Below are 57,671 nucleotides of genomic sequence, written 5' to 3' on the forward strand. Positions count from 1 at the left end.
GTACACGGGCACTTAGACACCGTCGAGCTGGCCGGATTGCCCTCGGCGATCGGGAAACTGGTCGATCTGGCATCGCAGAGGCAGGTCGATCCTGCTGCTCTGTCAACGGCCGCCACTGAAGTCGGTGCCACGCTCGGGCCCTTGGCGGACTGGGTGACGCGGACGGCTGATGCGACGCAGCGACAACCGGAATCCGGAAACGCACAGGAGATTCCGCAGGATCTGCTGGCCGGCTTGTCGCATTCCGATCTATCGGCCGCGATGGCCGCACTGTCCGACCTGAGTGTCCCTGCCAGTACCGATCCTGCGAGTTCAGCCAAGCAGCTCGCGGATGCGACTGCGCCACTGACGGATTCGCTGACGAACTCCGGGCCGGAGGCTCTCGCGCAGGCGACGCGCATGCTGGGCCTGGCAAAGCCCTCCGCGTTGGTCGGGCAGGTCACCAACGTGTTGACCAACGGGCTCGCGCTGGCAACCAACCTTCCCACTGTCGTCGACACCCTCACCAAACTCGCAGCCGCGGTCGTCGATATGAATATGGCGCTGCCGGAGAAGGTCTCGCTGCTGCATCGATTGTTCGGAGAACTCAACAACGGGTTCGCGCCGCTGGTGGCCATGGCCGACGGGGTCGACCTGGGCTTGGTCTCGAAGTTTATTGCGCTCATCCCCGACACCACCGGCGCCGCCCAGATCGCATCGATGGTCGTGGGTCTGTTGGAGAACCTGGATCTGGTGGCTTTGGCACGGCAAGCCGGCCGGCTGCAGGAAGACCTCTGGGGCATCGCCGAGGCGCTTGCCAAAGCTGCCGATCCTGTCCAGATCGCCGCGCGAGTGGCCGCGCTCGGACCGACGATGCTCGGATTCGCCACCCTGGCACTGAACGCAGTGACCGGTGAGAAAACGGCACCCTCCACGAACGTCGGCGGTATGGGGTCAACGCAGACCCCAGCCCTATCCGGAGACCGCCAGGCCATGGATGCGCTGGCACTGTTGACCGCCGAGGGGCTCACCGCTGCCAACTTCCTCGCTTCCGGCGTGCACCAGAACTATCAGAACTACCTGGTCGACGGACAGCGCAACACCGTGCAGTGGTTAACCGACTGGTTCGCCGCCCGAATCCGGCACGTCACCGGAGGCGTCTGATGGCCGCCCCGCTTGTAGCCGCACTGCTGACCGGTGTAGTGGTGGCTGCCGGGATCATGCTGTTGGGCTCAGAAGACACGGTCGCGACCAGTCCTGGTTGCCTACCCAACATTCCGCGCACCGCACGACGTGATGCCCCGATCGAGGTGGCGATGCCGCGGCCAGTCGGTCCGGCATCGGTCGCGGGCTACACCGACAAGCAGATCGCCATTGCACGCATCGCGATCGAAGTCGGCCGCCAGCGCGGAATGCCTGAGCTAGGGGTAACCGCCGCGCTGCTGGCCGCGGCAGCGGAAAGTGATTTTCAGAACTACGCCAACTCGACCGTGCCGGAGTCGCTGCGTTACGACCACGACATTGTCGGTTCCGACTACGACTCGGTAGGGCCCTGGCAGCTACGCGCATCGATCTGGGGTTCGGTCGGGATGGCGCAGCTGATGAACCCGCGCTACCAAGCGAATTGGTTCTATGACCAGCTCGGCAAGCTTCCCGGCTGGCAGCAGATGCCCGCTGCCGAGATCGCCCAAGCCGTAGAGCGATCGGCGGTTCCCAGCGCCTACGGACGCCATGCCGAGCGAGTCACGCAGCTGCTGGCGGCGCTGGGAAACGGCACTAGGGCCATGCGCGTTGGCTGCGTCAACTCGGTGACCGATGGATTCGGTCAACGAGTTCTGGACGCTGCTCACCGATGGATCGGCTGGCCCTACGTGTGGGGCGGTGGAGACGAAGCCGGGCCCACTGGAGGTGGTTTCGATTGTTCGGGCCTGACGTTGCATGCGATCTATGTCGCGTCGGAGGGTCGAATCAGGTTGCCGCACTACACCCAATCTCAGCTGGCGCATCCTGACGCACTCGAGGTTCCCCTTGGGCAGCAACGACCCGGGGACCTGATCTTCTTCACTGCTCCTGAACAAGCGGACTCTCACCACGTCGCGATCTATGCCGGAATCATCGACGGGGTCGAAAGTGTGCTTCACGCAGCGACATTCGGTGTCCCGGTCGTCTACGCCCCACTGGCGCAATGGTCCAAAGAACGGTGGGACATCAGACGCTACGGCGCAGGCGATGAGGCCGTGGCTGCTCAAGCCGCCGGGCAGCGAGCACCTGGACCCGGCCACTAGAGGGCCGCACGCGATCGACCCATCCACCGACTCCGAGGAGGCCGAGCTCATGGACAACACCAGCGCACCCCACAGCGGCAACGACGACGAAGAGGACTACACGGCGGAGCGGCCGGTCAATCTGCGCCGCCAACGACTGCGCCCGCGATACGAAACAACGTCAGCGCCAGAAGCTTCCGGCACCGAGCCGGAAGGAAACGAACGGGGGCCGAGCGGTCCTTACAGAGTGGAAGACTGGTCCGCGCCGGCCGCCTCGGAGCAGGACCTCGCCGCCGCACGCGAGGTCCGCTTGGCGATGGTGCTCGAACCGGCTCCCGCAGTCGAGAGCGAACCGGCGCGCTGGGGTTGGCGCGGTGCGCTCAACACAGTCGGGTGTCGCTTCAAGCCGTCAGCGGCCGGGCCGGAGGTTGCCTATCGGCGTGCGGTGCAACGCATCCGCCAACCGCTGCCCGGCACGTCGGTGGTCGCGGTCGCCAACCCCAAGGGCGGATCGGGGGTGACGCCGACAACGATCGTGCTGTCGGGATTGTTCGGCCAGTTTCGCGGCGGGCAGGTGGTGGCCTGGGACGCTAACGAAGCCTGTGGCACCCTCGCCGCCCGCGCGGCGGTCTGCGAAGGACCTGAAACCGTGTGGGACGTCCTTGAATGTGCTCGCGAACTGTGCTCACCGGACCGCGACGCCTCGGCGCTGGGCAGACTGCTGCAGCGCCAGCCGACGCTGGACGAGGTCTTGGCCTCCGACCAAACACCGGCCGGCACCGCGACGTTGGGGCGCGAGGAATGCGCAGCGATCATGGCGGTACTGCGGCGGCAACGCACGATGATCCTGATCGACACCGGCAGTAACGAACGCGCGCCCGCGTTCGAGTGGGCGATGGAGACCGCCACCCAGCTCGTAGTACCGGTCACCGGCCGCCGCGACAGCGTCGTCGCCGCCTTGCGACTCCTCGACGGCCTGGCCCAGTCCGGACATATTGCCCTGGCCGCCCGCGCCGTCGTCGTCTACGCCGAAGAACCCGGCACGAGCAGCGGGCGCGCCCTGGCGGCGTTGGATCGCGCAGGGGTTCAGCGAGTGCTGACGGTGCCATTCGACCGCATGCTCGCCGACGGCGATCGCATAATCCTGTCCCGCCTGGGCTGCGCGGGCGTACAGGCCTGGGCTGAGGTCGCGGCCGCGGTCGCTGACGGACTAGCCGAAGCGCTCGGTTCGCGCTGGGCGCCCGCGGATACCGACTTCGTGCCCGACTCACGGCCTGGGCCCGATCCTCGACACACGCGATCACACCGACAGTTGCCAGCCTGCGGGATGGACGAAAAGTCCGACGTCCGAAATGAACGAAACATGTTGTGTGGCTGGAAAAGCGGCGCCTACACCGTGGACTGGTGAGCGACATGCGCTCCCGGCAAAACGAATCGAAGCAATCGGAACTATTCGCGGCTGCGCAAGCCGGTCGCATCGGAATGGAGGTGAAGCGATGCTCACTCTGATTACGCGACGACGCATCCGTCGAACAGGTTGGGCCACGGTGGTCCTGGGCGCGGTGGGGTTGGCACTCGCGGCGGCTCCGACCGCGTCAGCCCAAGATATTCAGAATCCGCTCGATGGGGTGAGCCCGGACTTCGGGTTGTTCTCCGGATCCCTCGACGCCACCTGGAAACGGATCGTCGCCTTCATCTGGGCGCTGATCATCATCGGCTCCGCGGTACGGGTCATCGTGGGCGCGTTCAAGGTCAAACGAGCCAAGTCACGCGGCTATGCCAACGATCTGTCCGAGGGCTCCGAAGAACTACAAGACGCCCTGATCTCGGTGGCGTTGGTGGCCGCGGCATCCCCGCTGGTCGCAACGATCTTGTTCGTCGTCGGCGGATAGCCGCCATCAGGTCACGCGACCCGCGCCGGCCTGACATCGATGACCGATCCCGCCTGGTGCGGGTAAGGAGGCATTTCCCCATGAAGTGGAACGCCAAGGGATTCGGCGACCTGACCCCAGACACACCAGGTCAGGCGCCTGGCACCACCCAGTCGACTCGCAATAGGAAAACTCCACGGCAGATCCTGATCGCGGGCATGGTGCTGGTTTCGATCGCGGTCACCGGAATGCTCGTCCTCAACAGCTGCGAGAAGGACGATCCCGCCAGCGCCGGCTCCGGCAATTCGGTGCGCGCACCCCACGGGCCCACCGGTGTACGCGACGGCGTCCCAATCGGTTACAGCCGCGACCACGAAGGCGCCGCGACAGCCGCGGTAAACACCGTGCAGGCATTGACCCAAGCCGGCCAAGGGCGGATCGCGATGGCAGCGGTCGAAGCGGCGTTAATCGCACGTGATCCGGGTCTGCGACTGCGGAAGTGGATCGAGAACGGCCGAGATCGTGCCGAGGATTCGAGCGTGCTCAATATCGTTCCCGCTGCGGTGAGCGTCACCGGCCACAGTGAATCCTCAGCCCACGTCGGGGTGTGGGTGATGGTGGTGTCGCGCTCCCAAATCAATCCGCAATCGCCGATGTCGGTGAATACCGCGTGGGCGACCGACACCGTCGACCTGGTGTGGGAGGACGGGGATTGGCAGGTCAAGGAGCTCTCGTCGAAAACAGGGCCGGAACCCGGGGAGCTGACCAACATCACGAAGGATTCGCCTCTGGGACAACCCCTGGAGGCCGGCCACTACTCGGTCTATATCAACTGAAAGGGGCTGGGTGAGATGAGAATTCGGGATCGGCTTCGACTAGCGGCGGGACTGCTGTGTGTGATGTGGATGTTCGCCACATTGGGCAGCGGGCTCGCATCAGCACATCCCGCACAGCCGGTCCCGGCTGGGGCGCTTCCTCAAGGATTCCCCTTCGACCTACGCCAATTCGTCGATCGCACAGAGGAATTCCGGTCGGGTCCCTGGTTCTCCGGCGCCTGTTCGGGCCGTGGCGGTGATATCGGTGCCTACGTCAATGCTGTGATGGCGGTGGAAGGCCGGCTCATCTACTGGGCCGTGACACCGGAGAAGCGAAAGGAACTGGTAGGTGGCGAGGTAGGGACTGGAACCGAGCCGCCGCCGCAATCGCTTCCTCGCGTATTTCCCGCGGGTGATTCCTCCTTCGCGATGCCCTCCGCCTGTGCGGACGATCTGAAACAGTGGGCCCGGCCTGCCGAGAATGCCTGGGGCTTCAACTGGGCGAAGACCCCAGACCAGAACTCGCTGCAGGCGATGCGCAAATCCGTGGGCGCGGAGGAATTCGCGATCGTGCCCTTCGAAGCCTGGACCGACCCCTGCTCGGTGAACGGGATGTACTGCAACCATGGCTTTTTCGTCGAATGCGATCGACCGGAGCTGCCGCACATCGACCAGGAAACTTGCCTCGATTGGAATCGTGCGGTGGGCCGGTTGTTCGTCGGCACGGCGCATTGGATCGATCGCAATACCAGTTTCGGTGATCGGCTCCGTGGGTCGGTGTTCGGGGAGGTGATTGCCGCCGGAGCGGCTGTGGTAGAGGCGTTTTCGTGGTTGTGGCACACGGCCGCGGCGGTGGTGCGGTTCATCGATGACCCGCAGAGTGTGATCGATGACTGGGCGAATTCCTCAAAGGACAGCGCGGTCGATCTGACGGCGCGAGTGTTGGAAGGCTTGTCACAGACCGGGCGTTTCGACCCGGAGGCGGAATGGTTTCACCGTTGGTATGCGCTGAGCACCGGTCTCGGTGTGATGGTGATGGGATTGATGACCCTCCTGGCGATCTGGCGGACTGCGGCCAAGGGTCAGACGATCAAATCGATCACCGCAGACCTGGGGGCATATCTGCCCGCGGGGATCGTGTTGATGCTATTCGCGCCAGCGTTGGCGGCCTGGGTGATGGCGGCGGCCAACGCCGTGACTGAGTCGGTCGTAGCGGCCTCCGGCCCCGAACAGGGGGCGATGGTCAACAACCTGCAGCAGTTCACCAGCGACCTGACCGACAAATCCCTCGCCGGCGGCGTTCTGGTCGGACTGTTGTTGTTTCTGCTTCTGATCGTGGCGGTGCTATCGGTGTTCTTCGGTCTACTCGTGCACCAGGTCGCGCTGCCCTGCCTCGCGATCGGCGCCGGGATCGGATTCGGGATGTGGGTGCACCCGCAGTGGCGGCGCAAAGCGTTGCGGCCGGTTCTAGTGTTCCTGGCCGTCGTAGTGTCCAAACCGCTGCTGTTTCTGCTCCTGGGCACGGTCAGCGGGCTGATGAACGCCGCCCTGACCAATACCGGCGGCCCGGAAAAGTTGTCGACACTGAGCCAATTGTGTTTGGTCATCGTGGCTTTCGCTGTAGTGGGGCTTGCGCCGTGGTCGTTGCTGCGGTACGCGCCGCTGCTGCCGTCGCGACCAGACGCCACCGGGTTCGGCCAATCGGGTTCGATGATGGCCGGCGCGGCCAGTGGAGCCGGTGCGGCGATGTCGTGGCACGCACGCAGCGGTCGCGGGCTCGGCCGCAACGCAGCCAGCAGCAGGGGTGGAAGCGGTGGCGAAAGTCAAAGCAAGACAGGTGATCCGGGATGGCGGACCGCGGGAAGTAGCGATGGCCGCTCGGCCACCGAAGCCCAATTGGGAAACCGGCTCGCCGCCAACACCAACGCGCAGGGCGCAAACCAGGGGAGCGGGAGCCGCACGGGTCGTGCGCTGCAATCCATGGCGCAGGTCGGGAAATCCGTCGGCGGTTTGGGCGTCAAGTCGGCTCTGGCCGGGGGCATGATCGCCGCCCCGATCGCCGCTCAAGCCGCGGGTGGGGCGTTGAACAAAGCTCGGTCGGTCGCCGAATCCGCGCCCGGTGAGGCCGAGTCGGAGCCGGAGGCCAAATGACTACCGAACAGCGCACCTGCATCCTCGGCGGTGAAATCGCCCGTCGCTCTTGGCTTGGCCTGTCGCGTCCGGTGCTGATCAGCTGGGGGATCGGGCTGGGTGTGGCGGTCGCGCTATATCTGCTGGCGGGCGGGGCCTCCTGGTCATTGGTGGTGGACCTAGTCATGTTGGCCGCGATGTTCGCCGCCACGATGGAATGGCACGACAAACCCTCCTGGGCAGCGTGCCGACTCCACACACTGCGCAACTGGCTGCGGCGTCGCCGCGGGGAACACGTGTACCGCAACTGCGAGGACCCGAGTTTCGGTGACCCGAACAAGGATCCGGGGTGGGAGTTCCCACCGCCCCTGGGCAATACCACTCCGCTGCCGGTGGCCGGGACCGGTCTGGACGACATGTTCATTCTGCGCACCGCCAATCCTGGTGAACGCTCGAGCTACTGCACGATCCTCGCGGTCGAAGGCGTCGCGGACGGGCTACGCGGCGATGCCGCCTACGCCGCGTCCTCGGCCGCATTCGGAACGTTCCTGGCGCAGCTGGCGCGATCGAGCTCCCACATCCGCGGGATACAGCTGCTGCACCGCAGCGTCCCGCATGACATGACCCAGCACACCCGTTGGGCCGAAGCCCGCGTCGCCGAACTCACCGACCCCCGCTTGGCGCCCGCGGTGGAATCGTATGGGGCACTGATCGATCTGGCTGCTCCGCTGGCCGAAGAACACCGGTCGGTGATTGTGCTGCGGATCCCGCAGACCGAGGCGTTCATGTCCGAGACCGCGCGCATCGCCCGCACCAAATCTGCGAGCCCCGCAGCCGCTATCGCACAGCTTGTCCGCGACGAAACCGAACGCGCCACAAGACTTCTCGCGCTCGCGGGCATGGGACGCATCGACGTCCTCGGTGAGCGGCGCGCGTGTGCGCTGATCCGGGCGTTCATCGACCCCAGCTTCAAAATCGATCGCCACCGCGACGCTGCGTGGGCAACCTGCTGGCCGAGCTATGTCGGCGGCCGCGACAACGTCGCCATCGGCGCCGATGGTGCGTGGCGCACCCGGGTCGGCTACCTGCCTCCCCGCGCGATCGAACCCGTCGCGCTGGGACCCTTGTGGCTGACGCCGCTGCTGACCGGCGTGGAAGCCGATCCCGGCGACGACGACACCGCCCCGATGCCGACCATTCGCACTGTAGCCGTGCGCATTGATTTCGTGCCCGCCCACCGAGCGCGCGCCGCCGCCCGTGGCGACTTCACCGCCGACCAGGCCCGGCGCACCAAGGAAGCCCGCAAAGGCAAACTCGACGACGGATCCACCGAAGTTCTGGCCAGCGCGTCCGATCGCCGCCGCAATGATCTCGTTCCCGGCTCTGGACATCACGGCGCGATCTACTCCGCCGCGATCGCAGTCACCGGCCGCGACTCCGATGACGTCGAACGGGCCTGCCTGCGCGTCACCGAAGCCGCCCACGAATCCGCGATCGCCGAAATCGACTGGGCCACCGGCAATCACGACACCGCACTGTTCCTCACCCTGCCCCTCGGGCGAGGCCTGGCCGCCACCCGCTACAGCCGATAGGAGGAAGCCGCGATGCCGAAACGACTACGCAACAACACCATTCGTGCCCGACGCGCCAAACGCCACGCCCGCGCCCTGGGGCTACCGGACTCGACCTTCGGTGCCGCCAGTACCGCATCCTCGGCGGCCGCTCTGTCTCCGGCGACCGACTCGTCCCCGGACACCGACCCGTCTCCCGTGAGCACCCCCTCCGCGGCGAGCGCCTCATCGTTGGTGACTGTGCCGCGGCGACGTGTACCGCGGCGGCGACGGTGGCTGGATCGCTACGGTTGGTACGAACCTCGCCCGGAAGGCGCATGGACCACCACCCGCCAAGCTGAGGCGTGGAATGTCGCTACTAGTCGGCGTCGCTCCCGTCATGACGGTGTGCTGGCGGGATTGAACACGCTCTCGCAGGAGCTCGAGATCGTCGATAGCTTCGCCGCCTATGGCAGCGAAACCAGCGGCATCAACGTCGTGGTCATCGGCGATATCGGCCGCGGCAAAAGCTCCTGGATCAAAACCGTCTGCGTGCTGCGCCAATTGGTTGCCAACCGACAGGTGGTGATCTTGGACAAGAAGCCGCAGGCCGGGGTGGGGGAGTACACGCCATTGGCGAAAGCCCTTGGCGCGGAAAGCATCCGCTTCCGCGTCGGTGGCAGCGGCGCCTGTCTCAACCTGCTCGACCACGCCATCAGCGTCCGCGGCGACCACACCGGTGGCATCGACGGTGTCGTGCCGGCCGGCCAGGAAGCCCTCGTGGTCGCGGTGCTGACCGATGCTATGGGCAGAGAGCTCGACGAACGCGAGAAAGCCGCTGTCGGTGCTGGGCTGTTCGCGGTCACCTCCGAGGCACATCGGACCGGCCGTGACCCGGTGATCCGCGATCTGGCCCACCGACTGCTCAACCCCGAGCACCACGACGGCGCCGGATTCGGACCGCGCTGGTGCGAGCGAGCCCTGGAGTGGGGTGTCGAACCTGGCCTGGCACTGCTGCGGCTGGCCGAACGAGACCTGTGCGGATTGGTGGACGCGCCCACCAGCCCCGCCGTACGGGTTGCACTCGACAACCACCCGCTCGTGCATTTCGACCTCAGCGCGTTGCCGACCGAGGGCCCGGCCTTGCGGGTGGTGATGACCACGGCCAACACGTGGTTGGCCAACAAACTCGCCGCCCGCTCCTCGAACTACCAGCAGACCATTCTGGTGGTCGAGGAAGGCTGGCACGTCGCCGCCGGCTCCACCGGCGAGGTATTTCGCGGCAACGCCAAACTCTCTCGGGGTCTGGGCCTTTCGACCGTTGCCGCGTTCCATCATCCCGCCGACCAACCCCCGGACTCGCCCGCGCAGGCGTTGATGGGCGAAGCCAGCATCGTGGTGCTGTTCGGGCAGGCCCGCTACGACGACGCCGCGGAAACCGTGCGCCTGTACCGACTCCCACCTGGCACCGAAGAGACCCTTATGCGCCTCGGACGTGGCCAAGCTCTGGTCAAGATCGGCAGCCGGGACCCCTTCCTGATCAACCACATTCGCTCCCCGCAAGAAGTGCTGCTCACCGACACCGACGCTGCGATCACCGGCCGCCAGAGTGACAGCGCAGAAACAACGCCCACCACGAGCGAGCCGGCGGCCGAGCGGAATGGCCCCGGCTCGGGTGGCCCTCAATCGCACGGGCCCGGACTGCAGGGGGGTGCGGAGTGAGCGGGCGGCGGGGGTTGCCCAATCCCGTGCGTAGCGAACCTGTTCTGCCTGCTGGCGTTTCTCTGGCAGCCTATGCGGCGACGACCGCGGCTGTCGGGCTCTGTGGTGGCGGGGCGCTCTCGGGTGTGCTGGCCGGGCACGGGCCGTCGGTTTTGTGGCCTGCGGACGTGATCCCAACACTGGCACGGTTGATGTCCGACCCCGGCGCCCCGGCCGCCGCGTGGCCTGGCGACCCGCGGCCCGGACCTGCCTGGTTGACCTGGCTGTGCATCGGAGTTGTCGCCGTTGCGTGGTGTTCGTCAGCCGTGATCGTCACTGACCTTCTCGACAGCCGGTTGCGTAAGCGCCACCGCCCCGGCTTGGCCACCACCGCCGATCTACGACGAGTCGGGTTGGATCGACGACGAGCTCAGTCAAAGGCCCGGCACGAATATCCCAACCTGAGCCGGCGGGGAAGAAGGCGACAACGATGACCCCGCGCCTATCCTTCGGATCCCGTCGAACCGCCCACGCCCACTCCGCAGCGATCGATATCGGCGGGTTGGCAGAGCGGCCCGCCCGCCATGTCTACCTCCAGCACCGCGACGGCGTGATCGTCCATGGCCCGACAGGCGCGGGCAAAACATGGCGAGTGGCCTACCAAAGAGTCTGTGACGCACCAGGCTTCGCGCTAGTCACCACAACAAAAGCCGATCTGGTCGCGGCGACCTTGGTCCAGCGCGCCCAGTGTGGGCGGGTCGCAGTATTCGATCCGGAAGGGTTGACAGGCTGGCCAGCGTGTCTTCGATGGTCGTTCCTGTCCGGGTGCACCGATCCCGACACCGCCATCCGACGAGCCGACGCCGCAGCCCGCGCCATGCCCCTGGAAGGCACCCGCAACGGCGCCTACTTCGAGCAAAAGGCCTCGACCATGCTGCGCTGCTGCCTGCACGCCGCCGCCCTGAGCGGGCACGGCATCCGCGAGGTGCGGGTGTGGATCTCCTCGCGCAGCAACCGCACCCCCGTCGACATCCTCTCGAGTAGCGTGCCGGACTGGGCCAGCGAGCTCGACCAGATCCTGTCCTCGCCAAGCGAATCCACCGACGACGTCCTGGCCGCTGCGGCTCGATTGCTCGAACCGCTGGCATCGCCGAAACTGCTGGCCGCCATCGACATCGACCCGGCACGCTCGTTCGACGTCGAGGAATTCGTGCTCTCCGGCGCGAACACGCTGTATCTGGTCTCGCGCGGCAGCACCCGCTCGATGGCGCCGTTCGTCGCTGCGCTGGCCGCCGAAGTCCACTACATCGCCGACCGTGCCTCTCAGCACAAACCGGGAAAACGTCTCGACCCGCCGGTGCGGCTGGTACTCGACGAGGTCAACAACGTCGCTCCGATCCCGGATTTGCCGCAGATCATGACCGACTCCGGTGGCAAAGGCATCACCGTGTGGGCCTTCGCCCACAACCAAGACCAAAACGAATTACGTTGGGGCACAGAGGGTGGCCGCGTACTGGCTCAATCCGCTCCGGCGATGCTGATCCTGCCCGGCCTACGTGGCGCCGACGAACTCGCCGCGCTCTCGCGACTCATCGGCGAGCGTCGCAGCTGGGAAGCCAGCCTGCACCAGGGCGGCCGAAGCTACCAACTCCACGACGCAACCGTGCTGCGCGCCGACGAAATCCGCGAACTACCCAGCGAACACGCACTTCTGCTCTATCGAAACGCTCCAGCCGCGCTGCTTCGACTGCCCAGTGTCTGGGAAGTCCCCCGATGGCGCCAAGAGGTCCAGGCCTCGACCGCGCGGTTCGATCACATCGTCGCCACCGGCGAGGTGCCGGACCAGCTTCTGCCGCAGTCGAGTTCCGGAGCCGCGTCATGAACGCCGAACGCCCGCGGCTACCCGGGCTGCATCCCGGCCGCTACGCCTGGCGCCACCTCGACCGGGTGGGCGCGGCACAACTCTGGGAGGAGCTGACCGACTGGGTCGACTGGCTACGTACGACCTACCAGCTCGGCTCCCGCATCCCCGGCTGCTGGTACCGCCACCCCAGCGTGCGAGAAGAACTCACCGCCCTGATGGCCGCCCACTACGCCGCCTACTACTGCGACTGCGAAAGTCCTGATCTGCCAACCGAAGAGCCGATCGCCTGGCACACCCAATGGCTGTGGCCAACCGTGGAACGACTGACCCGCAACTCCGACTTCTCCGGTTGCCGACCCGAGAACTGCCGCTTCACCACTCAGCCGCAACCCACCCTCGGGGGTCTGGCCGACTACATCGCCGCCGACCTCAACAGCCGCGACGGCCGCGATCCGCAAACCCGGTAAGTCACCGCTGGATTCGACTCGAAGGAGTGATCACCGACAAAGGAGGTCGACCATGAACAACGCCAACGATTCCCACTCGCGCACAACCGAATCGGCTATGCGCAATGCCTACGACACCGTCTATCGACTACGCCAAGAGAGCCTCGACGCCACCAGCTCGAAGGAATACCGCGCCTTGCGGGCCAAAGCCGAACGCGTAGACCGCCGGTGGCGGTCGCGATCGGATCGGTGGAGTGCCGAATGGGCCTTCTTGGACCAAGCCGTCCAAGGATGGGCAGAACGGCCCGCCGAGATGCGACGAACTCGCTACAACACTCTGCGGAAGGTGGTTTCCGGAGCCAGTGCACTCGACGAGGTGCGAGTCGAGGTCGCCAGCCTGCTCCAAGCCGATCGCCTCACCGGCCGCGGACAGCGCTCCCTCAACAACCGCCGAGCCACCGTCGCTGCGCTGGCCTATCTGGTGTCGTATCGAGAGCTTCGCTGCCCCAACGAGAGTCGAGCTACGGTGACGAGCTGGTGGCAGGCCCGGGAATGGCTATTCGCCTGGGCGGCCGAGGCGGCCGACGGTGAGCAGGACACCGAGGCCGAAATCATCGCGGTCGACTACGTCAGCGGCCACGATTACCCCTTGCTGACCGCGGACGGGCTCACCCACGACGAGCTCCGCACCGAGCTGGTCCGTCTAGGCGAGCTGTTCGGCGACATCCACCGCGACGGCCAGCGATTCAGCACCGAGCCCCGCTACGACCACCTCACCGCCGCCTACGTCGAAGCCTTCGCCGCCGCCAACCATCCCGACGCCGGCGAGCACCGGCTCGAATACCGACTGCGCGCCGATGACCTGCGCGACCAAGCCCTCGCCGTCGCAACATATCTGGGCACACCGTCAGCCGATCACCTGGCTGCCCTCGATTGCGAGTACACCCAACGCACCAAACCCCTGCCCAGTCCCTCGTGGAGCTGGCTCGATCGCTGCGTCAAACAGGCCGAACATGCACGGGAAACCCTTTACAGCGAAGCGTTCACCATCCGCTACGGGCTGACCGCAGGCCGCGGACTTCAACTCGGCTGGAGCCCTGTCCAGCGCGAATCGCGGTGGCAGGCCTACGAGATCCATCTGTCCCGTGGCAACGATCTGCAGACGGTGATCGGCTGCTATCGCAGCCTCGGCGATCTGTTGTATGCGGTCCACGAATGGGGCAATGAGCAAGGGCTGCCCCATGAGGTCCGGGTCCATCCCTATGCGCTCGAGCGACTGCGTGCCTGGGACGACTACGTCACCAGTTTCGAATATCGCGTCGCCGCCGGTGCGTTGCTGCGGGAGGCGATCAGAACCGGCAAACCCTACGAATTGCTGCCCGCCGAAACCCTGGCATCACCCTGGGCAATGGAAGAACGCGCCGAGTTCCTGCGCTCATTTCACGAAGACGCAGCGTGAGAACAGAACCAAACACTGTCCGCCCCAATCCCTTCGAAGGAGTCGCCAGACAGCTCGAGGAGGTCCCCGACTTTGGATATCAACGACGATCCGCATCTAGCCGGCGACGAAGCCGCGATGCGCGAAACCTACGACCGCTGCTTTCGACTACGACAAGCCAGCCTCCATGCCACCACGTACGAGCGGTACCACGCCCTCCGCGCCGAAGCCCTCCGTATCGAGCAGGACTGGCTGGCCAGCGCACCCGGGCACCTGTGGGACGAATGGCGAAACCTGCAGCGGATCGTTCAAGACTCCGCCGACCAGCCAGGAGAGGTCCGCGATCGACGTGCTGAATTGCTTTACCGCGCGGCCTTCGGCGACCCCACTCTCGACACGACAGCGCTGAGCCTCAACAGCTACTTCCACGCCGAGCGCCTCACCGAACCCGCCACAAGCCCGCATCGCGTGCACACCAGCGGCCTGGCCTACTTCGCGACCTACCAGCGTTCGGACTCCGACGACCCAGCGTTCGCCCATCTCACCAGCTGCTGGAAGGCCCGCGAGTGGCTCTACCAGCAGTCGGTCAACCACCCCGACGAAGAACGGCTCACCGTCGACATCCGAGCAGTGGACTACGTGAGCGGCGCAGAAACCATGCTCATGACGGGGGCGGGCATCTCCTCGGAGGAGCTACGCGACGAGCTGGACCGGTTAACCGACATCCTCGGCGGAGAACGCGAACTCGACGGCAAACCGTTCGTCGACGAGCTGCACTATGACATCCTCGTCGACGATTACACCGACGCGGTGACCGCCGCCAATCACCCACATGCCAGCGTCCTGCGGTTCGAACACAAACTCCACGCTGACGACGTACGTGACCAAACCCTCGACTTCGCCTTCCATCTCGGCCTCAACGCCAGCGACCGGCTCACCGACGCCGACAACACCGCACTAGTCCGGCACCGAACCACACCAGCGCCGCCGACCAGCTGGCTCGACAACGCGGCTGATTACACCGCGTGGTCCCGAGAAAGATTGCAAGAGAACGCCTTCGGCATCCGCTACCTCGCCAGTAAGGGATCCCGGTGCGAGATCCGATTCCGGTGGACACCACTCGATCCGGAACGTCCCTGGTACGCGGAAGAGTTCCGCTTCACTGAGCAGGACGCCAACACTGGCGTCGTCACATCCATAGGCCGATACCGCAGCCCGGGCGAACTCGCCTTCGCGGTCAAAACCTGGTCCGCGGCACGCTACTCCGACAACGACGCCGCACAACTGCACTACGCCACCCGCCGCGCGTACGACTGGCAGCACCGCCTCGACCGGGCAGACGATAACACCAACACCGCGCAGCGCATTCGCGAATCGGTACGCCATCGCGAGCCCTTCGAAATCTCGAAAAACGAACCGCCGCAAGCGTTCACACGGCCGAGCAACGCTGCCAACGCTGAATCCGAGATGCGAAACCGTGGTCCGCAGCAGGACTGCTCGACAACCGCTGCCAATCGGCGAGCCGCACACACGCGACGGCAACGCGCCAACCGCCAGCCCGGCAGAAATCGACCCGGCCGACGCCGGATGTAGCCAGCACTATGTCAACCGCCCACTGGCCGGCATAAGGAGGTCGATCCCATGACCCAACCCAACACCGGCGCAGACAGCGCCGACGATATCGGCGCCGCAGCGATCCGAACTGTCCGGGCACTCGTAGAAGCCGGGAACCTACGGGCGGCCAAACGGCAAATGCGACAGGCCGCCACCCAGATCGACGACCAAACCTGGGAAATGATCGAGCAAATCGCCAACACTCTGCGCTTCAAAACCCATGAAGACGCGCTGGCGAAGCTGCGGAAACTATGGCTGAGCAACGAACAACACCGACCGCTGATCGAAGCCTGCGTACCCAAAACCGATGACCACCAACATATCCCGGACATCCACCCCGCAAGCCAGACCCAACCCGGCACCGCCTACAAACTGCCGAAACCGGTCAACAGCACCGAAGCCTACGAAGACGCACTCGGCAAGGACGAACGATCCGACCCGGGCAAGGAACGCGACGAAGTCGTCGTCGACCGCCGCGACTACGACCGCGACGCCGCCGCTGACATCCGCTTCGGCCTATGCGTGTCCTGTCGACTCGAACGTGCCGGCATCGATCACCTAACCGACCGCTTCCGCGAAGGCCGCGGCGACGACGGACTATGCCACGATTGTCGCGACGAAAACCGCCCTGGCGTCCCCGAACTCCCAACCGGCCACTCGATCGCTGACGCGGTAGATGCACGGCTCACTTATCTCTCCGAACACCACGCCAGTCCAGGACTCGGTGTATACCGCCAAGAATGGCGCACCGCCCAACCTCGTGAGCGCCAAGCCATCACCGAATGGGTAAAAGCCCAGGGGCACAAGGCAACCCCTACAAGACACGCACAGCCGATCCCACCCGAGATCAACGACTATTGCGACCGTTGCACCGAATACGGCCAACTCCGCTGGGCAGCGAGCGGCCACAAGGTATGTTCCGATTGCGATCCCGGACTTGGCGGCGAACTGACCCCCGCCGGCAGCATCGGACCCTCCGACCGCCGGACAAGCGACGCTCGTAAGGTCACCGGACAGACCCGGCGCGTCAAGGCTCCAGCGAGCGGCGAAACTGCCCGGAGCTCAGTCGATCCTAGGGTGAAACCGGAACAGGTACCGCCGATCGTGGCGAGCGGAGACAATCAAGCACCGAAGCCGGCAGAGAAAACGACCCCGAGGCGTGTCAGCCCAGAGGTGCGACGCCGCGTATTGCGCCGCCAGCCGAAGGTCGCGAGACGGTCCATGGGCCGTTAGCCGCCGTCTTCGCCAACCGAACACGAATATCCTGTGCCAGTTCACATTAGGCTCGGTGCGTTGACCAAAGGTCGGGAAACAGCCCAGCTCGAACCCTCTGCGAATTCGAAATGGAGTTGGCTTGGAGCTCCGCACTGACCCTTGACCTCAGCGGTGGCAAGCTTGGATCAGGCGCGCTCAGCGCCTTCGGGCCACAAAATGACAACGGGGATACCTTTCGTAGACGCCAGGTCAACGACTGTGCCCGTTCCGCCCTTCTCGCTGGGTTGTGAATCCCATACCGCAATCAGCTGGTCGCACGTGCTGACCAGGGCCTCGTTCGCGGCCTCATAGGCTTCCCTGCCCGCGTCCTCGAAGTCCATCACTCGCACGGTGTCTGCGCGGGCCAGGAGGTCGTCGAACTGTGGGGCGTGGTCCGGTTTGACCTTGCGCTCACGGTAATTCCGCGAGGGCAGTACGACTTCAAGGCGTCCGCCGGCGTCGAGTACGGCTTGGGCAAATACGGAGTCAGCTCCCCGCGCGATGCAACTCACTCCGGCCAGCTCGGCCGGATCGCCGACGGTGGCCAATAGCTTCCTGATCTCCTCATAGACCAGAGGCATCGTGGACTCGGTGATGTTCATGTGGCCGGTAACTCCGAGCCGCACCATACAAAATGCTCCTATGCTGTTGCCGCGACGAGAGGCCGCATCCGCTCCCGCAGATCGGCCACCGCGCCGACTCTCAAGTTGCACCAGCACGCTACTGCCAACGATTTACCAGGACCAGGACATCGAACTGCGGTGTCGGTCCCGGTCGGAGGTTGCCGACGCGCTGAGCTCCCCAATGCCGGTAGATCGCATAGGCATTCGTGTTAGCTGGATTGACCATCCACGTCACCCTCGGTTCGCGGCGACCTGCGAGCAGCGCGCGAAAAAGAATGCCGCCGATTCCTTGTCCGTGACGCTTCTTGTCGACCATTAGCTCGCTCAGGGCGAACGTTCTTGTTCCATCCTCAGCGGTGAACTCCTCGTGCGGCGGCTGCCCCGGTGCGAGTACGAGCCTGGTCCACCAGGGGGTGCCAGCAGCCAACGGCCAGCCAAACGCCTGTCCGACAGCCTCGTCGTCGATTGTGCCCAGAATCATCGAAAAGCCAGGGTTCAGGGAATACTTCTCGAAGCGCTGCATGAAGGCTTCGGTGGACTCGAATGGATCTCCGGTCGCGATCGCATCCGCGTACCCGCGGGCGTGTACGTCTGCGATCGTGTCCCGAATTTCTTTGGCCTGTTCTCCGGTGAATCGCTGCAGCACAACATCGTTCGGCACGTCAGCCTCGCTCACACTAGGGACGACAGTCGATCGTATCGTTGCTGAAACTCCAAGTGGTGGGGTTTGGAGGCGGCGGCCCGGACCGGTTCCAGGACGCGAAGCGTTCGACTCGAAGAGATCTTGGCGGTGGCGATGCGTGCCAGGACGTCGTCTGCTTCCTTAACAGCGGTATCGACATCGCCGAGGGCCGCCAGGGAAGTCGCGAACCAGGCTCGATAGGTGGCAGCGTTGCGTTGAGCAGCATGTTCGGCCGCGACCTGTTCGAACAGCTGCGCCGATCTTGTCGAGTCGCCGAGGTGCATGGCTCCGCTCGCCTCGTGGTACCGAACCTCGTTGTGGCACATGAACTTCAGCCAATCGGGGCAACGGTCGATCGGCTCGTGGGCATAGGCACGATCCATCTCGCGCCACGCGGTGGCAATCGCGCGCTCAAACCCCGATCGATCACCAAGGCAGGCGTACGAAAGGGCCTCGCGTGCAGCGATCAGAGCATGGACTCGACCCGCGGGCTGGCGCCGGGTCAGGTCTGCGGCTCGCTGCGTCAACCGGAGCGCGACCTGGGGGTGTGCGCTGCCGCGCCGAGCCAGGATGATGGTCTGGAGGGCGCTATTCAGGCAGGTGTGGGCCGCCAACTCGTCGTCACCGACGAAGTTCGCCAGTGCCATCGCATCCCGGTAGCCGGCGGTGGCTTCGTCTTGGTTGTTCGCATCGTAGAACAGCCACCCTGCGGTGACTGCCATGTTGCCGACCGCAGATGTAAACGTAGAGACGGCCGCACTTTCGATGTCGCAGGTCTCCAGTATCTGCATGGCCATTTTGAGCTCGTCCCGCGCCGCCTTGGCCAGCTCGCCCCCGCCGACTGTCTGTTCGGTCGTGACGTATCCCTCGACTCTGTCCGCTAGGCGCTGGGCATCGAAAAGGCTGACGCGGGCTGGGAGCGGCAGGGTTAGGGCGGTCAGGCCCACGGCGGTTCCCCCGACGAGCAGCTGTCGCCTCTTCATGTCGTCCTCCTCGTCTGGGTAGTCCCAAGCAACGGAGTGCGCGTTCTTTACCTCCCGCGGCCGCGCCTCAGCGACTTCGGCTATCGAACTCGAGGTCAGGCTACCCGGGGAATCCGAGTAGAAGCCCAGAAGTCGAGCAGGAATGCCGAACGATTGCGAGATCTTTGCGATGAGGGTCGCACTGATCAGTTGGCGTTCTCCGCGGATGACGGCGGACACGCGAGACTGTGAAAGGTCGACCAGGGCACCTAGATCGGTTTGTGACAGTCCGGTGTGGTCTCGGATTGCGATAAAGACGGTACGGAAGTCGTGAGCTGCCAGCGCATTTCTGATCGCGGGGGCATCGAAGAAGGCAATCGGCAGCAATTGCTTGAAGCCTGCCACACGCGAACATGTCGCGCAGCGGGGTCCGGCGATGCCCGCCGGAACTGTTGCGCGACAAATATGGCAGGAACGTCCCCCTGCTCCCATGGTCCACCCTTAGTCGGTCGACTTCGCGGTGTCCCAAGCCTAAGCGCAGATTTCGCACCCAGGAAGCGAATCAGTGATCTCAGCCGGCCCCGCTGGGGCTAGCCCCGTTGGGCGTTGGAACCAACCGACCAACTCGCGACGCTAGTAGCGGCACCCCGACGCCGGGCGCTGGCGATTTCCTCATCTCGGATACGCGAAATCGGCTGGCGGAGAGAGGTTCTGCACGGCCGATCCGGCGTCGGAGTGCCCCTATCGAGAGGCACCGACATGGCCGCGATTCTGTGGATCGGTTCAGCTGCCACGGCAGCGGGGTTGATCTTAGCTGCGGCGGTTGTTCTCTGGCCTGAGCGGCCGAGAGGCCCCCGCGTATGGGAAATCCAGCAGAGACTCGACAAAGAGAAGCGGGGCTGGAGATGAGGCCCCTACTGTTCGAGGGCGCCAGCGCTCGGCTGATGTTGCCAGGCGTTCAGGAGCTGATCGACGCCTTCCGCGGTACGCGGGGCGTGCTGCCGGGCGATCACCTGGTCTTACGGTGGGCCGGCGTGCTGGCACACCTGCACCGGGTCCGCCACATCGATGACACCAGAGACCGCGTCGACCGTCGCAGGGCTGAAGTTGTTGCGCTGATCGATGATTGGGTCACCACCCACATCTGCCCAGAAGAAGCTGCCGTGGGCCAATTCGCCGACGAGTTCGCCGAGGCATACGTCAGCGCCGAAATCGGACTCATCTCGCGGGATGCAACCGCAAGCGCAATCCGCGAAGCCTGGGACACCGCCCTTGCGCGCGCCATCGCCTGGGAGCGCCAACGCGCACAGGTAGTCGCCGGGCTCTCCCCGATCCCATGGCCCGTCGAAACATCCCAAACGAAAAAACTCCGATTGGAAGGACGCTCGAAATGATCGATCTCGCAACGGATTCCCAGTTCAGGGCTCTCTGCCACGACGAAGGTTTGGACCCTGTCGCTGCAGCTGGGCGCGTCAAGGACGGAACAATGGTCTTTCTTCGATCGGTAGCGAGCCGACACATGGAGTCGTTCAGTCCGCTGCTCGTCGGTGCCGACACACGCCGCAAAGTCGCTGCGCTCATCGGGTTGGGCCCGCGTGACAACAATCGCCAAGCCATCCTCGACAGCATGTCGGTCATTTTGGCGGCAGGCCCAGACGCCGTCATGGACCTCACCACAAACCCTGAAGGCGTGGCGCTGCGCGCCGAACTGAAGGAAGTCGTGGGCGTTCCGTTGGGTGCATGCCTGACCTACGACCTGTTCGCTGATCCGCGAAAGAAGCTGGGCCGTACAGAATTCCTGGATCGCTTCGAACTCGGCCTGACCCCCGGCGTCGACTTCGTGCTGATCCACGCGGGCATCACCCCAGCCCTGGCGGAGGCCAGCGCGAAGTCCGGCCGAATCATGCCCACCACCTCTCGCGGTGGCGGACTCATCGCCCGCTACATGCGCATGCACCACTGCGAGAACCCACTGATCGAATACTTCGACGGCATCCTCGATATCTGTCGCAGCATGGAGGTCGTACTCGATCTCGGAGACATCTTCCGGCCCGGCGCGACTGCCGATGCGGGCGACGAACTGAAATGGCAGGAGATCGAGTTGCTCTCCCTCCTTCGTGGGGAAGCGCTCCGCGCCGAGGTTCAGGTGCTGTGCGAGGCCGGTGGACATATTCCGCTGCAACGGATCCCGGAGCTGATCCCCAACTACAAACTCGCACTCGGTGGTGCGCCGCTGTGGTTGGCCGGCCCCATGGTGATCGACAACGGCGTCACTCTCGACGACACCGTCAACGTTCTCGGCGTCGCTACCGCAGGCCAGCACGGCGGCGACATGTTTGCCTCGATCACCCACAACGAGCACTACGCCATGCCCACCGCACCCGACACTGCAACATCGGTGCGGATGATCCGGGTAGCGATCACAGCCCTGGACGTGGCACGTGGGTGGGCACCTGAAATCGCAAGGCAGCGGGCGATCAGTGTGGCGCGCCGCGCCAACGACTGGGAGATCCAAACAGGGCACGCTCTCTACCCCGGTCTGGCAGGCAACGTCTTTCTCCAGCACGGCTTGCGCAAGGGAGCACCCTGCACCATCTGCGGGCCGCTGTGCCCCCACATCACCGCGAAGAAGACACTCGAAGAGGTGCCGGTGGCAGCGGTGCAGTCCGGACCGATTCCACTGCCCAACCCCTCTGTTGGCGCTGAGCGCGATCCCGAAATGGATGAGGCGGACACAGCGATGACCAGGGCGGGAGAGTGAGATGGATGTCATTGAGTTGGCTGGACGGCTGACCGCTCGACTGTGCGACGCGGCGAAGCTGGAGCAGGCCGCCACCCAGATCGCGAATGATCTGCTCGCTCTAGGGGAGTGCGTCCCCGCGGACGACTGGCTGATCGTCGGTGGGAGTCTCGCGCGGGGCGAGCCCACATTCATCGACAGCCCTTTGAGCGGCGAGAGTCTACTGATCAGCGACGTCGACTTCCTGTACGTCCACTACGGCGACGAACCCTCCACGCCGATCGCTCAGCTGAGGGCCAGTGGTGAAAAGATGTTCGCCACTGTCGATCTGATGACGCTGTCGCTGACCGACTACCGAGCACTGCAGACATCGCTCGGGTTCGACTTCAAGGACATCGGCCTCTCGGTAACCGACCGCGGGCTGCCTCACCACGACCCGGTAAAGCTCGATGCCCGCGACGCCTACGAGATCTTGCTGTACTACATCCAGGCCTATTTCTGGCTCGGTGTCCACGACCAATGGTGCGCTGGAACCGACACCATCGGTTTCCACCTGCTGGTCAGCCGACTCTGCATGAAGGTTCTGCGTGCCACAGCGATGCTCGACGGAGCCTATGCGGCACACGATTTCGACTGGATGACACCAGAGCTCGCCACCTCGATGCGCTCCGAACTAGCCTGGCGCCGCGACCCCACACAGCCACCAATGGATCCTGGTCGCTTCTGGACGTACGTACACGAGGCGTTCCAGCGGTTCGACCTCGAGTTCGGCCAACCACGTTCGGACGCGGTCAACTACAGCCGATACGCGACTACCAGCAGTGGCCGAGTAGTGGCACGCCACCATCAACACGCTCACGATCTCGCCCGCGCTATGGCAGCAGCATGGGTCCGTACGCTCGAACCGGTGGATCTGGCTACGGTCAAGCACCGCGCCTTGGCACCAGATCACCCGCTGGACGGGCACCGGCAAGCAGCCGACACCCGAGGACTACTTTCGGGGGCACAAGCAGGAAATCTACGACCACCTACTCGCCATGAAAGTGCAGGTCAGATAAGTGAAACTGCTGGTAACCGGGGGTGCGGGTTTCGTCGGCGCCACCGTCACGAGGCTGCTGCTGGACGCCGGGCACGAGGTGATCGTGGTGGACGACCTCTCTCGCAACGACGCCAGCCAGATACCCGCCGGCGCCGACCTCATCGAGTTGCGCGTCCAGGACATCGCGCAGGTTCTCACCCCCGGAGCCGGAATCGATGCCGTGCTGCACTTCGCCGGCCTCATCGCCGCCGGCGAATCGATGGTTCACCCAGAGTGGCACTGGGACAACAACACTCGGGCATCGCTGGCCTTGCTCGACGCGATGCGTGTCGCCGAGGTCGACAAACTCGTGTTCTCCTCCACGGCCGCCGTCTACGGCGAACCCACCGAACTTCCATTGGTGGAAACATCCCCGACCGACCCAGTCAATACCTACGGCGACACCAAGCTCGCAATCGACCGAGCGATCACTACTTTCTGCCGCGCGTTCCCATTCGGCGCTACCTCGTTGCGCTACTTCAACGTTGCGGGCGCACACGACTGCGGCGACGGAAGGATGATCGGCGAGCGCCACGATCCGGAAACACACCTGATTCCGCTCGCTCTCGATGCCGCCCTCGGCCGCCGCGACAAGTTCAGCTTGTTCGGAGACGACTACCCAACCCCCGACGGGACCTGCGTACGCGACTACATCCACATCACCGACCTCGCACGCGCCCACCTGCTCGCCCTCGACGCGATCCAGCCCGGCGAGCACAAGATCTACAACCTCGGCAACGGCATCGGTTTCTCGAATCTGCAAGTGGTCCAAGCAATTCGGGAAGTAACCGGCCTGCCGTTCGAGGTCGAGCACGCTCCGCGGCGACCAGGCGACCCAGCCACGCTGTTCGCCTCGTCCGAACTCGCCCAACGGGAACTCGGATGGACGGCGGAAAAGCCCGACATCGTCGACATCGTCCGCGACGCGTGGCGCTTCCATCAGCTGCAAGACCCAACATAAGCGCGTGGCCGCGTCAACACACACGCTCTTAGATCCCTAACCTGCTGGCCGAACACAGTGGATTCGGCGGTCAACTCGCGGAGGGCCGTCTCGGTCGTGATGCGTCCAGGCGGTCGGAACCGGTCGCGGGTGCATCCACTATCGGTGACGTCTCGGCTTCCGTCCCGATGTGGGCGGTCGCCGGCGTCGCCGTCGAGCGTTTGTGTCACGGTCCGGTTTTGGACTACGACGGGCACCAGGTTGGCTGGGTTCGGGTGTGGTTCCAGCGGTGCCGTGCGACTGTGCGGTGAATCGCACCGCGTGGTCCGCGAGGTGCACTTTTTCTGCTTCTATACGGCGGTGAAGTTCTGCAGCGAAGTCCACGAGGGAGTTGTCTCGGCCTGGATAGTTCGGAATAGGACGCAGCGGCCCCTCGTAGGGGTAATCGGTCAGTGCCCGGAACTGGTGCGGAGTCTCGTGGTGCATGCCCTGAATGTTGTGGCTGATCCAGTTGTCGGCGCGGTCGCGGAGTTCGCCGGCTGGGTCACGGAGTTGGAGGAGTGATTCGCCGTCGTCGGTGTAATTGTTGGTGGCAATGGTCGCGACCAGCACCGTGGTGTCGAGATGGTGGGCGTCGGCGAGGGCAATGGTGTCGAGAAGCGTCTGGTAGCGCCACAGCTTTCGGATGTGGTGGTAGATCACGACGGGTAGGGCGCGGTAGAGCAGCTGTTCGGATCGTTGATCGGCCAGTTCCTTGATGTAGCGGTTGTAGTCGTCGGTCATGCGATCGATGCGGTCGCGTCGGATGGCATCGGGGTAGGCGGTGGCATCTTCGGCCGAGTGAGTTTCTTCGGCATCTGCGTTGTCGTCGAGGTCGAGGATGCCGATGCTGTCTGGGTTTTCGGGTGGGAGGAGTTCCTCGGCCGTGGGGGTGGTGAGGCGGCGTCGGATTTCGGTGGCGTAGTTGGCGAGTTCGCTGTCCATGCCCGGATGCGGCGGAGGTAAGGGCTGGATTGAGGTGGCTGCAGAGGCATCCTCGAGCGCATGGAAGGTGAGGTTGAGGTGTGCGTGAACCTCGGTGGCGTTGAGCTGGGCTGAAATTTTGGCCGCGGCGGAATGGTCGAGGTCGGTGAGGATTTCGACCGGTTCGATGGTGTTGGCGGGTGGTGTGATCGGGAGGTGGTCTCGGATCCATCTGTCGGCGCGGGATCGAAGAAGTGCCGCGGTATCACTGGCGGTGGCGAGGGATTCGCCGAGGTCTTCGCCGTCGTTGGTGGCGACGGCCGCGACGAGTTGTCGGCTGTCGAGGCGGTGGGTGTTGGCGAGATCGATCGTGTCCAAGAGTTTCTGGAATTGCTCGGATTTCGTCGTGGCGTGGAAAAGCGCGACTGGCAGTGCGCGTTCAAGCAGGTAGCGTCCGTGCCCGTCGGCGAGGAGCTGGCGGGCGCGGTGATAGGTGATGCGGATACGGTGGTCAGCGGCTTTCTGTTCCTCGCGCATGACATCGGTGGCGGACAGGTTGTCGTCGTCGCGGGCCAAGACGCGGCCGAAGGCTTCTCGGGGTTTGATCGGTTCGTCGGGTTGTTGGTCGCGGGTCGGGTCGACGAGGGTGTCGGTGGCGACGGCGAGGATATTGAATTGCCAGGCACGGGTGAGTCCGACGTAGGCAAGGGCGCGTCCGAGTGTTTCGTTGAGGAGTAGGTAGGCGCGGCGGACGGTGATGCCTTGGGCGCGGTGGATGGTGCTGGCATAGCCGAGTTCGACGTGTTCGCGGATGTAGTGGGCGGATAGCCGCAGCGAGCCGCGGTGGTTTGTGCCAAGGACGGTGATCGAGTTGTCGGAGTGGATCTTTCGAATGAGCCAGAGGTCGCCGTTGTCGACTTGGGTGCCGTGCCGGATCCCTCCGTGGACGCGCAGCAGGCGGTTGTTGCGGCGGGTGAGCACGATGTCGCCGACGTATCCGGTGTGTCCGTCCGAGAGCAGGATTCGGCCGGCGGCGGGTTTGACTCGGCCGGTGAGAACGTGGGCGGCTTGTGCGCCGGCGTTGAGTGCGCCGACATCGGCGATGGTGGCGGCGAGCATCACCGAATCGACGCCGGCCGTGGTGTCGGTGAGGTATCGGGTGAGGATCGTTTCGCGGAGTTCGTCGCTCATCCCGCTGATGACCCGGCCGTGATTGGCGTAGAAATCCCAGGCGTCGTCGATGTTTCCGGCGCGGACGGCGAGAGTTGCCTCGGCTTCGGCCGGGTCGTGGAACCGTACGACCTGGGTCAGTTCGGGGGCGCGAGCATCGTGAGCAATGGTGCGGAAGATCCCGCCGGATTCGACCGCCGAGAGCTGTTCGGGGTCGCCGATGCAGCGGATGATCGCGCCGTTTTTGTGCGCGATTTCCAGGACGGCGTCGAGTGCGGCGGTGGCTGCCATGGCCGCCTCATCGATCAACAGCATCGACCCGGGGGAGAGGCCGGTGGGTAGGCCGAGCGCGGTTTGGGTGATCAGGGTGTGGATGGTGCGGGCTCGGATCCCGAGATCGTTTCCGAGAACGCGTGCCGCGGAAGCCGAAGGCGCCAGCGGGATTACGGTACGACCCGCGGCCCGCCACGCGGCGGCCACAGCCTTCATCGCGGTTGTCTTTCCGGCGCCGGCTGGACCGACCGCTGCAGCCAGTTTCAGGCCGCATCCGCACAGATGCTCGGCTATCACGCGTTGTCCGGAGTTGAGTGTCAGCCCTTCAGACTTCGTGAGCGAGGCGATCGCTTTGTCGACCAGTTCGGAGGGAATGACGTCGGCAGTGGGGGTTTTGGCGGCGTCCAGGAGCCGAGTCTCGGCGTCCAGGACGGCTTGGGAGGTGTACCGGGTCGCGCCGGTGACGGTGAGCTCGCTTTCCCCGCTACGACGGGCCAGCGAGGCCGGTAGTTCGTCGGGTTCGATGGTGAGCTGGATGCTGCGACGATCCCGGACGACTGCCACGATCTGCTCCACCGCCGCCCGATGGGCGGAATGGGACGGGAAAGCGATGTTGGCGAGACGGTCATCAACTGCGGAATAGATGTTGGATTCGGTCCAGGTGGCGCGCCGGCGGGCGATGGTGTCCACCACGTCATCGACGATGCGTTCCGGTTCCCAAATGGTCCGCTGCTGCGCGGCGGAGGCGTCATCGATGCGTTCGAGCAGGGCCAGATCCGGACCCGAGATGAGAAGGTTCCGCACGGCCTTGCCCGCCCGCGTTGCCGCTGCGGGAGTATCGAAGGTGTAGGTGTCCAGGTGACCGCGAATCCGCAACGCGATCTCGTCCGGAGGTGTTCTGAGCAGGGCAGCCGCGCCACCCAACTCGACTCCGATCGCGATCGCCGAGCTTGTCGAGTCGAACGCAGGCGGGCTGTTCGGGTGAAGGACGTCGCGGATGAACTGCACGGAGGCGCGGCCGTCGTGCAGTAATCGGCGGCTGCGGCCGTCCCACTCGGTGATCATGTCCCGCAACCTTTTCGGCAGCGGTTTGGCGTTGCGAGTCTGCAGGGTCGCTTGGGCTGCGAGCCGGTATTGGGTGATGGTGCCGGGATTACGGCCGTGCGCGGCGCGGTACCCGGCGACGAGTTGTTCGGTGCGGGCGATGATGTCGGGAGTGCGGGAGAACTCTTTGATCATCCGGTCGCTGATACCGACCACTTCGAGGACGGGCTGTTTGCCTCGACCGCGAGAACGTTCTTCGAATCGAGCGCCGAGCTCGCGGCGGATCATGGCGATGATGGTGGCGTTATAGCGCGACGAGCACGCCACCGCGGACGCGAAAAGCGGTCTCGCGTCGAGGGATGTCCACTTGCCGTCCGAACCTAAGACCCGGTTGGACACGACGGGATGGGTGTGGAGATTCATGTCCCCGGAGCGATTGTCGAAATGGGTGAACGCCGCGATCGTGAACCCTTCGGCATCGATCTGCCGGACCCCGTTGTGCCCACGGCGGGTTACCGCGCACCGCGATTCCGCCCACTGCAAAGCATCGAGCACGGCCGCGTTGTGGCAGCGCCAGACAGTGGCACGGACCTCGTCATCGCCCAAACCCCACAGGATCGAGATCGACTTAGGGGGAGTGAACACAAGATCGAACCCGGCAACGGCCCTGCGGGAGTTGGCCCTTTCCGCGGCGAGCGCGGATTCGATCTCGCACTGCACCGGTGGACGGCCGAGCGTGGTGGTGAGATGTGCACGGGCGGCTTCGCAGCGGAGGACGGTGCGTTCATCCCAGCTCGGGCGCCGCTTCTCCTCGCTGGTGAACTGGTCGAGCATGCGGTCGAAGATCGTGTTGATCGGCGACGACTTTGTCGAGAATTCGTAATACGCGGAGCCGAGCTTCGCCGCGTCGATGGCTTGCTTCGCTGTCTTTCCAGCAACGATCTCTCGGGCAATGATCGCATCGGCTTCCGGATGTAAACCCTCACCGAACAACGCAGCCATTTGTGACTCGGTGACTTCACCGGAGACACCTAATAGTGCTGCGCCTTTGCCGAGCCAAATGCCGGGCGGGGTGCCGGTTTCGAGGTAATAGTCGGTGAGATCCCTTGTCCGATCCCGCATGCGATCGCCGCTGGCCACCTGCTGCGTTAGGTACAGGTAGCCCTCGCCGGCATGCAAGGGATGGATGGTCATCATCCAATTAACGATAGCGCGAAAAAGGCTGTCTCCGAAAACATTACCGGCCGGTAGCATCACGATGCAAGAGGTGTGTCCTTTTCGTTGAACAGGACCCATATGGGGAATGGAAACAAACCTGCAGACTCTGATTGCGGGCAGGGACGTGTGAATGGGAATCTGGAATGAACAAGGAATTTGATTGGAATTTAACGAATCCACGTCGCCGACGCGACGGGCGCGGCGACGGATGGAGGAAAGGAGGCGCACATGAGCGCAGAGACAGTGTCAGCGCGGAAGTGGGCACGTGCGGCGATGGCCAGCATGCTCGAGGAACAGACGCGCGGCCAAGGCCAATGAGGCCGACCTGGTGGAGTTCTGCAAACAGCGGGAGCGACTCCGGCGCGCGGCGGCACAACGGGACGCGACTGTCACCGCTGCAACCAGCAGGTTCGACAAGGCCGCCGAGCAGGCGACGCTCACGCAGGCAAACGCGTTGCGGCGCATTGCTGGACGAGGGGTTGGCGAAGCGCACTTGTGCGAGCTGACCGGTATCAAAATCAACGAGTTGCGGCAGCTGCTGCACGCTGCCGAGCCCGGCGGACGCGCCGAGCCACGGCGTCGACGCTCACCCGCTGGAGTCCGCGCCTCCAGTGTCGACGAGGGTGGAGCGGGGAATCAGGAAACGCAAGCCCGGCAGAGCGAAGATGCGCAAGGCGATCCGGGATGCCCAGCATCCGTTCTTGAACGCCCACATCCAATGCCCAGCCAGCCAGAGCGCGAAACCCAGCCCGAGCCAGCGGAGTTGGCCCGGAAGAACCGTCTCGGAGTGCTGGGCAATTTGCATCAGCGAGAAGATGGTGAGGATGAAACCGGTAATGCGGGCGAGCGTCGGGAACGCCCACCATCCGATGAGTAGCAGGAGCGCAACGGTGGCTAAGACTGCGATCATGATGGGTGAACCTCCGATTCGCACGGGAAGAGCGGAGCGGGGCAGGTGTTCCAAGTGGAACCCCCGTAGGTAGCTGGAACGCTCAGGCGTGAGGCTGGAGCGGCCATTGAGGTGAGCAGCAACTCGTTGTGCTGGCACAGTGCGTGCCCGGCCTCGCGGTCAAGGCTGTTGTCGAGTGCGATCGTGAGCTCGCGGACATGCGCACGCAGCCAACGGTTCTCGGCTGCCAGATGCAGGCACGCGGTTGTCGTGAACATGTAGGGCGACAGCATCGGACTCACCTCCTCGAGGTGCGCGGAAATTGGGAAGCCCTGCCGGCGTCGACCGGCGATGCTGGGCGGGGCTTGGAGGAAACACGTTCGGGGAGCCGGGCACGCGAGCCGTGCCCGGCTCCCCGAACTGGTGGATCAGAACGGCACGTGCTGGGACCCTGCGCCGACGAGCTCACCGGGTGCCTCGGCCTGTACCGCGTCGTCGGCGGCCGGCTCCTCACCCTCGGCATCCGCTGCGACGTAGCCGACGGCTGCGGTGGTGTACTTCAACGAGGTGGCAATGTCGTCCACCAGCACCTCCTCGATCCACTTGGTCTCCTTGGTACGAGGGTCCTGGTAGCTGCGCTGGCGCAGCCGCCCGGAGACGATGACCCGAGTGCCCTTGGACAGGCTGTCCCTGACGTGCTCGGCCATGTCGCCGAACACGACGCAGCGCTTGAAGACGGCATCACCATCACGCCACTGACCGGACTGACGATCGAAAACGCGGGCGCTCTGCGCGACGGTCAGATTGGTGACAGCGGCCTTGCCCTCGTTGTGCGTGAACTTGGGGTCGGCGGTGAGGTTTCCCATGACGGTCAAAACGAGCTCTCCGGCCATGACGATCACTCCTGACGAATGAAGGGATGAATGGGACGCGACCGACACCCGGAAACCGAAGCGGAAAACGCGTCGGCTGGTCCGGGAGGACTGTCGATCTGGCCTCGGCCATCAGGGGTGCGCCCGGGCCGGCGGGGGTTCTGCAGGCCGGGCGGGACACCTGAGCGCAGCGAAGGTGCATCCCGCCTGGACCGCAGGTTCATCGGTGGCCCTAGCGTGCCCCTGATTCGCTGGGAACAGATCGATGGGCTCCGGAACAGACCACGCCCACCAACAAGCTCAATGTCCCAGACGACTTGGCGTGCGCGGAATTCCGCCGAGTTAACAGTTCCGCTCTCGGTGGGACGGAGTCACGGGTGAAGGTCATGTCCTCGGGGAATGGCTATCCACGGATGCCGTGAGCGGCGCTGGCGGCGCGCCAGAGTGTGCGTCGTCGGCGTCGGTTTGCAGCCGTCGGATTGGCGAAGCTCTGGGGGCGACCCCTCGGTTGGGCCTGACCAGGACGGGAAAGCGGCTGTGTCCGTTTCCGTTTGCAACAGTTCGTCGCTGCTTGACGACATTCTGGATGTAGTTTGATTTCGCACTGTGGTGCTGCGCGGATCGGTGGATGGCGTAGTTTGGATTGTTCTCGAATAGGGGGTCGTGGTGGCTTCAGAGCAATCGGTATGGCGAGTGGTGGTTCCCACGACGGTGACCGCGGCCTTGTCAACGGGGTTGGCCGTGGCGGTGAACTACGCGACCGGCGGGGACCATTCGGCTTGGATGTGGCTCGCTGTCGTGGTGTTGACGGTGGGTGTTCTTGCGGCGTCGATTTGGGTCCAGCACACTCAGTCCTCATCACCGGCCGCCGCAGAACCTGCGCCCGGTGTCGATCTGCGGAATGTGCGAGCTGGACGAACGATGAGGTTCAAGGGGATCCGCGCTCCAGGTGTCGGTGTCAGGGCGCGCAAAGTCCGTTCTGGTGGAGACATGTCGTTCGAGGACGTCGAAGCCGGCCATGGTGATGCCTCACACCCATGAGCAGAATTACCGGGGGCGTGGCTTCCCCCGGCCGGGCGCCGCTCCGCCTGATACCCGACCTGCGGTCTCCGTCGCCGGCGTGCATGTCGAGGGTGACCAATCGATCCAGGTGGTCACGACACAAGCACCCCCACCGCGGGAGCCTGTCACATCGAGTCTTCCCGCCCTTCCGCGTGATTTCTTAGGTCGTGACCGGGAATTGCAGCAGATCCTGGATGCCGCCAGCGGGGGTCGGGTTGTGGCGATCCACGCGATCAACGGTATGGCAGGCATTGGTAAAACGACCCTCGCTGTTCATGCCGCCCACAAACTGGCGCCGAGATTTCCCGATGGTCAGTACTTCGTCCAGTTGCATGCCCATACTCCCGGAGAATCCGCAGCAGGTCCGGCGGAGATACTTGCCTGGCTATTGATAGCGATCGGTATCGACCCCGGCCACCTGCCCGCGACTGTGACCGAACGTCGCGACCTGTGGCGTCATTTGCTCGCCGGCAGAAAGATGCTGCTGGTGCTCGACGACGCCGTCGACCGCGAACAGATCGAGCCACTACTGCCGAGCGGATCGGGATGCCTGACCCTAATCACCAGTCGGCGCCGGCTCACTCTGCCGGACACCAACCCCTTGGAGCTGGAGCTCCTCGACCGGCCCGCGGCAGTGGATCTGGTCTTCACCGTTACCGGCCGCGACTCCACCGACCTGACCGAACGTCACGCTGCGGGCCGCATTGCCGACGTATGCGGGTGCCTGCCGCTAGCGATCGTGCTGGTCGCAGGGCAGCTCGCGCACCATAAGACATGGACGGCAGCCGACATCGGCGACTACGCAGGCGAGGTCGAAGCGGCGGCGAATCTGCTGGCAGCGCTCGACGACGACGCCCCGGCCGTGCGCGCAGCGTTCGACCTGTCGTACCGTGCTCTACCGCCGCAGCGACAACAGGTGTTTCGGCGCCTTGGCTTGCATCCCGGCCGCGAGCTGGATGCGTACGCAGCGGCGGCGCTGATCGAGGTGGATATCACGACCGCCCGCCGGGAGCTGCTGGCTCTCTACGATGACCATCTACTCAACGAAACCCGCAGGGGCCGGTACCGACTGCACGATCTACTGCACTCCTATGCCAACAGCCTCACCACCACCGACTCAGAGGCCGACACTGACGCCGCGGTGCAGCGGCTGCTGGACTACTACCAACACGCTGCCGCCCAAGCGGATCGATGGCCAGCATCGGTCACCCACATCGGCACCAACCACACCGCGCCTGCCAGGGCGCGCGATGCCGCGGTGCCTGAGTTCGGCGATCAACTGCAGGCACTCACCTGGCTCCGCACCGAGCGGGACAACCTGCTGGCCTGCCTGGACCACACAGTCAGCCACGACCTCGCACAGATGGTCGCCTTGACCAAATCGGTAGCGAGGTTGCTGGAGTTCGACGGGCAGTGGCCGCGGGCCGCGGCACTGCATCAGCGTGCCGCGGAGACCACAAGCCACCTCGGCGACCGTCTCGGGGAAGCTGACGCGCTCGACGCGCTCGGCCGCGTGCACCGATTCACCGGGCACTACGAGCAGGCTATCGACCTGCACCAGCAGGCACTCACCATCTACCGCGACCTCGGCCACCAGATCGGCGAAGCCGATTCGCTCCAAAACCTCGGTCGAATGCGCTTCCTGACCGACGAGTACGAACGCGCTGCCGAGTTGTTCCAACAAGCTGTCGCCATCTACAACGCTCTTGGCGAGAGCCTCGGAAAAGCCGATACCCTCGTCGTCCTCGGGCGTGTACGCGAGACGACGAGCGACTACGAGAAGGCTGCCGACCTGCACCAGCAGGCACTCACCATTTACCGCGACCTCGGCTACCTGCTGGGTGAAGCCGACGCCCTATGTGCCCTCGGCCGCATACGCGAGACCACGGGCGACTACGAGCAGGCAGCTGACCTGCACCAGCAGGCACTCACCATTTACCGCGACCTCGGCTACCTGCTGGGTGAAGCCGACGCCCTATGTGCCCTCGGCCGCGTGTGCCGACTAAGCGAGGACTACGAACAAGCCGCCGGTTTGTACGTGCAGGCGTTGACTCATTATCGCGCCCTCGGCCATCGTCACGGCGAAGCTGATGCCCTCGATGCCCTTGGCGACCTACTTCGTCTTACCAGGGATTACGGGCAGGCGACCGCCGTGCATCAGCAGGCGCTCACGCTCTATCGCACCCTCGGCAGTCGCCTCGGCGAGGCCAGCGCACTGAAAAACCTCGGCCACGTATGCGAGACCACCGAGGATCATGGTAAGGCCGCCCAGCTGTATACGCAGGCTCTGACTCTCTACCGCGCCGTGGGCCATCCTCACGGCGAAGCCGATGCCCTCCGCCGGCTCACCCAGCATGACGGGGAGGCTGCCGCCCTGCAGCAGCAAGCATCGATGTGGCTGCGGGCGAGCGCGTCGGTCGCGGTGCTGATTTCCGCCTTCCAGCGCGTGCGCGCTCAAGGGGGACGTTTGATCAATGGGTGGCGCGCCGTCGCCGACGTCAAACCTGCGCTGGCGCCGCTCGCCTCGGTACACCGCGAGCTGTATCCGAAGGCCGACCTGCAGCTGCTGGAGCGCGCGTTTGATGTTGCCGACGAGAAGCACGCCGACCAGCGCCGCAAATCCGGCGATCCATATATAACCCACCCACTGGCGGTGGCGAATATCCTTGCCGAACTCGGGATGGACACCACAACCCTGGTGGCCGCGCTGCTGCACGACACCGTCTCCTACACCGACTATTCATTGGAGCAGCTGACCGGCGACTTCGGTCAAGAGGTCGCGCACCTGGTCGACGGCGTCACCAAGCTCGACAAGGCCAACCTCGGCGCGGCCGCCGAAGCAGAAACGATCCGGAAACTGATCATCGCGATGGCCCGCGATCCGCGCGTGCTCGTCATCAAGGTCGCCGACCGCCTGCACAACATGCGCACCATGCGCTTCCTTCCGGCGGAGCAGCAGGCCAAGAAGGCCAAGGAAACCCTGGAAGTCATTGCGCCGCTCGCACACAGACTCGGTATGGCCACGGTCAAGTGGGAGCTCGAGGACCTCGCGTTCGGGATCCTGCACCCGAAGAAGTACGACGAGATCGTCCGCTTGGTCGCCGATCGCGCTCCCGCTCGCGCCGAATATCTGAATCGGGTGCGCGCTGGGATCATCGCAACGCTGGATGCGAGCCGCATCACCGCGGTGGTCGAGGGCCGCCCGCAACATTACTGGTCGATTTATCAGAAGATGATCGTGAAAGGTCGGGATTTCGACGACATCCACGACCTGGTCGGTGTCCGTATCCTCTGCGACTACATTCGCGACTGCTATGCCGCGGTCGGCGTGGTGCATTCGCTGTGGCAGCCGATGGCGGGCCGGATTAAGGATTACATCGCTCAGCCACGTTATGGCGTGTATCAGTCACTTCACACAACTGTGGTCGGTCCGGACGGCAAGCCGCTGGAGGTGCAGATCCGCACCCAGGACATGCACCGCGCCGCCGAATTCGGAGTCACGGCGCACTGGCGCTATAAGGAAACCAAGGGCCACAGCTCCGGCGATATCGCAGAGGTCGACGACATGGCCTGGATGCGTCAGCTGCTGGACTGGCAGCGGGAATCTGCGGACCCGGCGGAGTTCCTGGAGATGCTGCGCTTCGATTTGAAGTCGCCGGAGATCTTCGTGTTCACCGCGAAGGGTGATGTGATCACGTTGCCGCAAGGGTCGACGCCGGTCGACTTCGCCTACGCGGTGCACACCGAGGTCGGCCACCGCTGCATCGGCGCGCGCGTCAACGGCCGCCTGGTCGCGTTGGAGCGGCAGCTCGAAAACGGTGAAGTGATCGAGGTTTTCACCTCCAAGGCGCAGAACGCCGGCCCCAATAGAGACTGGCAGAATTTCGTAAAGTCTCCGCGCGCCAAGGCCAAGATCCGGCAGTGGTTCGCCAAGGAGCGCCGCGAAGAGGCCCTGGAATCCGGCAAGGATCAGATCGCCAAGGAGGTCCGCCGCGTCGGACTTCCGTTGCAGCGCTTGATGAGTGTGGACGCGATGACCGCCGTCGCACACGAACTTCACTACACCAACATATCGGAATTGTATGCCGCCGTCGGCGAGCGCGAGGAGGCCGCGCAGCACGTGGTGCAGCGCCTGATGGCCCAGCTCGGCGGCATCGGTGACGTGGAAAACGAACTCGCCGACCGCTCTACGCCCTCGACCACGCCGAACCGTCCGCGTGCCACCGGTGACGCGGGCGTGCTCGTCCCCGGCGCCACGGGCACCAGCACCAACTTGGCCAAGTGCTGCACCCCGGTGCCCGGCGACGAGATCATGGGCTTCGTGACCCGCGGCGGCGCGGTCAGCGTGCACCGCACCGACTGCACCAACGCGGGCTCACTGCGCGAGCAGCCCGAACGCATCATCGAGGTGGAATGGGCGCCGTCCCCGTCGTCGGTGTTCCTGGTGGCCATCCAGATCGAAGCGCTCGATCGCACCCGCCTGCTCTCCGATGTCACCAAGGTGCTGGCCGACGAGAAGGTCAACATCCTGTCCGCCTCGGCGACCACGCACGGCGACCGAGTCGCGATCAGCAAGTTCACCTTCGAGATGGGCGATCCGAAACACTTGGGGCACTTGCTCAATGTGGTGCGCAATGTGCAGGGTGTCTACGACGTCTATCGGGTGACTTCGTCGACCTGACCCGCGTCCTTCGATTTAGTATCGCGGGGGGGCGGCCACAGCTCCAGTTGGGATTTGAATCCGCTCTCCTGAGATCTGTCTGTCGGCGCCCGAATGTGGCGGCACATCGCCTGTACGTGTGCGGCCTACTGCCCGACATCCGCGCATATCGCGCGTTTTGGTCGATGGCGCGACATCATTGAGGCCAAGTATTCCTCCTGATTCGGCGGGGCCGCTGCGCTCCGGCAGCGAAGCCATTGGCGATCGTCCGGGTTACTTCTTCCGCAGTGAATGCATGGCTTCCCACGTGGACCGATGCGGCCACGGCGAGCGCGCTGTCGGTGTCGTGCCTGTCGAGCTCGCCACCGGCTACGAGGCGCCCGAGGGTGAGAGCGGCGCGGAACAGAGTGTCGTTGCGGGTGCCGACCCGCGCCGAGACTATCCGCTGGATCTCGCTGTCGAGAATGGCTGCCAGGTATCTGTCACGGTCGTGAGGCGGTGATGGCGGGCGGTCAAGTGTCGGGTGTGGTGCGGGCTGGTACAGGTCGTAGAGCCACTGCGGAAGGTGTGTGGGTGGGCGCGCGTCGAGTCTCCGGTACGTACCTCGGGAGGTGAGTGACCCTGCTGCCACGATGTAGCCGCCTTCGCCGCGTGAATCTATCCCGGGACCGAGGCGCCCCACGGTGCAAGAGAGTGCCTTTCGCGGGGGTGTTCGGTAGTAGAGATGATGGCCGCCCGAGGGGGTGGCCACGGTGTAGGTCGCGAGGGTGCCGGACGCGTCCGCTGCTGTGGCGAGATCGTTGAACAGTTCCCAGCCCGAACGGTCGCCAGCGTTCGGGCAGGCGGCAGTGTCGAGATCGATGACGTAAAGCCTGCTGGGGCCGGTGGCGATCGCGATATTCCGATACGGGTCCTCGCGCCACCAGCTGTGGATTTGGCTCGGATCGACAGTAGCTCGTTGTTGCCACTGGCAAATCGCGGGTCGCTTGGAACCGGGACAGAGCGGGAAGACCGACCAGCCGCGGGCAGCTGCTGAGATGGCTGCCTGCCGAAAGTCGACGGTGCCCAATTCGAACTCCTTCCGTGTCGGCATCACAAAGGGCGAAACGAATTGCGGGCGGACCGATTTGCCGATCCGCCCGCTTCCGTTTGCTGTGTCAGGAGTTGATGTCGATGGTTTCCGGGTCGAGGTCGCCCGTAGCGGCCTGTTCGACCGGAGTGAGGTGGTGTCCGTGCTCGGCGAGGAACTGCAGATACCGGCGGACCCCGCGGGCGTTGTGTTTCCAGCAGGAGCGGTCGGTGCGCTTCTCGTAGGCGCCGAGCACCAGTCCGAGAGTGACCACCTGGCAGCGCGCGGGCTTGGCGGATCCGACCGCCTGGAGCAGACCGTTGCGCCAGCCGGTGATGCCGAGCAGTTCCCAGGCGGTGCGGTCGGCGTTGTACTCGCCGAGAAGACCGGGTTCGTCGGCGAGCGACTCCGCGACGAAGACCGCGGCTTGGGTGGGTGGCGTCTTGCGAGTCAGGAACTCCTTCAAGAACTTCCTGCGCGCGGCCAACGCGGCGTCCCCCTGCTTGTTGAGCATCTCCGCCCGCTTCCTGGCCAGCTGATTTTGCCGCCGCTCAGCCACGACTCGTTCGGCCTCCTGCTGGGCCGCGGGCTGGGCGTCGGCCGACCTGCCGCCGCGTTGGTCGTCCACATGTGGATCGGCATCGTCGGGGACGGCATCATCGGAGACTGCGAAAGCGGTGGCTGGTTGGACGCCAGCGTCGGGCAAGCGGTCGGCGCGCAGATAGTAGGTGGGAGCCCATACGGCCCGTACCTCGACACTGTCAGCGTGCCGAAGCCCGTCTGCCGCTTCGATATCGGGTCGGCCCTGGGTGTTCCAATCGACGGTGTCGGAAGCGACGACAGCGCCGGTGTCACGGTCGAGTACGGCCTTCGCACCGCTCGGGCGGCAGTACACAACCCAGCAGCTCGGGTGGGCGTGGATCGTCTCCGCGAGGACGGTCGATCCGGCGTCGGTACGAAGGTCGTCGATATCGACGAACCGCTGGTCGGCGGCGTCGGGTTCGCTAGTGAGAACACCGAACCCGAGCGCGGCATACGGCAGTGATTCGAGGAACCGATCGCGGGATTCGGCGCGGTTGGCGGCGATTCGTTTGGCTTCGTAGTTGAACATCGACCGGCTGACCGTCGACAGTCGCTGCACCGCATCGGTGTCACCGACCGCCTCGTAATCTGCGATCACCGCCGCTTGCTCGAAATCGAGCTGTCCGGTGTCGACCGCCTGGCGGGCTGTGGCACTGGCGCCCACGGTGACAGCGAGTTTCACCTGGTCGCGTTTGTGACCGACGTCCTTGCTGATGCGGGTGATGGAGGCACCGAACGCGAACATCTCCGCGATGCCGGCGGCCCGGTCGCCTTCGGTCAAGGGGATCCGCTGATCAGTCACGCTGATCTGTTGCGCGATACGGCTGATCGCGCGTTCCGCGGTGTCCAGAGCGGGTGCCGGGGTAATCCACACCGGCACCTCAGGCACGTCGAAGGCGAGCGCGGTGAGCGTGCGTACTTGTCCGTCGAGCACGGTGATGGTGCCGTCGGACTCACGGTGGGCTTTGATCGGGTTGATGACGCCGTGGTGGCGGATCGAATCGGTCAGATCCGGGTAGTCGCCGATGTCGAAGGACTTGCGCACGTTCTCGTCGATCACCAGTTGGGAGGGCGGCAGGAAGACCGCTTCCGCCTGGACGCTAGGGGTGGGGTCCGAGTCGGTGGATTCGGCGATGGGTTGATGTTCGGCCGCCGAGTCGTCGGACTCGGTTGCGGAGGTTTGGGTTTCGGGGTTGGCGGAGGTGAGGGAAATCGTCATCGGGTACTCCTTCGGGAACGAAGAGGGCGGGCACGACGTGGAGCTGTCGTGCCCGCCCTCGATGGATGGGTTCAGCGGAGGATCAAATGCGGAGGATGCGGTGTGTTGCAGCGACTCGAACCGGAGCGGATTCAGCTCCGCAGCATGGCGGGCTGGTCAGGGCCGGTTCTTCCGTGTCGACACATTGACCGCTCGGAGTGTCCAGACACCGTCGTCGCTGGCGACGAACGTCCAGTACTTGCCACTCCATCCGGTCGATTCCTTGCGCCAGCCGGAAACGACTTGCTCACCGATCAGCGACGCAGGTCCGGCGGTGCCGAAATGGCGGGCGTTCTCGTAGTCCTCGCGCGAGAGAGTGTCGGTCATGATCAGGCCTCCCAAATGACGAAAGGCGAGTCCTGGATGGACTCGCCTCGGATCGGGTAAAGATGTTGTGGTGGTTCAGGATTGAGGTGCGACGAGCACCTCGTCCTCAGATGAATAGCGGCGCGGTTCGGCGTCCGCGGTCAGTACGAAATACACCAGGACCTCCCCGGTGTCGGGATCGCGTCGGATGGCCATGACCGGATGCTGCTCGGTGAGCGAGTCGAGCACCACCATCGCCAGCGACAGATCCTGGGCGGCGACGCTGCGCGGCAACATCCCGTTGGCGTGCAGATAGCGTGCCGCGACCTCGGCCTCGGCCGCGCCTGCCGCGGTGACCAACTGCCACCATGGACGCGCATCGGATTGGGCGCCGGTGAGCGTATCGATCGGAACAGCGCCACGAACCACTCCGGCCAGGGTCAGCTTGTTCGCCTTGGTCAGCGTGCCGATCACGGTGAAAACCGCCATCGCCACCTCCTTCGGTGAGTGCTCCTAGTGATTCTCATGGGTGAACCTCCTTGTCGTGGAACGAAAGTGGTCAGACCAGGCTCATCGCCTGCACGGCCAAATCGTCGAGGGAGTCGGCGCGTACCGGGTTGGGGACGGTTTGGCTGTAGCTGGTGACGGCGTTGGCGATCCCGGCCGCGGTGAGCTGACCGCCGGCGATGAAGTGCGAAAGGATCCCTGCACGTTCGGTTTCGGTGAATCCGAGACGCTTGGTCAGCACCTCCATCGTCCGTTCGGGCTGGTGTACCGGTGTGGCAGCTTGGTGTTCGAGTTCTTCGACGCGGGCGGTGAAGAACTCCGCCGACAGCCACTCGGCGACCTTGTCGCGGGTCTCGGCGGTGATGACCGCGAGTTTCTTGCGGTAGGTGTCCTGGGACCAGGCTTGTCCGATCTCGAGTTGGTCGCCGATATGACGGCGGGTAGAGGAGAACATCGGCATGGTCAGGCCGTTTCCGCAGATCTGGATCACTACCTCGGGGGTCAATGTGACTGCGCGGTGGCCGGTTTCGTCGTTGCTGAACCGGAAGCCGGCGAACACCACCGGCTCGCAGCCCGGTTCGTAGCCGAGCCCTTCGGCGGAGGCGATGGGGCGCACGCGCTCCAGGTGCCCGGCGACACGTTGGCGTTCGGCCTCGAGTTCGGGGTTGGCGAACGGGGTGCGGTAGTGGGCGAGGAAGGTCGGTGCCAATGCCGACATCTGCGGTGCGTACACCTTGCAGTGCATGGAGGATTCGGTGAGATCGCAGGACCTGATCTCGGCGTCGACGTCTACGGCGTGGATGCCGTCGAGGACGGCGGCGAGAACATCGAGGTTGTCGATGATGCCGTAGCGATCCGACAGCAGTGCCCGCAATACACCGGGTTGATCGGGTGTAGGAGCGGTGAACAGCCTCAGCAGGAACGACCGATCGTCGGGTTCCGGATCGGCAACGTCAGCGCGGCCGTGGAGCAGCCCGTTGACGTTGCTGTCATAGAGATCCAAGCGGGCGTCGTCGCGCAGGCGGCGCAGATAGCGGACGGGAATGTCGAGCTTGGCCGCGATCTGGCCGTCGGCGGATCCGGTGGGCCGGTAGCGGCCATCGACCGCGGTGACGCCACGATCGTCGACAACCGGTGTGACACCGAACAATTCGATCGTGCCGTCGACCGATCGCAGTGCCGAGGCAGGCGCGACGACATCGACCTTGGCGGCTTGCTGATGGTTGAGCAGCGGCACCATGTCTTGCAACGACATGTGGCGAGCGCTGGTGATTACGGGCATCTGAATTTCCTTCCAGCTCTGACACACTCAGGGGAGTGCAGTTCAGGGGGCAATGGGGCGCGATGAGAACGGTTGTGGCGCTACCGATCTCATTGCTCGCGGTCGGCTTTGGCCTTATCGCGGACCGATGTCACGAGCGCGTAGGCGGCCGCCGTGGCGGCACGGGCATCACAGAGGCGCCGATAGGTCATTTCCTGCTGCATGGACAGCACATCGGCTCTGCGGGAAAGTTGCTGGCGGCGCTGCTCGGCATGTTCCCACCGGTATTCCGCCACCCGGCTATCGGTGAGGAAGTCCACCGAAATCGCCTGCACCAGATCCGAAACCGTCTCCCGCAGGACCTGAGGTTTGCGACTGAGCTGGCGGCCGTAGTCGGTGATGAGATGGCCTGACTCCCCGAGAATTTGGACCGATTCGCCGAACCGCAGCCCCATCCAGTCGGGATAGAACGCGACTGAGCACTTCAGTGTGCCGAGCCATTCTTGGTCGACGGTGAGTCCGAAGAACCGGAAGCCGGCTGCCGGCCGCGGCTCACGGTGCCCGTCGACCACGATGTAGTGCTCGCGCAGGTTGACGAACACCTGGCCCGACACCGGTGCGTCGTCGGTGCGGAAGATCGTGTACGCCGAACCGTGATCGGCGCAGTTGTCGCTCGGATATTCAGTGAAAGCAAAGAGGGACATGGCGATGGAACCCTTTCTGACAGTGGCGATTTCGGACAGAACTGATCAGCGATCCGGCGACGGAGCGGTGATCCTGAGGATCGGCTGGCGTGGACCACGACGACATGTCCACGCCAGCCGAGAACAGCATCCGCAGGTGCGCGGCGAACCGAAGACGGCGGCCCGCCGCTACGGGATGGGTCGGTGGGGCGCCACGCGCTGACACCGGCGGCACGTGGGCGGTCAAGCCGCAGCCAGCGGCCCCGGCCAGCGGGCCGGACGCGCAACATCGAACGCGAGTGGCACGATGCGGCTTGACCGCCCACACCGCCGGTGTAGCGTGCGCCCGTCCCACCGACCAGCCCGCCCGCGGCGGTGATTCGGCGGACTGCGTCAGCAGGTGAAGTCTTCGGACGGTGGGCGCATCGCGGTCACACCGGTGGCGCGAAGAGGGGCCAGCCGTACGCTTTTCGCGGCTTGACCCCTCGCTCTGCCGGGTGTAGCAGGCGTCTGCCTACCACCCAAATACGTTGTCGCACTGAGGAATACGGCCCGGACGAACCATTAGCAGATCACGCCATCGGGCCCTAGCAACCCGATCCCGGTCGACGCCGCGGCTGCCGTCGGATCCTGGGTGGTGAGGGCCTGAATAACCTCGTGTGCGCTGGTTGCCAGCTGGGCCTCGCCGCCGGCGATGAAGTGGTGACATCCCCTCGACGTCGCCGAGGTGATCGGGCCTGGCACCGCGAAGACGGGACGACCCATCCGCCGCGCCCAGGTCACCGTGGGCGCGCTCCCGGACCGCATGCCGGCCTCGATGACGATCACGGCGCGGGACAGCGCGGCGATTAGCCGGTTTCGCTCGAGCAAGCTCTGTCTACCTACCCTCGCCCCGGGCGGGTACTCGCTGACGATCAGCCCTCGCTCAGCAATCTGCTCGAGCAGCCGCTGATGGTCAGGCGGAAACACACGATCCACGCCGCACGCCATGACCGCCACGGTGAGGCCGCGTCCTGCCATCGCGGCCCGGTGCGCGGCGGCGTCGATCCCGAACGCCGCACCCGAAGTGGCCGACCATCCTTGGCGGACAAGGTCATTCACGAACTCGCCAGTCACGTGCTCGCCGTAGCTGGAGCAAGCGCGCGCCCCGACCACCGCGATGGCGTGGGCAGTCGCCTCACGCAACGAGCACGACCCTCGCACCCACAGCGCGAGCGGTCTGACGAGGGCGGGCTCATCGGAATCCATGAACAGACATGCCAGCGACTCCACCGGCCACTCCGCGTCATCCGGAGTGACCAGCCGTCCACCGAGTCGCTCTACCTCTTCGAGATCGCTTACCGCCCGATCAAAGGCGGCCGTACTCTGCGAGCCTCGACGCGTGCCGGCCAGCATCGGATCCTCGGCCATCGCAGCCGCGGTCTCCTCGACGCCCACCTTGTCCACCAGTGCCAGCAGCGGTGCGCACGGGCCCGACGCCATCCGCGACAGCATCGCCCACGCCACCTTGCGCTTGTTGGAATCGCTCACCGCGACACCTCCGCGGATTCGACCAGCGGTCCGAGATCGACACCCAGGTCGGCGGCCATCGCGTGACCGCTGCGCCCCACACGGCGCAGCGGCCCGGGCCGCATCCCTGAACGCAGGCCGCACTCCAGTAGCCCGGCCATTTCGTAACCCGGGTCGGATTCCAGCGCCACATCTAGGGCCATCCCGGCGAAAGCGCCGTCGCCACGGACGTAGGCGCTATACCCCAGGAGCGTCGCGGCGTCGGCCCGGTAGTGGAGCGGCAGTGCCTGCACCAGCCGTAGCCACAGCTTTTCCACGGCGGTGGCCTGTTCGGTGTAGGCGAGCGCGAACAGTGTGCTGCGAACCTTCGGATCCTGGAGTGCGGGAAGCAGTCCGGCGATCTCGGGGGCGTCCGGGAGTACGTGGGATTCGGCGTGCGCGACCTGCCACAGCACCCTCTCCAGTAAGGCGCGCCGGTAGCTGTCCTCCTCGCCGTGGCGCGCGGCTCGGACCCGCCGTTCCCGCGCGTTCTCGAGAGCGGCCTCCACCTGCGCCGAAACCTGCTCGCACAGCTCGGTATCCGGTGCGAGTACCGCTGTCAGCTCCGATCGCGAGGCGTGAATCGGCCGCCCGTCGAGCACCGAGGACATAGCCACTGAGGACTGAGCCGGGTCGGGCAGCACACCACCGCAGGGTGCACCCAGCAGCGGCCACCAGTGTTCGCCGGCATGGATCGCCGACACTGCCCAGGCACCGGCCAGCATGACTTCGTAAGCGGCGAGGCATTGATCGAGCGCGACGATCAGCGCGGTGTGCATCGCGGCCTGCTCCATCCGGCGCGGATTGGCCTGGCGCGGTCCGGGTTCGTTAGCGCGGTCGTCGATGATGACAGCCAGCACTTCATCGGCCTGTTCGGCGGCGCAGATCCGGGACAGGCATTCGGCGATCCGGGCGGCCATACCGCGCCGCCCGCCAGGTGGTTCCAGCTCGAAGCGCGCGACTGCATCGATCACCGGAGTGACGCAGGGCGGCTTCCCGGCACGCAGAACCGCGATTACCAGCGACCGCTCCGGAACGAATCCGAGCATCGCCGGCATCGCGACGATCAACTCGCCAGGGTCATCAACGCGAATCCAATCGGCCATGACAACTACTCCTCAGGGAGAAGGAACCCCAGAAGCACGGCGGGAACGAAACACCGAAGAGACCGTGCCCCTTGGGGTGGTGGGCGTATCACGCCGACACCGGTGGCGCACAGCGGGCGTCAAGCCGCACGCTCTTCGCGGCTTGACCCCGCGCGCCGCCGGTGTAGCGTGCGCCCGCCCCACCGCCCCAAGGGCTGCCGGTCGACCTCACGCAACGTCTAGGCCGCAAACGCGAAACGAGCTACGTCGTGCCCAGCAACGCGTCAGCCCCCTCTGTGATATTTCGCCATATGGAATGTAGTGGGTGATGTGTTTGAGGTGTGGAAAACGACTGGAAACTGACTACCGTTGATTTCGAAAGGCGAGTGGGTATCGGTCGGCAATTGTGTGGCGCACGGCAATGTTTGGAATGAGAGGGGGTGCGTGAATGGACGACGATCAATCTGGCGCGGAAAACGAAGATTCAAAGGCGAGGTTTGGAACCGCGGATAAACCGACGACGCGGGCGGACGTGTGCGAGTTGGCAACTCCCGCAGAGACTGCCAAATATCTGCGGACCACCGTCGGCAAGCTTGCCAACGACCGGCACCTCGGCGTCGGGCCGCGCTATATGAAGTATGGCCGCAGTGTTCGCTATCCGTGGCGTTGCTTACGGGACTTCGTGGAAGAGAACATGTCCGGCGATCGGTAGTGCTGCGTGCGCAGAGGCCCTATGGCAATCATGCAGTTACTGCCGATGGTCTTTTGTGCATGTTCTGGATTTCCTACGCTCTCGCTGCACGGCACAGCTGAATGTTGGTGCCTGGCAGCCAAGGTGAATGAGTGAGTGGGAAGGGGCAGGAAAATGCCTAGACAGGCGCCGCAGCCGGGGGATCCGAGCGAGGCAGGAGCCCGACCTTTGTCTCAGCGCCGCTGCGATCGAGGATGCCCATCGGCCGACCCTGAAGACACTGCACAGTACTCGTGCCACCCAGTGGGCGGAGGCTTGCGGTGTTCCGGCTCCGCAGTTGAGAACAGGGCGGTGGAGTATGTCGCAGATTGACCTGGAGCCGGGGGTCCCAGGGAAGTTCAGCGAACCGAAGTGGAGTGAGTCGCGTCAGACGTACCAGATCCATTGCCTCGTCGGTGAGCCGTTCGGTGACCCGACGAAGGTCCACGCCTCCGGGAAGTCGAAGCCGAAGGCCGTCGCGAATCTGAAGAAGAGAGTCGCTACGTGGAAACCGAAGGCCGAGTCTCTTGGCGTGTACAGCTCGAACGTGACGGTCGAGGAGTTGTGCCTGGCGTGGCTCAAGCTGTACGAGCACGACGACAAGAAGCGCCCGCAGAACGCCAAACACTATCGGAGGGAGATCAATCCGGCGACGAAAGGTCGTGGGAAACATGACAAGATTACGATCTCAGGTTCTGTGCTGGGGAAAATGAAGGCGTTGGAGGCCAGGCCGTTCCACATCCGCATCCACCTGGAGCAGATGAACGGAACCGCGTACAAGAAGGCCCGCCAGAAGTCGATCCTGCGCAACGCGTTTCAGATGCTTGTAGACGACGGTCTCCGCGACGACAACCCGGTAAACAGTGTGCCGGGGAACAAGGGCACTCGGACGAAGACCGTCGTCAACCGGAGCCGCGTGCGCACTGGCGTCAACCCGTACTTCTCTGACGAACCTCAGCCGTTTACGGCGAACGAGATGAACTGGTATCGGGAGGCGGAGCGCGATTACTTCCCGCGCCCGTTGGCGTGCCGTTGGTTTGAGCAGCGCTATCTGGACTTCACAACCTTGGCGTACGAGCTTGCTGCGCGCCCCAGCGAGGCGCTCGCCGTCCGGTTCGACGACATCGACTTCGATCTGGGCGAGGTCGCTGTCACCGGAACAATCGTCGATACCGAGCTCCGCGTGCATCAGGTGAAAAGTATCGTCGAGCAGTACGGACTCCCAGACGACGAGATCGTGTACCCACGCGGCTGGCCAGATTTCGACAACGAGGACGTGGTCTGTTTGGCGTATCGGCAGCCGTTCACGAAGACAGCGAAATCGATGCGGACGATCAAGGTTGGCGGCGATTGTATGGCGATGCTGCGGCGACGGAAGATCGCGGCTAAGCCGCGGCATCGCCTTGTGCTCCCTTCGCGAACAGGGAAGGTGGTGCGGTCGGAGCAGATGTCGCTGACTTGGGCCAAGATCGTTCGCGGAACCGGTCTGGAGTGGTCGACACCGAGAACGCTGCGCTCGACCCGTGCGACCCGTGTCGCCGAGAAGTACAAGCTCCCGGCCGCTCGCCTCATCCTCGGGCATGAGGAGAACTCGCCTGTGACAGCCCGGCACTACGTCCCTGACGAGCGGATGGTTGTCGACTTGGCCGATGCACGGTGACTCCCAGGGATGCCGGCTGAGCCGCTCAAAACGGCCACAAAACAGCCACATGCCAGCTGATTCCACCGCTTTATGCAGGTCAGGATGGGTGGACGGATCCAATGGGCTACACCGAGCCGATCCTGCACCGGCGTCGGCGGGAGGCCAAGGCGCTCAACTGCCTGTAGGTTGCTGTTCGAAAAGTAGGGTCTGACAGCGCTTTTCGGCTCGAGGCCCCGCACCGGAGAAATCCGGCGCGGGGCCTCTTTCGTCACTGGAGATCAGCTCGACATGTGATGCGGCGGGCGCGACGTCGAATCCGCCTCCGTGTACGGTGCGATGGGGGAGGACGAGGACGGAACATTGGGTGAGCAGAATCGCAGGTTGCGGACGGTTCTGGATGAGATCGTGGCGTCCGAGGTCACCAGCAATGCCTTGACTTTGCACGGCAGCGTTGAGCGGTTCCGCGCAGCGGGTTGGAGCGAACGTGCGGGCATGCTCCGCGCCGACCCGCAGCTAGTCGATCCGGTCGTCGTGAGGAGCCTGTACGGCCGAGATCTCGCCGCCGCACTGTATGTGGAACGGGCGGTCGAAGTCGGTGTAGAGCGGGCGGTAGAGGACAGTGCGATGCTGGCCGATTTTGATTCGGCCCTGCGGTCGAAATCGACGCCCCGACTTGTCGATACGGTTGTGCGAACTGTCTCCGAGATGCGCAATGGTCAAGTGAACTGGGTGCTGCCGCTGCTCGTGCAGGGGGTCACGGAAACGGCAGCGAGATGCAGCGATCCCGAACTTCGCCGAGCGTTCGTATTCGTCATTGCGCGCGCCGCAGGCGTGGACGAGGCATGGGTCTATGCAGTCTTGGAACTGGCGGACGACCCTTCCGGAGTTACCGGAGCCGACCTCGCGCGCTTCGAAGGCCATTTCGGTGAGGTGGCGGCAGCGGCCGAGGTCGCCGAAAACTACGTGACGACATTCGGCCTCGGCCGCGACCGTGAGCGCGCGGTCGGCGAGATGACTGGGTTGCTCTGTGCCGCACGCGATCGGGGGACTGCGGCGGCACTAGACGAGTATCGCCTAGTCGTCCGCGCCCGATCGCTAGCCTCCTCGGAGCGGATAGGTCCGGAGTTGTACAGCGAGCTCGAGGATCTGCTCGGTGAATTGATCAGCGGCTACGAAGCCGACGGGGCAGTGTGGCTGCTCGGCGCTGCGCTACCGCTCGGACGTAGGGCGATGCGCGAGGTACCCGCCGATGATTCGCGGTATGCGGAGGTGATCTCGGCGGTGAGCTCGGTCATCTCGGACCAGGTGGACCGTGGCGACCGGCCTGCGGATCACATGGTTGAGGCATTGACTCTGGCGCGGGAGTCGGTGCGGTTGTGCGACGAGAAATCCCCTGCCCGAGCGCGTTTCGAGTCCAACCTCGGCTATCGGATCGGTGTGGCGGTTGAGACGGGTGTTTTGGCGGCCGACTCCCTACGAGAGGCGGTGGATTGGCTGGAGAAGGCGTTGTCTCGAACCGAACCCGGTGATCCGAATTTGCCGTGGCGCTTGTCGAGATTGAGTTCTCATCTGTGCCAAGCAGTCTGGGCGATGGTCATGCCGGTGGAGGAACTGACGACTGCCGTCCGGTACGCTCGGGCGGCCACTATGTTGGTCGAGCCCGATGATCCGGATAGACCGGCGTTTGTGATGCTCGAGTGCAACGCGATCTCGCGTGCGATCGACGCCGGTTTACACGACGCCGACGAGCTGGTCGATGCGATCCGTGCGGCAGAAGCCGCAGTCATGGCGACTTCAGACCATCATCCGGACAAGATTTCCCAGATGGCCAACCTCGGTAGTCTGATCGCGGAAGGCTGGGCTGCGGGACGGTGCGATCAGGAACAGTTGCGCACCGCACTGTCGCTACAAGAGGCCGCGCTGGCCGGCACCGAGGTCGACAGCCCCTACCGGGCCTCACGCATGGACAACCTCTCCGTGCGCATCTCGGCAGCAGTGTCGAGCGGAATCGTCCCGGCTGCGGAGATGATTCGAGCGATGGAACTCGGTTACGGTGCGGTTGCCGCTACCGAGGAGGGACATCCGGATCGGGTGGGATTCCTCGCCAACCTGTCGGCCACGCTGTTCACCGCTGCCCAGGTGGGGATCGTAGAGCAAGACGATCTGTGGATCGGCGCCGAGCTCGCGCGGCACGCACTCGACGGCACGCCGGAAACCTATGCAGCACTTCGCGCGTCGCGAGCCGGTACCCTTGCGAGCCTGCTGGCCGAGCTCGATGAAGGGTATCTGCCCGAGGCAGTGGAACGGGCCGAGGACGCGGTGCGCCTTTGTGGTGCCGAGGATCCTGACCGGGTGCTGTACATCTCCACACTGAGCAGCATTTTGGTCGACGCCGTACGCGCTGGACTCGTGGCGAGCGACAGGCTGGTCGAGGCCCTGCGACTGGCTCGCGAAGCGGAGGCCGTTACCCCTCGCGGCCATCCGGAGCACCATATCAACAGATCCAACTTGGCTGCGGTGATCGCGGAATGTGTACGGGCCGGCATCGTTGACGATGTCGATTTCGGTGAAGCGGTAGACCTTTCGCTCGACGTCCTCACGATGCTTCCAGTTTCCGATCCTGACCGCGCTCGTTGTGTCACGAACTTGGGCCTCATCCTCAACGATGCAGTGCTGCACCGAACGCTGTCCGAGCAAGATGCTGCGCAGACGATGATCGAGCTGATCGATGAGTTCTGGAACTGGGCCAGGCACGGTGCGCCGAGTCCGGACCAACGCGCCCATGCGCTGACGGTCAGCGAGGGTCTGATTGCTACCGCTGTTCCTCTCGTGCTGGCGGGCGCGGGGGCACGTGAGGCGATACGCGCCGCAGAAAGTGTCCGCCACTGCCTCGTCGACGCGCGGAACGCGCCATTCCTACCCGACCTTCCCGGTCACGAATTGGAGGTAGCACGGTATCGGGTCGCATCCGCTGAATATTCTCGCGCGCAGCGACACTTCGAGGAAGACTTCGGCGACGCGCGCGACACGACCAGAGCGGCCACGCTGCTCGCCGAAGCTGTCGAGACGATCCGCGACATCCCGGGGATGAGCGAATTCGGCAGGCGGCCCCAAATCCAAGACCTGATCAGAGATCTGAACCCAGACACGCGGGCGATCTATCTGGTGACCCACTCCAGTGGCGGCACAGCTTTGATCCTGGAACCGAGTGGCGAGGCTTTCTCGATCGAATTGCCAGACCTAGACGAAGCGACTGTGATCACACAAATCGGGCATCTCCTCGACAGCCCGGACAATGCGATCGATACCGCTGCCTGGCTGTGGATCGCCGTGGCAGCGCCGCTGATCGAAAAACTCGGCATCGACAGCGCATGGGTGATCGTCCCCACCGCGCACACCGCAATGTTGCCGTTGCACTCGGCAGGCCTGGTGAACGGACCATGGCTCGACCATCTCGTCGAGGTCCGGACGCTTCCGACATTGCGGCACCTTTCCGCAGTCACCGCGCCCCGGGCCGATGGAGTGCCGACGATCGCGATGAGTAGCGCGCCCGACCTCGCCTTCCTGAAGGGAGACTGTGAGGTGACCCGTGGCTTCTTCCCGGATGCCGTGAGCCCCATCGGCAAAGAGCCGACCACGGTGGATTGGGCTCTCAACAACCTCGCCGAAACAAGCTGTGCCGTACTAGGTGGGCACGCACGTTACGACTTCGAAGACGGAGTGTGCCTGGATCTCGACGACGGAGCACTCACCGCGGCGTTGCTGGACCGCCTACCACGGCGTCGACGTGCGATTGCGATCGTGACGGCATGCTCGTCGGCGCAAGTCTCCACCACATTCATCAACGAAACTATCGGTCTGCCTTCGGCATTGCTCCAAGCCGGCTTCCGCGGGGTTTGCGCGAGCATGTGGCCAGTGGATGACCCGGTCGCTTTCGTCACCATTGGACGATTCCTGCAATTGCACACAAGCGACCCGCAACGCGCGGCCGCTACTGTGCTCCGCGACGTTCGACACTGGCTGCACGCGGTCACGACCCGCGATCTGCGTCGATGGTTCGCCGAACTCGATGACCAGATCGGATTCTCAGAAGCCCTCAGCACCGAATTCGACGATTGGCTGGCCGTGCACGGTCCCCGCGCCCGGCCGTTGCGAGATCCGGTGCACTGGGCTGCATTCGCCTACATCGGCCGATAAGGCGCTGGCGCCGCATAAAAGAAATCGTTTGCGCTGCAATCGATCTCGGTGCCATCAGCGCTCTATGGCAAGTGACGAGCTAGGATACTTGCGCAGGTAGGGGTGACAATGGGCGATATGCGGAGTCGTTTCGAGGTCGAGGCCGAGCAGTTGATCAGCGATCTGTTGTACACCGAGAAGGCACACTTCGCGTCGGCCGAGTCCGCTCAACGGTTCCACCGCAGTCTGGGGGGAGCGGCTGCGGTAGCAGGCGCGGTCGCGGCGGCCGCAGTTGTTTCCGAATGGTCGCCCTCGCTCGCGGCTATCGCGGCACTTGCGGCCAGCGCCTCCTCCGCGGTGCTCACCCTGGTGAACCCTCAGGAGTCTGCGCAACAACATCTGGACACCGGCCGTTCCCTGGCCGCTTTGCGAGCCGAGGTGCGCCAAACCCGGGATTTGGATCTGGACCCGGAGTCCTCGGTGCCGCTGCCCGAGGTGCGAGAAGCGTTGCGGCGGTTCGCCGATCGGAAATCGGAGATAGATCGTGGCGCACCGGGCTTGCAGGAGCGGCCGTTCCGTCGAGCTCAGGCCAAGGTGGCCAGGGGTGACTTCAAGGTCGGCTAGGTGGACCCTGTATCGACGGAGTGTTCACCCACAGTATCGGGAGAAGACAGGAGGGGGCGCATTGTCCTCGACCGACTCGGATTTGACGTACCCGCACGACAGCAAAGGGTACCGGCCGACCGCCGCAGACCTGCGGTTCCTCGGCGTCTCAGTCGAGGAACTCCGAGAGATGTCCGCACAGACAGTTCCGCTCGGCATGACATCGGACGACTACCAGAAGTTTGTCGACGAACTCGTCAAGGCCGCCGCTCTTGACGGCATCACTCAGATCGACGTGCGACTGAAAGGAAGTTCCGGTCGGTTCTTCTCCGGCAGGCACAAGCAGATGACCTACGACCGAAATCTGATTGGCCAGTACATCCGGCAGGTAAGGGGGGACTTTGCGTTGTCTTTCGAGTTGGACGGCATCATGGAGCAGTTGGCCAGCGTGTGGGCCGACCCAGAGAATCGCCCCCACGAACGACCGTTCGACTCCTATTGGCGGCTGGGCATATCCGGACAACCCAGCGACTACGACATCCAGGTATGCAGCAACACGATCGCCGAACGCGCACGTGGACGACTCGCCGAGTTCGGCCTCACCTCGGAGTACGACGAGAAGGACCCAACCTACGGGTACATCGATCACAAGCTTGTCGAACGGGCAGCACCACGGCTGCTCTTCTGGTCACGACGCGAGACCGAACGGCTGCGCCGCCCTGTCACAATCGCGGCATTCCCGTCGGAGGGTCCACAGCGGCTGACCGGAGAGCAAGCTGCATTATCGAATCACCTGTGCTCTGCGGACTGGATCGTCTGGAGAAGCGGACATGATGAGTGACCCTGCAGCGCCGGTGAGCACAGTATGGGCCCATCACCTCGGTCATTGGCCTGACCGCACCGAAGTCGAGCATCTACAGCGACTCGGATTCGCGTTCCCAACCATCGAAGACCAGAACGAATGGATCGTCGGGTTCCTGATCCTCGACGACAGGCTCGAATCCATGGCCGTTGTCTACGCCACGCGCAGCATGACCGATGCGGGTATCGACTTCGAGCTTCGTGCGCCGGCCGCCCCCAGATCGGGCAACCGAAATACGTTCGGAGATTATTAGATTCGTTGAGTCCGGCGCGGCTTCGACTCGTTCGATGACGAAATTGCCCGACTCTGGCAACTGTCGGACGAACAACTTTTGCAAGAGTTCGGAGCGCATCTCGTTCGCGGCACACGCGATGATCAGGACAGCGAACAGGACTTACGTCGACGCGCGCAGAATTGGTTCGCTACCAACCGAGCGGACCTTCAGGATCTGATCTGCGGCAACCCCGACGTACAGGACCTTGCGAAAAGTCCCGAAGGCGTCGCACGACTGGCCGACCTGCTGACCGAACTGCTGTCGAGGACAACCGTGCGCGGTGTCGCCGTCTACCTCGTCAAGCAAGGGCTCGATAAGCTCTGCAGCCCTACCGGTATCGTCGACCCGGACAACTAGACTCCACCCGTGCCATTGGTGTCCAGGGGTGGGCTGACCGCGCTCGACAACCTGCAGACCTTGTGCTGGCGGTGCAACCGCACCAAGTCGAACAAGGTCCGTCCCGGCTGATCGTCGGCCGACCTGGCGGCTGAAGGTTCTCTGCTGCTTCACTCTCGGCGGCCCTGCGGGGGCAGAGACGTGCGGGCGTTGTCGACCGCACGATGCTTGGATCGGTGCTGGCGCCTCCTGCCGCCAGAGTTGGTTGTCGTGTGGCAGGTCGACGTCGGTCCGGCAAGTTACGGCCGGCGCGTTTTGTCGGGGTGCACGACCATGACCGGGCAATCGGCATGCTGCACAAGCCAATTGCTGGTCGAGCCGAGCAGAAGGCTGCGGAAGCCGCCTCGACCTCGACTGGCGACCATGATGAGCTGGGCCGACTCGGACCATATGCCGAGATGTTCGCGGGGCCCGGAGGGGTGCACGAGGCGGGTGACGTCGACGTCGGGTACTTGTCATCGGCGTCGAAGTCTGGCGGGATACACAGCACTCGAAATCGATGGGGTGCGACATCTAATGTGCTCGAACGGAAGTCGAGCATTACTTCCGAAATAAGCCGACGCGCTCGCACTGTATCCTACGCAACGTAGACGCAGATTTCAGCTTCTGAGTTGAGCAGAATTGTGCGAATATCTTTGTCTACACCTTCTATATGGCTCCAGAGCGTTTGCCCGACAAGAGGTCTAGACCAATCGCGGTCGAGTTCACACGCGAAGTCGCATTTTCTGCGTTCCGCCTCGACATAGGCGTAGAGGCGGGTCTTGGCCATCTCGCTCAGGGCCTGTGCGACGCATTCGGACAGAAACTTGTGCTCGACAGATTCAGTCACCAAAGAACTCCCGTTCCGGGCTAAAATAGTCGATTTGAGAGTAACGCACGGATACTCCCCCGCGCAGCCAACTGGCAGGAGCTTCACTGGTCGGAGTCAGTCAGGTCGATCTGCCATTGTCCAGACCGATGCCTGCGATAGGTCAGGGTCAGGATCGGCTGTCGCTGGTTCGGCACGATGGTCAAGAGAGCGGTGTTGCCGAGGATGGCCACCGCGCCGCGCTGGTCCTCGGTAGCGGGGCTGTCCTCGGCGTACGCCGCTCTCGACTGTTCGATCCAGTGCGAGCGGGATATCGCGGAACGGCTTTCTCGCGTGAGGTATTGGTCGTATACCGCGCCGTATTCACCATTGCGTACGTGGTCGCGGACTCGCGCTCGCGTGTGATCGAGCATTTCGAGGTCGTTGTCTCGGTTGCGGCCCGCCCAGCGCAGCTGGGTGAGAGCGTGCCACGCCGCACGTTTGATGTTCATCGGTCTGACGGTTCGAGGCATGCTTCCGGAGACGAGCCATCGGCGGAGATCGGTGTCTTGCGAGCGACGAGATTCCGAAGCTGGTGTGTGTAGCCGGCCCTTCGCCCGGCCGACGAGTTCAGCGCCGACCTGGGCGACCATCGCGCGGTAGGTGTGATCGTCGCGTCGATCCGCGGCGACCAGGACTGGACGGCCATCGGGTCCGAAGTACACGCCGAGCACGGCGCGGGTGTGCGCCGCCGCGGCACGTAGCAGCTCGGCCGCGGTACCGGTCGCGGAAGCCAAGAGCACCAGCCGGTCCCAAACTTCGTCCTCGGGTATCGGGGGAATGACGAGAAGGCACTGGCCTAGTTGTCCGAGCGTGGCCATTGTGCGGAGTTCGTCGTCGGATCCCGGGCTGCGGCCCACTATGACGACCGTGAGCACTGGTGCGGGATCAATCGACCTCACCGCCGCCCGCCAGTCGTCGCGGCTGTGAAACTCGCGGGCGATGTCGGCCTCGGGCGGGTGATTATCCGGGTCGACTCCGGCGTGCACCGGCCCGAATTGCCACAGGGCCCATGTGAGTACCGATTCGAAGCGCTCGAACGGGAGTGTAGCTGCGGCTTCGGCGGGATCGGCGATGGCGCAGCGGTGGGTGCGTATTTGCCGCGCTGCGTCGAGGGATGACCGGAATAGCAGTACCGGCGGTCGGTCGTCGGCCTCCATCCGGACGGCCGCCTGCAGCACCGCCACTGCTTTCGTCCAGCGCAACGGGCGATCGATATACCGAATTGCGCGTTGTAGAAGGAACAGCAAAACCGGTGCGGCGATGAGGTACAAGGGCCGTCCGAGGACGAGCAACCACAGCGAGACAGCGAGCAGGACGGTGCACACCGCAACGACAACCATCGCACCGGCCGTTCCCGCCATCGCCATCAGGAACGCGCCCTTGCTCGGCCGCCGGCGGGCACGGTAACCCCGCAGTGCGATGTCAGCCAGCAGCACCACCGTCACGATCACGGGAGTCGTGACGTAGAGGAGCACGATCGAACGGAACAGTGCGAGTTGCCCGATGATCGCCAGGGTTCCGAGCACGGCGGTGACCCCGGCAAGTGCCGCGCAGCGTATCCGTGCGTGTCGGCGCAGTCGGGCGGCTTCTTCGGATATGTCTCGGATCGGTACCGATGGCACTGGCTCGGCAAAGACTCTCCTGTTCGAAATCCGTTCCAGGAGTGCGGTATCGCGGAGGTTGACGTACCCGAGCAGGAGCAATGCCAGCAGTGGCATGCTGATTGCGTAGGTGACGGCGCTCGTCAACCACGTACCGACCGCCGACCTGTTGTCCGAGAGATCTGCGGAATCCGGTAGCTTGCCCAGCTGCGCCGAGATTGCCCGCTGCAGTATGGAATCCGGGTGTTCCGGCTCGCCGGCGGCGGAGGGCAGGGTGGTGGTCAGGAAGACGATGACCTCGACTCGGCCTCGTACCGCGTTCGCGAAGAGGGTGTGTCTTCCGTTCTCGTCGCGCATGCGCACCCGGGTACCGGGTGAGTAGCCCGGTGTCGGTTCGCCTGAGCCACGGAGTGTCTCTGCCCAACGGTTGCTGGTGAATTCGATCATCCGGATGTGCAGTTCGGTGGTGCCCGCGGTGAAGTAGCGATCCCAGCCTTGCCGGGTGTTGTCCTGGACGTAGAGCGACAGAGGGTCGTCCGATGGCAGCGCAGCGGCGGCGTCGAAGCGGCGTTCCGACGAAGGCTGGAACCGGAACTCGTCGGTCGACACCTCGGTGCTGTCGACGGTCAGTGCGCGTAGATCGAGAAGCGGTTCCGCCGCGGCCGCGGCCGACGCGGAGAGGCTGAGAAAGCCGGTAACGATGACTGCGATCCTGACGACCAGACGCGCTGCCGGGCTGAACACGGTCATTGGTGGATTCCCGCCAAGGTCAAGGCGGCGGCGGTGAGTTTCTGTTTCGCGCCGTCGGGATCGACCTCGGCAAGCTGACCCCAGAGCCGCACTGCCTCTTCGGCTGCCACCCTGACGATGTCGGCGTCGAGTCCGTTGCGAGCGTGGACAATGGCTAGTCCGTGCACGGCATTCGCGAGTTCCGGCAGCCACCTCCCCGGGGTCGCCGACTCCAGCAGGCGGAACTCCGCCACCGACTCGGACACCAGGGCCGCTGCCTGCTCGGCCGCGCGCCCTGGAGGCATACAGCGGCCGAATGTTCCCGCGCACCGGGCGTGCAGTCCCCGCAACTCAGGAGTCGAGCCCGCACCGAACTCACGAGTGATGTGGTACGCCGTCCGGGCGGTGGTGAGCGCCTCCACGCCGCGGCCGGTGATGTTGGCGCACTCGGCCAAGGTGCACAGGGCGCGGGCACGGAGTGTGGGCCCGGTGCTGTCCTGGAGTGCGCGGACAGCCGCCGAGGCGGTGTCGTAGGCAGTCGCCGTCGCACCCGAGTCGCGCAGATAAATGGCAGTGTCACAAAACATTTCGGTCAGTGGCGGTGTGCTGCCGTCCGCGTGGCGGCGATAGTGTCGGACGAGCTGGCCCGCGATCTCGACGGCGTCGTCGTGGCGTCCGCAGCGGTGGTTTCGGGCGGCCAAGACGCGTCTGGATTCGATCCAGACGCTGGTGAATCGATCGGAGTCCGCCTTCGCGAGACGTTCGTGGATCGCGGTGGCTTCAGCCGCCATTTCGAGAGCGTCGATGGCTCGTCCTGTTCGAGACATCAGGTCACTCGCGGTGCACAGGGCGCGGGCTAGTGCTGGAAGGCCTCGGCTCGGATCGGCTGAGGCCCGTTGCCGCAATGTTGGGATGGCCTCCTGGACGATCCGTGCCCACGGCTGTCTCGGGTCGCGTACCCGGGGCACGTCGGCCCGCCGGGTGCGGCGATCCCGCATCGCTACGAGGAACGTCTCCGGCGACTGTCCGGGTGCCACGGGCGCCGCGATCGCACCTCTCGTCCGAACGATGTCGATTGCCGCCCGGCGATTCAACTGAGTGCGAGCGCTTTCCGGCACGACTCCGCGCTGCAGCAGCGCATCCGCCGCAACGGACCGGCCGTCCCGCAGCAGCCCGAGCAACAGGTGCTCGGCCCCGAGCGCGGGGGCTCCGGCGTCCTGGAAATCCCCGTGCGCGAGCCGGAGGATCCGCTTCAACCGGCCCGCCATCGGGATCTGGGCGCCGTCGTCTTGGGCAGGGATTGAGCCAGGCCCGCGCGAACCGAGGAGCGCGCCGCGCAACTCGGTCGGATCTACTCCGCTCGCGGCGAGAAAGGTGGTGACGCCGAACGCCTCAGCGCGAGGGTCG

41 protein-coding genes and 3 pseudogenes (1 of these 44 running past the window's edge) are annotated in these 57,671 nt (G+C 64.6%); 26 read left to right on the forward strand and 18 right to left on the reverse strand.

Annotated elements, in window-relative coordinates:
* The 13 genes and pseudogenes from ON39_RS43795 to ON39_RS43855 form a co-directional block, all read left to right on the forward strand.
* A pseudogene (locus tag ON39_RS43795) lies at positions 1-1,143 on the forward strand (hypothetical protein); the annotation flags it as partial.
* On the forward strand, positions 1,143-2,264 hold the full coding sequence (locus ON39_RS46620; RefSeq protein ID WP_246003251.1) for a C40 family peptidase: 1,122 nt from the start codon (positions 1,143-1,145) through the stop codon (positions 2,262-2,264). The pseudogene ON39_RS43795 and the gene ON39_RS46620, both read left to right, overlap by 1 nt.
* Complete coding sequence (locus ON39_RS46625; protein ID WP_051187904.1) at positions 2,209-3,651, forward strand: MinD/ParA family ATP-binding protein; 1,443 nt, start codon at positions 2,209-2,211, stop codon at positions 3,649-3,651. Before ON39_RS46620 ends, ON39_RS46625 begins: the two co-directional genes overlap by 56 nt.
* Before the next feature lie 88 nt (positions 3,652-3,739).
* On the forward strand, positions 3,740-4,135 hold the full coding sequence (locus tag ON39_RS43810; protein WP_040743092.1) for a hypothetical protein: 396 nt from the start codon (positions 3,740-3,742) through the stop codon (positions 4,133-4,135).
* 80 nt (positions 4,136-4,215) lie between these two features.
* Complete coding sequence (locus tag ON39_RS43815) at positions 4,216-4,950, forward strand: DUF8175 domain-containg protein (protein WP_051187906.1); 735 nt, start codon at positions 4,216-4,218, stop codon at positions 4,948-4,950.
* A gap of 69 nt (positions 4,951-5,019) precedes the next feature.
* Positions 5,020-7,080 (forward strand): hypothetical protein, encoded by a 2,061-nt coding sequence (locus ON39_RS43820; protein ID WP_146251434.1) that lies wholly within the window; start codon positions 5,020-5,022, stop codon positions 7,078-7,080.
* Entirely contained in the window at positions 7,077-8,651 is a 1,575-nt protein-coding gene (locus ON39_RS43825) for a hypothetical protein (protein ID WP_040743094.1), read from the forward strand. The genes ON39_RS43820 and ON39_RS43825 overlap by 4 nt, the downstream gene beginning before the upstream one ends.
* A 366-nt stretch (positions 8,652-9,017) precedes the next feature.
* Complete coding sequence (locus ON39_RS43830) at positions 9,018-10,331, forward strand: putative type IV secretion/conjugal transfer ATPase (protein ID WP_063713495.1); 1,314 nt, start codon at positions 9,018-9,020, stop codon at positions 10,329-10,331.
* 469 nt (positions 10,332-10,800) lie between these two features.
* The gene (locus ON39_RS43835) at positions 10,801-12,192 is read left to right on the forward strand and encodes a type IV secretory system conjugative DNA transfer family protein (RefSeq protein WP_085998372.1); all 1,392 of its coding nucleotides are present in this window, start codon (positions 10,801-10,803) and stop codon (positions 12,190-12,192) included.
* Positions 12,189-12,641, forward strand: a complete 453-nt coding sequence (locus ON39_RS43840) for a hypothetical protein (RefSeq protein ID WP_051187909.1) — start codon at positions 12,189-12,191, stop codon at positions 12,639-12,641. The genes ON39_RS43835 and ON39_RS43840 overlap by 4 nt, the downstream gene beginning before the upstream one ends.
* Before the next feature lie 52 nt (positions 12,642-12,693).
* The gene (locus ON39_RS43845) at positions 12,694-14,079 is read left to right on the forward strand and encodes a hypothetical protein (protein ID WP_040743096.1); all 1,386 of its coding nucleotides are present in this window, start codon (positions 12,694-12,696) and stop codon (positions 14,077-14,079) included.
* A 72-nt stretch (positions 14,080-14,151) separates the two neighbouring features.
* A complete protein-coding gene (locus ON39_RS43850) occupies positions 14,152-15,651 on the forward strand; it encodes a hypothetical protein (protein WP_040743098.1) in 1,500 nt (499 codons plus the stop codon).
* A gap of 48 nt (positions 15,652-15,699) precedes the next feature.
* Positions 15,700-16,905 (forward strand): hypothetical protein, encoded by a 1,206-nt coding sequence (locus tag ON39_RS43855; protein WP_040743100.1) that lies wholly within the window; start codon positions 15,700-15,702, stop codon positions 16,903-16,905.
* 167 nt (positions 16,906-17,072) lie between these two features.
* Here the strand turns inward: ON39_RS43855 and ON39_RS43860 are convergent, their stop codons facing one another.
* The 3 genes from ON39_RS43860 to ON39_RS43870 all read right to left on the reverse strand — a co-directional run bounded on the left by ON39_RS43860 (position 17,073) and on the right by ON39_RS43870 (position 19,598).
* Complete coding sequence (locus ON39_RS43860) at positions 17,073-17,528, reverse strand: hypothetical protein (RefSeq protein ID WP_051187919.1); 456 nt, start codon at positions 17,526-17,528, stop codon at positions 17,073-17,075.
* A gap of 118 nt (positions 17,529-17,646) precedes the next feature.
* The gene (locus tag ON39_RS43865) at positions 17,647-18,225 is read right to left on the reverse strand and encodes a GNAT family N-acetyltransferase (RefSeq protein WP_051187910.1); all 579 of its coding nucleotides are present in this window, start codon (positions 18,223-18,225) and stop codon (positions 17,647-17,649) included.
* Positions 18,222-19,598 (reverse strand): helix-turn-helix domain-containing protein, encoded by a 1,377-nt coding sequence (locus ON39_RS43870; protein ID WP_040743104.1) that lies wholly within the window; start codon positions 19,596-19,598, stop codon positions 18,222-18,224. Before ON39_RS43870 ends, ON39_RS43865 begins: the two co-directional genes overlap by 4 nt.
* A 500-nt stretch (positions 19,599-20,098) precedes the next feature.
* Between ON39_RS43870 and ON39_RS49495 the strand changes: the two genes are divergently transcribed.
* From ON39_RS49495 to galE, 3 genes are all read left to right on the forward strand, one after another.
* On the forward strand, positions 20,099-20,587 hold the full coding sequence (locus ON39_RS49495) for a hypothetical protein (protein ID WP_051187911.1): 489 nt from the start codon (positions 20,099-20,101) through the stop codon (positions 20,585-20,587).
* Positions 20,584-21,954 (forward strand): phosphomethylpyrimidine synthase ThiC, encoded by a 1,371-nt coding sequence (locus tag ON39_RS46635; protein ID WP_157195655.1) that lies wholly within the window; start codon positions 20,584-20,586, stop codon positions 21,952-21,954. The genes ON39_RS49495 and ON39_RS46635 overlap by 4 nt, the downstream gene beginning before the upstream one ends.
* Positions 21,955-22,991: 1,037 nt before the next feature.
* On the forward strand, positions 22,992-23,972 hold the full coding sequence (gene galE, locus ON39_RS43890) for a UDP-glucose 4-epimerase GalE (RefSeq protein ID WP_040743115.1): 981 nt from the start codon (positions 22,992-22,994) through the stop codon (positions 23,970-23,972).
* Between the two features lie 138 nt (positions 23,973-24,110).
* Here galE and mobF read toward each other — a convergent pair whose 3' ends face one another.
* From mobF to ssb, 4 genes are all read right to left on the reverse strand, one after another.
* Entirely contained in the window at positions 24,111-28,655 is a 4,545-nt protein-coding gene (gene mobF / locus ON39_RS43895; RefSeq protein ID WP_255219351.1) for a MobF family relaxase, read from the reverse strand.
* Between the two features lie 550 nt (positions 28,656-29,205).
* Complete coding sequence (locus ON39_RS46640) at positions 29,206-29,529, reverse strand: hypothetical protein (RefSeq protein WP_051187913.1); 324 nt, start codon at positions 29,527-29,529, stop codon at positions 29,206-29,208.
* Positions 29,526-29,801 (reverse strand): hypothetical protein, encoded by a 276-nt coding sequence (locus ON39_RS49500; protein ID WP_146251432.1) that lies wholly within the window; start codon positions 29,799-29,801, stop codon positions 29,526-29,528. The genes ON39_RS46640 and ON39_RS49500 overlap by 4 nt, the downstream gene beginning before the upstream one ends.
* A 135-nt stretch (positions 29,802-29,936) precedes the next feature.
* Entirely contained in the window at positions 29,937-30,401 is a 465-nt protein-coding gene (gene ssb, locus ON39_RS43905) for a single-stranded DNA-binding protein (protein WP_063713497.1), read from the reverse strand.
* A gap of 1,003 nt (positions 30,402-31,404) precedes the next feature.
* Here ssb and ON39_RS51100 point away from each other — a divergent pair.
* A pseudogene (locus ON39_RS51100) lies at positions 31,405-33,744 on the forward strand (ATP-binding protein); the annotation flags it as partial.
* A gap of 90 nt (positions 33,745-33,834) precedes the next feature.
* Positions 33,835-36,123: a RelA/SpoT family protein gene (locus ON39_RS51105; RefSeq protein ID WP_051187920.1), complete on the forward strand. Its 2,289-nt coding sequence runs from the start codon at positions 33,835-33,837 to the stop codon at positions 36,121-36,123.
* 175 nt (positions 36,124-36,298) lie between these two features.
* Here the strand turns inward: ON39_RS51105 and ON39_RS48020 are convergent, their stop codons facing one another.
* From ON39_RS48020 to ON39_RS43955, 8 genes are all read right to left on the reverse strand, one after another.
* Entirely contained in the window at positions 36,299-37,171 is an 873-nt protein-coding gene (locus tag ON39_RS48020) for a bifunctional DNA primase/polymerase (protein WP_157195656.1), read from the reverse strand.
* Between the two features lie 88 nt (positions 37,172-37,259).
* Positions 37,260-38,972, reverse strand: coding sequence for a ParB/RepB/Spo0J family partition protein (locus ON39_RS43925; RefSeq protein ID WP_051187915.1), 1,713 nt, complete (start codon positions 38,970-38,972; stop codon positions 37,260-37,262).
* Between the two features lie 156 nt (positions 38,973-39,128).
* Positions 39,129-39,338: a hypothetical protein gene (locus tag ON39_RS43930; protein ID WP_040743124.1), complete on the reverse strand. Its 210-nt coding sequence runs from the start codon at positions 39,336-39,338 to the stop codon at positions 39,129-39,131.
* A gap of 75 nt (positions 39,339-39,413) precedes the next feature.
* Entirely contained in the window at positions 39,414-39,806 is a 393-nt protein-coding gene (locus ON39_RS43935) for a hypothetical protein (RefSeq protein WP_040743126.1), read from the reverse strand.
* A gap of 70 nt (positions 39,807-39,876) precedes the next feature.
* Positions 39,877-41,106, reverse strand: coding sequence for a hypothetical protein (locus ON39_RS43940; RefSeq protein ID WP_040743211.1), 1,230 nt, complete (start codon positions 41,104-41,106; stop codon positions 39,877-39,879).
* Positions 41,107-41,195: 89 nt separating this feature from the next.
* The gene (locus ON39_RS43945) at positions 41,196-41,789 is read right to left on the reverse strand and encodes a hypothetical protein (protein WP_040743128.1); all 594 of its coding nucleotides are present in this window, start codon (positions 41,787-41,789) and stop codon (positions 41,196-41,198) included.
* 543 nt (positions 41,790-42,332) lie between these two features.
* A complete protein-coding gene (gene dprA / locus ON39_RS43950) occupies positions 42,333-43,298 on the reverse strand; it encodes a DNA-processing protein DprA (protein WP_051187916.1) in 966 nt (321 codons plus the stop codon).
* Entirely contained in the window at positions 43,295-44,422 is a 1,128-nt protein-coding gene (locus tag ON39_RS43955) for a DUF4192 domain-containing protein (protein WP_083895085.1), read from the reverse strand. Before ON39_RS43955 ends, dprA begins: the two co-directional genes overlap by 4 nt.
* A 427-nt stretch (positions 44,423-44,849) precedes the next feature.
* Here ON39_RS43955 and ON39_RS48025 point away from each other — a divergent pair, with 427 nt between their 5' ends.
* The 8 genes from ON39_RS48025 (at position 44,850) to ON39_RS48030 (ending at position 53,156) form a co-directional block, all read left to right on the forward strand.
* Positions 44,850-45,113 carry a hypothetical protein gene (locus ON39_RS48025; RefSeq protein ID WP_246003250.1) on the forward strand — a complete coding sequence of 88 codons (264 nt, stop codon included), beginning with the start codon at positions 44,850-44,852 and terminating at the stop codon, positions 45,111-45,113.
* A 337-nt stretch (positions 45,114-45,450) separates the two neighbouring features.
* Positions 45,451-46,791, forward strand: coding sequence for a tyrosine-type recombinase/integrase (locus tag ON39_RS43960; protein WP_040743130.1), 1,341 nt, complete (start codon positions 45,451-45,453; stop codon positions 46,789-46,791).
* Positions 46,792-47,109: 318 nt separating this feature from the next.
* The gene (locus ON39_RS43965) at positions 47,110-50,970 is read left to right on the forward strand and encodes a CHAT domain-containing protein (protein WP_040743131.1); all 3,861 of its coding nucleotides are present in this window, start codon (positions 47,110-47,112) and stop codon (positions 50,968-50,970) included.
* A 117-nt stretch (positions 50,971-51,087) separates the two neighbouring features.
* Entirely contained in the window at positions 51,088-51,573 is a 486-nt protein-coding gene (locus tag ON39_RS43970) for an SLATT domain-containing protein (RefSeq protein WP_157195657.1), read from the forward strand.
* Between the two features lie 61 nt (positions 51,574-51,634).
* The gene (locus ON39_RS43975; protein WP_040743139.1) at positions 51,635-52,393 is read left to right on the forward strand and encodes a hypothetical protein; all 759 of its coding nucleotides are present in this window, start codon (positions 51,635-51,637) and stop codon (positions 52,391-52,393) included.
* Positions 52,383-52,667, forward strand: a complete 285-nt coding sequence (locus ON39_RS43980) for a hypothetical protein (protein ID WP_157195658.1) — start codon at positions 52,383-52,385, stop codon at positions 52,665-52,667. The genes ON39_RS43975 and ON39_RS43980 overlap by 11 nt, the downstream gene beginning before the upstream one ends.
* 78 nt (positions 52,668-52,745) lie before the next feature.
* The gene (locus ON39_RS43985) at positions 52,746-53,045 is read left to right on the forward strand and encodes a hypothetical protein (protein WP_040743144.1); all 300 of its coding nucleotides are present in this window, start codon (positions 52,746-52,748) and stop codon (positions 53,043-53,045) included.
* Positions 53,046-53,054: 9 nt separating this feature from the next.
* Positions 53,055-53,156 carry an HNH endonuclease gene (locus tag ON39_RS48030; protein ID WP_083895088.1) on the forward strand — a complete coding sequence of 34 codons (102 nt, stop codon included), beginning with the start codon at positions 53,055-53,057 and terminating at the stop codon, positions 53,154-53,156.
* A gap of 167 nt (positions 53,157-53,323) precedes the next feature.
* Here ON39_RS48030 and ON39_RS48035 read toward each other — a convergent pair.
* The 3 genes and pseudogenes from ON39_RS48035 to ON39_RS43995 form a co-directional block, all read right to left on the reverse strand.
* Positions 53,324-53,533: pseudogene (locus ON39_RS48035) on the reverse strand (universal stress protein); the annotation flags it as partial.
* A gap of 128 nt (positions 53,534-53,661) precedes the next feature.
* Positions 53,662-53,913, reverse strand: coding sequence for a hypothetical protein (locus ON39_RS49505; protein ID WP_146251430.1), 252 nt, complete (start codon positions 53,911-53,913; stop codon positions 53,662-53,664).
* Positions 53,914-56,281: 2,368 nt separating this feature from the next.
* Positions 56,282-57,671, reverse strand: partial view of a Clp protease N-terminal domain-containing protein gene (locus tag ON39_RS43995; protein ID WP_169335977.1) — the 3' portion only. It continues 113 nt past the right edge of the window; the window shows 1,390 of its 1,503 coding nt (coding positions 114-1,503); its start codon lies off the right edge, out of view; it ends in the stop codon at positions 56,282-56,284.

Origin of the sequence: Nocardia tenerifensis NBRC 101015 (assembly GCF_000308715.1) — a bacterium.
Classification (GTDB): Bacteria; Actinomycetota; Actinomycetes; order Mycobacteriales; family Mycobacteriaceae; genus Nocardia; species Nocardia tenerifensis.

Coding starts and splice junctions, on each gene's coding strand:
- ON39_RS43860 (WP_051187919.1), bottom strand. CDS start 17,528: ATGAACATCACCGAGTCCACGATGCCTCTGGTCTATGAGGAGATCAGG.
- ON39_RS43930 (WP_040743124.1), bottom strand. CDS start 39,338: ATGACCGACACTCTCTCGCGCGAGGACTACGAGAACGCCCGCCATTTC.
- ON39_RS43845 (WP_040743096.1), top strand. CDS start 12,694: ATGAACAACGCCAACGATTCCCACTCGCGCACAACCGAATCGGCTATG.
- ON39_RS43840 (WP_051187909.1), top strand. CDS start 12,189: ATGAACGCCGAACGCCCGCGGCTACCCGGGCTGCATCCCGGCCGCTAC.
- ON39_RS43980 (WP_157195658.1), top strand. CDS start 52,383: ATGATGAGTGACCCTGCAGCGCCGGTGAGCACAGTATGGGCCCATCAC.
- ON39_RS43925 (WP_051187915.1), bottom strand. CDS start 38,972: ATGACGATTTCCCTCACCTCCGCCAACCCCGAAACCCAAACCTCCGCA.
- ON39_RS51105 (WP_051187920.1), top strand. CDS start 33,835: ATGTGGCTGCGGGCGAGCGCGTCGGTCGCGGTGCTGATTTCCGCCTTC.
- ON39_RS43970 (WP_157195657.1), top strand. CDS start 51,088: ATGCGGAGTCGTTTCGAGGTCGAGGCCGAGCAGTTGATCAGCGATCTG.
- ssb (WP_063713497.1), bottom strand. CDS start 30,401: ATGGCCGGAGAGCTCGTTTTGACCGTCATGGGAAACCTCACCGCCGAC.
- ON39_RS46625 (WP_051187904.1), top strand. CDS start 2,209: ATGAGGCCGTGGCTGCTCAAGCCGCCGGGCAGCGAGCACCTGGACCCG.
- ON39_RS46640 (WP_051187913.1), bottom strand. CDS start 29,529: ATGATCGCAGTCTTAGCCACCGTTGCGCTCCTGCTACTCATCGGATGG.
- ON39_RS43945 (WP_040743128.1), bottom strand. CDS start 41,789: ATGTCCCTCTTTGCTTTCACTGAATATCCGAGCGACAACTGCGCCGAT.
- ON39_RS43960 (WP_040743130.1), top strand. CDS start 45,451: ATGTCGCAGATTGACCTGGAGCCGGGGGTCCCAGGGAAGTTCAGCGAA.
- ON39_RS43835 (WP_085998372.1), top strand. CDS start 10,801: ATGACCCCGCGCCTATCCTTCGGATCCCGTCGAACCGCCCACGCCCAC.
- ON39_RS43825 (WP_040743094.1), top strand. CDS start 7,077: ATGACTACCGAACAGCGCACCTGCATCCTCGGCGGTGAAATCGCCCGT.
- mobF (WP_255219351.1), bottom strand. CDS start 28,655: ATGCTACCGGCCGGTAATGTTTTCGGAGACAGCCTTTTTCGCGCTATC.
- ON39_RS46620 (WP_246003251.1), top strand. CDS start 1,143: ATGGCCGCCCCGCTTGTAGCCGCACTGCTGACCGGTGTAGTGGTGGCT.
- ON39_RS49495 (WP_051187911.1), top strand. CDS start 20,099: ATGAGGCCCCTACTGTTCGAGGGCGCCAGCGCTCGGCTGATGTTGCCA.
- ON39_RS43815 (WP_051187906.1), top strand. CDS start 4,216: ATGAAGTGGAACGCCAAGGGATTCGGCGACCTGACCCCAGACACACCA.
- ON39_RS43810 (WP_040743092.1), top strand. CDS start 3,740: ATGCTCACTCTGATTACGCGACGACGCATCCGTCGAACAGGTTGGGCC.
- ON39_RS43935 (WP_040743126.1), bottom strand. CDS start 39,806: ATGGCGGTTTTCACCGTGATCGGCACGCTGACCAAGGCGAACAAGCTG.
- ON39_RS43965 (WP_040743131.1), top strand. CDS start 47,110: ATGGGGGAGGACGAGGACGGAACATTGGGTGAGCAGAATCGCAGGTTG.
- ON39_RS49500 (WP_146251432.1), bottom strand. CDS start 29,801: ATGCTGTCGCCCTACATGTTCACGACAACCGCGTGCCTGCATCTGGCA.
- ON39_RS43820 (WP_146251434.1), top strand. CDS start 5,020: ATGTTCGCCACATTGGGCAGCGGGCTCGCATCAGCACATCCCGCACAG.
- ON39_RS48025 (WP_246003250.1), top strand. CDS start 44,850: ATGGACGACGATCAATCTGGCGCGGAAAACGAAGATTCAAAGGCGAGG.
- ON39_RS43955 (WP_083895085.1), bottom strand. CDS start 44,422: ATGGCCGATTGGATTCGCGTTGATGACCCTGGCGAGTTGATCGTCGCG.
- ON39_RS46635 (WP_157195655.1), top strand. CDS start 20,584: ATGATCGATCTCGCAACGGATTCCCAGTTCAGGGCTCTCTGCCACGAC.
- ON39_RS43940 (WP_040743211.1), bottom strand. CDS start 41,106: ATGCCCGTAATCACCAGCGCTCGCCACATGTCGTTGCAAGACATGGTG.
- ON39_RS43855 (WP_040743100.1), top strand. CDS start 15,700: ATGACCCAACCCAACACCGGCGCAGACAGCGCCGACGATATCGGCGCC.